This is a genomic window from Desertihabitans brevis (assembly GCF_003327535.1).
Taxonomy (GTDB): domain Bacteria; phylum Actinomycetota; class Actinomycetes; order Propionibacteriales; family Propionibacteriaceae; genus Desertihabitans; species Desertihabitans brevis.
The window spans coordinates 624,236-680,636 of record NZ_QOUI01000001.1 but is presented as its reverse complement, the minus strand read 5'-3'; the positions used below and the strand labels follow the sequence as shown (position 1 = coordinate 680,636).

General features: G+C 73.9%; 52 protein-coding genes and 2 tRNA genes (2 of these 54 cut by a window edge). 36 read left to right on the top strand and 18 right to left on the bottom strand.

Annotation, left to right across the window (positions count from 1 at the left end; genetic code table 11):
• The 7 genes from ilvD to ilvC all read left to right on the top strand — a co-directional run.
• Positions 1–919, top strand: partial view of a dihydroxy-acid dehydratase gene (gene ilvD / locus DT076_RS03180; RefSeq protein ID WP_114125130.1) — the 3' portion only. The gene continues 791 nt to the left of window position 1, outside the view; 919 of the gene's 1,710 nt are visible here — the last part of the coding sequence; its start codon lies off the left edge, out of view; its stop codon occupies positions 917–919.
• A 2-nt stretch (positions 920–921) separates the two neighbouring features.
• Complete coding sequence (locus tag DT076_RS03175; protein ID WP_114125129.1) at positions 922–1,419, top strand: GNAT family N-acetyltransferase; 498 nt, start codon at positions 922–924, stop codon at positions 1,417–1,419.
• Between the two features lie 111 nt (positions 1,420–1,530).
• Positions 1,531–2,106: an AAA family ATPase gene (locus tag DT076_RS03170; RefSeq protein WP_114125128.1), complete on the top strand. Its 576-nt coding sequence runs from the start codon at positions 1,531–1,533 to the stop codon at positions 2,104–2,106.
• Positions 2,107–2,444: 338 nt separating this feature from the next.
• Entirely contained in the window at positions 2,445–3,566 is a 1,122-nt protein-coding gene (locus tag DT076_RS03165; protein ID WP_114125127.1) for a spore photoproduct lyase family protein, read from the top strand.
• A 292-nt stretch (positions 3,567–3,858) separates the two neighbouring features.
• Positions 3,859–5,634: an acetolactate synthase large subunit gene (locus DT076_RS03160; protein ID WP_233493592.1), complete on the top strand. Its 1,776-nt coding sequence runs from the start codon at positions 3,859–3,861 to the stop codon at positions 5,632–5,634.
• Positions 5,631–6,161 carry an acetolactate synthase small subunit gene (gene ilvN / locus DT076_RS03155; RefSeq protein ID WP_114125125.1) on the top strand — a complete coding sequence of 177 codons (531 nt, stop codon included), beginning with the start codon at positions 5,631–5,633 and terminating at the stop codon, positions 6,159–6,161. Before DT076_RS03160 ends, ilvN begins: the two co-directional genes overlap by 4 nt.
• A 121-nt stretch (positions 6,162–6,282) precedes the next feature.
• Complete coding sequence (gene ilvC / locus DT076_RS03150; RefSeq protein ID WP_325048347.1) at positions 6,283–7,314, top strand: ketol-acid reductoisomerase; 1,032 nt, start codon at positions 6,283–6,285, stop codon at positions 7,312–7,314.
• A 171-nt stretch (positions 7,315–7,485) separates the two neighbouring features.
• Here ilvC and DT076_RS03145 read toward each other — a convergent pair whose 3' ends face one another.
• A complete protein-coding gene (locus tag DT076_RS03145; protein ID WP_114125123.1) occupies positions 7,486–8,016 on the bottom strand; it encodes a hypothetical protein in 531 nt (176 codons plus the stop codon).
• 63 nt (positions 8,017–8,079) lie between these two features.
• On the bottom strand, positions 8,080–8,664 hold the full coding sequence (locus DT076_RS03140; RefSeq protein WP_114125122.1) for an O-methyltransferase: 585 nt from the start codon (positions 8,662–8,664) through the stop codon (positions 8,080–8,082).
• A 184-nt stretch (positions 8,665–8,848) separates the two neighbouring features.
• Between DT076_RS03140 and DT076_RS19285 the strand changes: the two genes are divergently transcribed.
• A complete protein-coding gene (locus DT076_RS19285) occupies positions 8,849–8,995 on the top strand; it encodes a hypothetical protein (RefSeq protein ID WP_158548025.1) in 147 nt (48 codons plus the stop codon).
• A 29-nt stretch (positions 8,996–9,024) separates the two neighbouring features.
• On the opposite strand, the gene DT076_RS03135 is transcribed toward DT076_RS19285, so the two are convergent.
• Entirely contained in the window at positions 9,025–10,110 is a 1,086-nt protein-coding gene (locus DT076_RS03135) for a 3-isopropylmalate dehydrogenase (protein WP_114125121.1), read from the bottom strand.
• 119 nt (positions 10,111–10,229) lie between these two features.
• Here DT076_RS03135 and DT076_RS03130 point away from each other — a divergent pair, with 119 nt between their 5' ends.
• Both DT076_RS03130 and cimA read left to right on the top strand, forming a co-directional pair.
• On the top strand, positions 10,230–11,312 hold the full coding sequence (locus DT076_RS03130) for a branched-chain amino acid aminotransferase (RefSeq protein WP_114125120.1): 1,083 nt from the start codon (positions 10,230–10,232) through the stop codon (positions 11,310–11,312).
• A gap of 221 nt (positions 11,313–11,533) precedes the next feature.
• On the top strand, positions 11,534–13,198 hold the full coding sequence (gene cimA / locus DT076_RS03125; RefSeq protein ID WP_233493591.1) for a citramalate synthase: 1,665 nt from the start codon (positions 11,534–11,536) through the stop codon (positions 13,196–13,198).
• A gap of 31 nt (positions 13,199–13,229) precedes the next feature.
• Here the strand turns inward: cimA and DT076_RS03120 are convergent, their stop codons facing one another.
• Positions 13,230–14,906, bottom strand: a complete 1,677-nt coding sequence (locus tag DT076_RS03120; protein WP_114125119.1) for a RecQ family ATP-dependent DNA helicase — start codon at positions 14,904–14,906, stop codon at positions 13,230–13,232.
• 75 nt (positions 14,907–14,981) lie between these two features.
• Positions 14,982–16,262: a thymidine phosphorylase gene (locus DT076_RS03115; protein WP_114125118.1), complete on the bottom strand. Its 1,281-nt coding sequence runs from the start codon at positions 16,260–16,262 to the stop codon at positions 14,982–14,984.
• A gap of 45 nt (positions 16,263–16,307) precedes the next feature.
• Here DT076_RS03115 and DT076_RS03110 point away from each other — a divergent pair, with 45 nt between their 5' ends.
• The 5 genes from DT076_RS03110 (at position 16,308) to DT076_RS03090 (ending at position 19,971) form a co-directional block, all read left to right on the top strand.
• Positions 16,308–17,141: a fumarylacetoacetate hydrolase family protein gene (locus tag DT076_RS03110; RefSeq protein WP_114125117.1), complete on the top strand. Its 834-nt coding sequence runs from the start codon at positions 16,308–16,310 to the stop codon at positions 17,139–17,141.
• Positions 17,138–18,691, top strand: a complete 1,554-nt coding sequence (gene gltX, locus DT076_RS03105) for a glutamate--tRNA ligase (RefSeq protein ID WP_114125116.1) — start codon at positions 17,138–17,140, stop codon at positions 18,689–18,691. Before DT076_RS03110 ends, gltX begins: the two co-directional genes overlap by 4 nt.
• Positions 18,692–18,722: 31 nt before the next feature.
• Positions 18,723–19,652, top strand: a complete 930-nt coding sequence (locus DT076_RS03100) for a CPBP family intramembrane glutamic endopeptidase (RefSeq protein ID WP_114125115.1) — start codon at positions 18,723–18,725, stop codon at positions 19,650–19,652.
• 102 nt (positions 19,653–19,754) lie between these two features.
• Positions 19,755–19,826 (top strand) — tRNA-Gln (locus DT076_RS03095).
• A 72-nt stretch (positions 19,827–19,898) separates the two neighbouring features.
• Positions 19,899–19,971: transfer RNA gene (locus DT076_RS03090), tRNA-Glu, on the top strand.
• 63 nt (positions 19,972–20,034) lie between these two features.
• Here the strand turns inward: DT076_RS03090 and DT076_RS03085 are convergent.
• Positions 20,035–20,760: an IclR family transcriptional regulator gene (locus DT076_RS03085; RefSeq protein WP_114125114.1), complete on the bottom strand. Its 726-nt coding sequence runs from the start codon at positions 20,758–20,760 to the stop codon at positions 20,035–20,037.
• A 115-nt stretch (positions 20,761–20,875) separates the two neighbouring features.
• Between DT076_RS03085 and leuC the strand changes: the two genes are divergently transcribed.
• Together leuC and leuD are read left to right on the top strand one after the other, a co-directional pair.
• Entirely contained in the window at positions 20,876–22,273 is a 1,398-nt protein-coding gene (gene leuC, locus DT076_RS03080; RefSeq protein WP_114125113.1) for a 3-isopropylmalate dehydratase large subunit, read from the top strand.
• Positions 22,274–22,301: 28 nt separating this feature from the next.
• The gene (leuD, locus tag DT076_RS03075; RefSeq protein WP_114125112.1) at positions 22,302–22,907 is read left to right on the top strand and encodes a 3-isopropylmalate dehydratase small subunit; all 606 of its coding nucleotides are present in this window, start codon (positions 22,302–22,304) and stop codon (positions 22,905–22,907) included.
• Positions 22,908–22,935: 28 nt separating this feature from the next.
• Here the strand turns inward: leuD and cofC are convergent, their stop codons facing one another.
• Positions 22,936–23,580 carry a 2-phospho-L-lactate guanylyltransferase gene (gene cofC / locus DT076_RS03070; protein WP_233493590.1) on the bottom strand — a complete coding sequence of 215 codons (645 nt, stop codon included), beginning with the start codon at positions 23,578–23,580 and terminating at the stop codon, positions 22,936–22,938.
• Between the two features lie 57 nt (positions 23,581–23,637).
• Here cofC and DT076_RS03065 point away from each other — a divergent pair, with 57 nt between their 5' ends.
• From DT076_RS03065 to DT076_RS03055, 3 genes are all read left to right on the top strand, one after another.
• Positions 23,638–24,405, top strand: a complete 768-nt coding sequence (locus DT076_RS03065) for a lysophospholipid acyltransferase family protein (RefSeq protein ID WP_114125110.1) — start codon at positions 23,638–23,640, stop codon at positions 24,403–24,405.
• Positions 24,402–25,397 (top strand): NAD(P)H-dependent glycerol-3-phosphate dehydrogenase, encoded by a 996-nt coding sequence (locus tag DT076_RS03060; RefSeq protein WP_233493589.1) that lies wholly within the window; start codon positions 24,402–24,404, stop codon positions 25,395–25,397. The genes DT076_RS03065 and DT076_RS03060 overlap by 4 nt, the downstream gene beginning before the upstream one ends.
• A 68-nt stretch (positions 25,398–25,465) precedes the next feature.
• The gene (locus DT076_RS03055; protein ID WP_114125109.1) at positions 25,466–26,596 is read left to right on the top strand and encodes a D-alanine--D-alanine ligase family protein; all 1,131 of its coding nucleotides are present in this window, start codon (positions 25,466–25,468) and stop codon (positions 26,594–26,596) included.
• A gap of 24 nt (positions 26,597–26,620) precedes the next feature.
• Here DT076_RS03055 and DT076_RS03050 read toward each other — a convergent pair whose 3' ends face one another.
• Both DT076_RS03050 and DT076_RS03045 read right to left on the bottom strand, forming a co-directional pair.
• Entirely contained in the window at positions 26,621–27,094 is a 474-nt protein-coding gene (locus DT076_RS03050) for a DUF3515 domain-containing protein (RefSeq protein ID WP_233493588.1), read from the bottom strand.
• Positions 27,095–27,111: 17 nt separating this feature from the next.
• The gene (locus tag DT076_RS03045; protein WP_114125108.1) at positions 27,112–27,348 is read right to left on the bottom strand and encodes an Lrp/AsnC family transcriptional regulator; all 237 of its coding nucleotides are present in this window, start codon (positions 27,346–27,348) and stop codon (positions 27,112–27,114) included.
• 152 nt (positions 27,349–27,500) lie between these two features.
• On the opposite strand from DT076_RS03045, the gene DT076_RS03040 reads away from it, so the two are divergent.
• From DT076_RS03040 to DT076_RS03030, 3 genes are all read left to right on the top strand, one after another.
• Entirely contained in the window at positions 27,501–28,466 is a 966-nt protein-coding gene (locus DT076_RS03040; RefSeq protein WP_114125107.1) for a thiamine-phosphate kinase, read from the top strand.
• On the top strand, positions 28,447–29,274 hold the full coding sequence (gene thiD, locus DT076_RS03035; protein ID WP_114125106.1) for a bifunctional hydroxymethylpyrimidine kinase/phosphomethylpyrimidine kinase: 828 nt from the start codon (positions 28,447–28,449) through the stop codon (positions 29,272–29,274). The genes DT076_RS03040 and thiD overlap by 20 nt, the downstream gene beginning before the upstream one ends.
• Positions 29,275–29,645: 371 nt before the next feature.
• On the top strand, positions 29,646–31,973 hold the full coding sequence (locus DT076_RS03030; RefSeq protein WP_199538932.1) for a DNA translocase FtsK: 2,328 nt from the start codon (positions 29,646–29,648) through the stop codon (positions 31,971–31,973).
• 70 nt (positions 31,974–32,043) lie between these two features.
• On the opposite strand, the gene DT076_RS03025 is transcribed toward DT076_RS03030, so the two are convergent.
• On the bottom strand, positions 32,044–32,517 hold the full coding sequence (locus tag DT076_RS03025) for a hypothetical protein (protein ID WP_114125104.1): 474 nt from the start codon (positions 32,515–32,517) through the stop codon (positions 32,044–32,046).
• Between the two features lie 94 nt (positions 32,518–32,611).
• Here DT076_RS03025 and rimO point away from each other — a divergent pair, with 94 nt between their 5' ends.
• From rimO to DT076_RS03005, 4 genes are all read left to right on the top strand, one after another.
• Positions 32,612–34,078 (top strand): 30S ribosomal protein S12 methylthiotransferase RimO, encoded by a 1,467-nt coding sequence (gene rimO, locus DT076_RS03020; RefSeq protein WP_114125103.1) that lies wholly within the window; start codon positions 32,612–32,614, stop codon positions 34,076–34,078.
• Positions 34,075–34,650, top strand: coding sequence for a CDP-diacylglycerol--glycerol-3-phosphate 3-phosphatidyltransferase (pgsA, locus tag DT076_RS03015; RefSeq protein ID WP_267896796.1), 576 nt, complete (start codon positions 34,075–34,077; stop codon positions 34,648–34,650). The genes rimO and pgsA overlap by 4 nt, the downstream gene beginning before the upstream one ends.
• Positions 34,651–34,670: 20 nt before the next feature.
• Positions 34,671–35,174 (top strand): CinA family protein, encoded by a 504-nt coding sequence (locus DT076_RS03010; protein WP_233493587.1) that lies wholly within the window; start codon positions 34,671–34,673, stop codon positions 35,172–35,174.
• A gap of 112 nt (positions 35,175–35,286) precedes the next feature.
• The gene (locus DT076_RS03005) at positions 35,287–35,577 is read left to right on the top strand and encodes a helix-turn-helix domain-containing protein (RefSeq protein WP_114125102.1); all 291 of its coding nucleotides are present in this window, start codon (positions 35,287–35,289) and stop codon (positions 35,575–35,577) included.
• A gap of 25 nt (positions 35,578–35,602) precedes the next feature.
• Here the strand turns inward: DT076_RS03005 and DT076_RS03000 are convergent, their stop codons facing one another.
• Complete coding sequence (locus DT076_RS03000) at positions 35,603–40,222, bottom strand: ATP-dependent helicase (protein WP_114125101.1); 4,620 nt, start codon at positions 40,220–40,222, stop codon at positions 35,603–35,605.
• A 131-nt stretch (positions 40,223–40,353) separates the two neighbouring features.
• Between DT076_RS03000 and DT076_RS02995 the strand changes: the two genes are divergently transcribed.
• From DT076_RS02995 to DT076_RS02985, 3 genes are all read left to right on the top strand, one after another.
• A complete protein-coding gene (locus tag DT076_RS02995; RefSeq protein WP_114125100.1) occupies positions 40,354–40,548 on the top strand; it encodes a DUF3046 domain-containing protein in 195 nt (64 codons plus the stop codon).
• A gap of 205 nt (positions 40,549–40,753) precedes the next feature.
• A complete protein-coding gene (gene recA / locus DT076_RS02990) occupies positions 40,754–41,818 on the top strand; it encodes a recombinase RecA (RefSeq protein WP_114125099.1) in 1,065 nt (354 codons plus the stop codon).
• 110 nt (positions 41,819–41,928) lie between these two features.
• Positions 41,929–42,471: a regulatory protein RecX gene (locus DT076_RS02985; protein WP_114125098.1), complete on the top strand. Its 543-nt coding sequence runs from the start codon at positions 41,929–41,931 to the stop codon at positions 42,469–42,471.
• 98 nt (positions 42,472–42,569) lie between these two features.
• Here DT076_RS02985 and DT076_RS02980 read toward each other — a convergent pair whose 3' ends face one another.
• From DT076_RS02980 to DT076_RS02960, 5 genes are all read right to left on the bottom strand, one after another.
• A complete protein-coding gene (locus DT076_RS02980) occupies positions 42,570–43,436 on the bottom strand; it encodes an amino acid ABC transporter permease (RefSeq protein WP_114125097.1) in 867 nt (288 codons plus the stop codon).
• Positions 43,433–44,083 carry an amino acid ABC transporter permease gene (locus DT076_RS02975; RefSeq protein WP_114125096.1) on the bottom strand — a complete coding sequence of 217 codons (651 nt, stop codon included), beginning with the start codon at positions 44,081–44,083 and terminating at the stop codon, positions 43,433–43,435. The genes DT076_RS02980 and DT076_RS02975 overlap by 4 nt, the downstream gene beginning before the upstream one ends.
• A gap of 132 nt (positions 44,084–44,215) precedes the next feature.
• A complete protein-coding gene (locus tag DT076_RS02970) occupies positions 44,216–45,082 on the bottom strand; it encodes a glutamate ABC transporter substrate-binding protein (protein WP_114125095.1) in 867 nt (288 codons plus the stop codon).
• A 39-nt stretch (positions 45,083–45,121) separates the two neighbouring features.
• Positions 45,122–45,907 (bottom strand): amino acid ABC transporter ATP-binding protein, encoded by a 786-nt coding sequence (locus tag DT076_RS02965; protein ID WP_114125094.1) that lies wholly within the window; start codon positions 45,905–45,907, stop codon positions 45,122–45,124.
• Positions 45,908–45,991: 84 nt separating this feature from the next.
• Positions 45,992–46,921 (bottom strand): aldose 1-epimerase family protein, encoded by a 930-nt coding sequence (locus DT076_RS02960; RefSeq protein ID WP_114125093.1) that lies wholly within the window; start codon positions 46,919–46,921, stop codon positions 45,992–45,994.
• A gap of 73 nt (positions 46,922–46,994) precedes the next feature.
• Here DT076_RS02960 and miaB point away from each other — a divergent pair, with 73 nt between their 5' ends.
• The 5 genes from miaB to hflX are packed head-to-tail and all read left to right on the top strand — an operon-like array spanning position 46,995 to position 53,559.
• On the top strand, positions 46,995–48,521 hold the full coding sequence (miaB, locus tag DT076_RS02955) for a tRNA (N6-isopentenyl adenosine(37)-C2)-methylthiotransferase MiaB (protein ID WP_114125092.1): 1,527 nt from the start codon (positions 46,995–46,997) through the stop codon (positions 48,519–48,521).
• Positions 48,522–48,560: 39 nt separating this feature from the next.
• A complete protein-coding gene (locus tag DT076_RS02950; RefSeq protein WP_114125091.1) occupies positions 48,561–50,162 on the top strand; it encodes a hypothetical protein in 1,602 nt (533 codons plus the stop codon).
• Positions 50,159–51,091, top strand: a complete 933-nt coding sequence (gene miaA, locus DT076_RS02945; RefSeq protein ID WP_199538900.1) for a tRNA (adenosine(37)-N6)-dimethylallyltransferase MiaA — start codon at positions 50,159–50,161, stop codon at positions 51,089–51,091. The genes DT076_RS02950 and miaA overlap by 4 nt, the downstream gene beginning before the upstream one ends.
• A 46-nt stretch (positions 51,092–51,137) precedes the next feature.
• The gene (dapF, locus tag DT076_RS02940) at positions 51,138–51,983 is read left to right on the top strand and encodes a diaminopimelate epimerase (protein ID WP_114125090.1); all 846 of its coding nucleotides are present in this window, start codon (positions 51,138–51,140) and stop codon (positions 51,981–51,983) included.
• A gap of 52 nt (positions 51,984–52,035) precedes the next feature.
• A complete protein-coding gene (hflX, locus tag DT076_RS02935) occupies positions 52,036–53,559 on the top strand; it encodes a GTPase HflX (RefSeq protein ID WP_114125089.1) in 1,524 nt (507 codons plus the stop codon).
• A gap of 89 nt (positions 53,560–53,648) precedes the next feature.
• Here the strand turns inward: hflX and DT076_RS02930 are convergent, their stop codons facing one another.
• Positions 53,649–54,461 carry a methyltransferase domain-containing protein gene (locus DT076_RS02930; RefSeq protein ID WP_114125088.1) on the bottom strand — a complete coding sequence of 271 codons (813 nt, stop codon included), beginning with the start codon at positions 54,459–54,461 and terminating at the stop codon, positions 53,649–53,651.
• 33 nt (positions 54,462–54,494) lie between these two features.
• Between DT076_RS02930 and DT076_RS02925 the strand changes: the two genes are divergently transcribed.
• The gene (locus DT076_RS02925; protein WP_158548024.1) at positions 54,495–55,469 is read left to right on the top strand and encodes a diacylglycerol/lipid kinase family protein; all 975 of its coding nucleotides are present in this window, start codon (positions 54,495–54,497) and stop codon (positions 55,467–55,469) included.
• A 19-nt stretch (positions 55,470–55,488) separates the two neighbouring features.
• Here the strand turns inward: DT076_RS02925 and DT076_RS02920 are convergent, their stop codons facing one another.
• Positions 55,489–56,401, bottom strand: the 3' portion of a protein-coding gene (locus tag DT076_RS02920; protein ID WP_114125087.1) for a glycosyltransferase. The gene runs 398 nt beyond the window's last position; the window shows 913 of its 1,311 coding nt (coding positions 399–1,311); its start codon lies off the right edge, out of view; its stop codon occupies positions 55,489–55,491.

Genomic DNA, 56,401 nt, shown 5'->3' with positions numbered 1-56,401 from the left:
CACCAAGGAGGCCTTCGAGAACGCCATCGCGGTCACCATGGCCTTCGGCGGCTCCACCAACGCGGTGCTGCACCTGCTGGCCATCGCCCACGAGGCCGAGGTCGACCTCACCCTCGACGACTTCATCCGGATCGGCAAGAAGGTGCCGCACCTGGGCGACCTCAAGCCGTTCGGCCGGTTCGTGATGACCGACGTCGACCGCGTCGGCGGCGTGCCGGTGGTGATGAAGGCCCTGCTCGACGCCGACCTGCTGCACGGCGACTGCCTCACCGTGACCGGCAAGACGATGGCGGAGAACCTCGCCGACATCGCCCCGCCCGACGTCGACGGCACCATCATCCGCGCCCTCGGCCAGCCGATGCACCCCACCGGCGGCATCACCATCCTCAAGGGCTCGCTCGCCCCCGAGGGTGCGGTGGTCAAGAGCGCCGGGTTCGACACCGAGGTGGTCACCGGCACCGCCCGCGTCTTCGACGGCGAGCGCGCCGCGATGGACGCCCTGGAGGACGGCACCGTGACCGCCGGCGACGTCGTCGTCATCCGCTACGAGGGACCCAAGGGCGGCCCCGGCATGCGGGAGATGCTGGCCATCACCGGCGCGATCAAGGGCGCCGGGCTGGGCAAGGACGTCATGCTCATCACCGACGGCCGCTTCTCCGGCGGCACCACGGGGCTCTGCGTCGGCCACATCGCCCCCGAGGCGGTCGACGGCGGTCCGATCGCCTTCGTCCGCGACGGCGACACCATCACCCTCGACGTCGCCCACGGCACCCTCGACCTGCATGTCGACCCCGCCGAGCTGGCCGTCCGCGCCGAGGGCTGGACACCGCGCCCGCCGGCCGACCGGGCCCGCCGCGGGGTGCTGAAGAAGTACTCCGCGCTGGTCCGCTCGGCCAGCGTCGGCGCGATCACCGGCTGACGGTGGCCGACGAGGCGATCCGGACCGCCACCGCGGAGGACTGGCCACGGATCTGGCCGATCTTCTCCGCGGTGGTGGCCAGCGGAGAGAGCTACGCCTACCCCGAGGACCTCACCGCCGAGCGGGCGGCCGAGCTGTGGCTGGAGCGGCCGCCGGGACGCACGGTGGTGCTGGAGGAGGACGGCCGGGTCCTCGGCACCGCCAAGATGGGTCCGAACCGGCCCGGCCGGGGCGACCACGTCGGCACCGCCAGCTTCATGGTCGACCCGGACGCCCGCGGGCGGCAGGTGGGCCGCCGGCTGGGGGAGCACGTCGTCGACTGGCACCGCCGGCAGGGCTACCGCGGCATCCAGTTCAACGCGGTGGTGGAGACCAACACCGCCGCGGTCAGGCTGTGGCAGAGCCTGGGGTTCGAGGTCGTCGGCACCGTCCCCGGTGCGTACCGCTCGGCCGGCTCGGGCTACGTCGGCCTGCACGTGATGTACCTGCCGCTGGTCTGAGCGCCGCTGTTCTGGGCACCCCTGGACCGGCGCCCGGGATCGGTCCCGACTCCTCCCTGGTTCCGGGCGCGTGCACGGCCCGCGCACAGCCGGCCGCGTCATGCTGGTCCCATGACCGAGCGCCGACCCGACACCAGCCCCGAGGTGGTCTTCGTCGGCGGCGTGCCCGGAGCCGGCAAGTCGACCGTGCTGCGGAGGCTGCCGGCCACGCCCGGGACCACCGTGCTCGACCCGGAGCAGGTGACGGCCGCGCTGCGGGCCCGGCTCGGCCCGGCGGTGCCCTACCGCTGGCTGCGGCCGGTGGTGCACGCGGTGCAGTACCTGCGGGTGCTCGGCCACCTGCTGGCCCCGCGGCCCGACCTGCGCCGGCTGCTCGTCCACGACACCGCGACCCGGCCATGGCTGCGCCACCTGGAGGCCCAGCTCGCCCGCCGGTGCGGCTGGCGCACCACGCTGGTGCTGATCGAGACCAGCCGGGCCGAGGCGCTGGCCGGGCAGCGGGCCCGCGGACGGGTGCTCGACCCCCGCCGCTTCGACGGCCACTGGGAGCGCTGGCTCCGGCTCCGCGCGCAGCTCGGCGCCGATCCGGTCGTGCCTCCGCAGCCGCCCTGGGACCGGGTGGTGCTGACCACCCGGGTCGGCGCCCCGGACGTCCTCCGCTCCCAGCCGACCGCGCTGGGCGCCTGAGCGACCGGGCCGGCCACGGGGTCGTCGTCCGGCGCGCCACGATGGTGTGGTGCCGGAGGGTGAGAGCGTGTACCGGGTGGCCCGGCGCCTCGACGCGGCGCTGCTCGGTCGTCGTCTGGCGCGGGCAGACGCACTGGGTGGCCGGCCGGCCGCACCGGGCCTGCCTGCGCTGCGGCACGCCCGTCGCGGTCGTCGCCGAGGTGGGCGGCGACCCGGAGCGCCGCCGCACCCGGTGGCGCCCGCGCTGCCGGCCGGGACCCGGGCCCGACCGCCGCTGACCGGCTGCAGCGGCCCTCGCACGGACGGGTTCTGTCGGTGCCGTCGGGTAGGAAGGAGGGGTGCAGCCCTCCCTCTTCGACACCGCCCCCACCACCGCCGCGGCCCCCGAGCCGCCGGTGCGGGTGCCGCGGCTGCTCCAGGTCCGCCGGATCTGGGCCGAGGCCGCCGCCGCGGAGTCCCCGCGCGGGCAGCAGGTACTGGCCCGGTTCCCCGACGCCGAGGTCGTCCCGGTGGCCTCGCACTGGCAGATCCCCGAGCTGCACGGCAACGCCGGCAACGTCGAGCGCTGGGTCCGGGTGAAGACCGAGGACCTGGTGCTCGGGGTGAAGAAGTCCCTGCAGACCCGGCCCAACGGGCGCTCGGCCGACTTCATCGCCCCCTCGGCGTCCAACGGCTGCGCGATGGCCTGCGCCTACTGCTACGTCCCGCGCCGCAAGGGCTACGCCAACCCCGTCACGGTGTTCACCAACATCGAGGCGATCACCGCCCACCTCGGCCGCCACATCCGCAAGCAGGGGCCGAAGACGACGCCCAACCAGTGCGATCCGGAGTCCTGGGTCTACGACCTCGGCGAGAACAGCGACTGCTCGGTCGACGCCGCGATCAGCGACAACGTCGCCGACCTCGTGGCGGCCTTCCGGCAGTGGCCGACCGCGAAGGCCTCCTTCGCCACCAAGCACGTCAACCGCGACCTGCTGCGGCTCGACCCGCAGGGCCGCACCCGCGTCCGGTTCTCGCTGATGCCCGAGACCGATGCCCGCCTGCTCGACCTGCGCACCTCCCCGGTCGCGGAGCGGATCGCGGCGGTCGACGACTTCGTGGCCGCCGGCTACGAGGTGCACCTCAACTTCTCACCGGTGGTGCTGCGACCGGGCTGGCAGGACGACTGGCGCGAGCTGCTGCGCCACCTGGCCGACGGGCTGGGGGAGCGGGCCCGGGCCCAGGCGGCGGCCGAGGTCATCATGCTCACCCACAACGCCGGCCTGCACGAGGTCAACCTCGGCTGGCACCCGAAGGCGGAGGAGCGGCTCTGGCGTCCCGACCTGCAGGAGGTGAAGCGGTCGCAGAACGGTGCGGAGAACGTGCGCTACCGGGTCGCCCTCAAGCGGCGCGCGATCGCCGAGCTGACCGCGCTGGTGGAGCAGGAGACGCCGTGGCTGCGCATCCGCTACGCCTTCTGAGCCGACCTGGACCACGACGCGTCCGGCTGCGGGCCGGGCCCGTGGGCGTCCGGGATGCGGACGTCTGGTCCCGACCGTTGACACGAGGGGGCGGATGGGGGACGGTGGTCCCGTGCAGCAGATCGTCCTCGTACTCCCCAGGCGTGTCGGCCGGTAACCCACCGTCGTCGACACGCTCCCTCGTGTGCCCACCCGGGCTGCGGGGGTTTTTTGTTGCACCAGCACCGGCCGCCCCCGGCGGCCTGACGTCAGAGGAGATGATCGGCCCATGTCGAGCAGGGAGGCTCTCGCCGTGACCACCACCCCCGCCACCGTCACCGGCGCCGTCGCCGGCACCGGCGAGCTCATCACCGGGTCCGAGTCGCTCGTGCGCTCGCTGGAGAAGGCCGGCGTGGAGGTGATCTTCGGGATCCCCGGCGGGGCTATCCTGCCCGCCTACGACCCGCTCTTCGACTCCTCGATCCGCCACATCCTGGTCCGCCACGAGCAGGGCGCCGGGCACGCCGCCGAGGGCTACGCGGTGGCCACCGGCAAGGTCGGCGTCTGCATGGCCACCTCCGGACCCGGGGCGACCAACCTCGTCACCCCGCTGGCCGACGCGATGATGGACTCCGTGCCCGTGGTGGCCATCACGGGCCAGGTCGCCGGCCGTTCGATCGGCACCGACGCCTTCCAGGAGGCCGACATCCGCGGCATCACCATGCCGATCACCAAGCACAGCTTCCTCATCACCGACGCCGCCGACATCCCCGAGGCGATCGCCGAGGCCTTCCACCTGGCGCGCACCGGACGTCCCGGACCGGTGCTGGTCGACATCACCAAGGACGCCCTGCAGGCCAAGACCACCTTCAGCTGGCCGACCAGCATCGACCTGCCCGGCTACCACCCGGTCACCCGCCCGCACGCCAAGCAGATCCGCGAGGCCGCCCGGCTCGTCGCGGCCGCCCGCCGTCCGGTGCTCTACGTCGGCGGCGGCGTGGTCAAGGCCCGCGCCGCGGAGGAGCTGGCCGAGCTGGTCGAGCTGACCGGGATCCCGGTGGTCACCACCCTGATGGCCCGCGGCGTCTTCCCCGACAGCCACCGGCTCAACCTCGGCATGCCCGGGATGCACGGCACCGTGGCCGCGGTCGGCGCGCTGCAGCGCAGCGACCTGCTGATCAGCCTCGGCGCCCGCTTCGACGACCGGGTCACCGGCGAGCTGTCCTCCTTCGCGCCGAACGCCCGCGTCATCCACGCCGACATCGACCCGGCGGAGATCTCCAAGAACCGCACCGCCGACTGCCCGATCGTCGGCGACGTCAAGGAGGTGCTGACCAGCCTGGTGGCCCAGCTCGGCGAGACCGAGCTGCCCGACCTGACCAGCTGGCAGCAGCAGCTGCTCGACATGGAGGCCCGCTACCCGACCGGCTACGACGAGCCCGACGACGGCACCCTCTCCCCGCAGCAGGTGATCCGGCGGATCGGCGAGCTGACCGGCCCGGAGAACGCCTACTGGGCCGCCGGGGTCGGGCAGCACCAGATGTGGGCCGCGCACTTCCTGCCGCACGAGCGTCCGGGCCGCTGGCTCAACTCCGGCGGCGCCGGCACCATGGGCTACTGCGTGCCGGCCGCCATGGGCGCCCAGGTCGGCCAGCCCGACGCGGTGGTGTGGGGGATCGACGGCGACGGCTGCTTCCAGATGACCAACCAGGAGCTGGTCACCTGCGCCCTGGAGGGCATCCCGGTGAAGATCGCCGTCATCAACAACCAGTCGCTCGGCATGGTGCGGCAGTGGCAGACGCTGTTCTACGGCGGGCGCTACTCCAACACCGACCTCAAGACCCATCTGGTCCCCGACTTCGTCAAGCTCGCCGAGGCGATGGGCTGCGTCGGGCTGCGCGCCAGCACCGCCGAGGAGGTCGACACCGTGATCAACCAGGCGCTGGCGATCACCGACCGCCCGGTGGTGGTCGAGTTCATCGTCCACAAGGACGCCATGGTGTGGCCGATGGTCCCGGCCGGCACCAGCAACGACGCCATCCAGTACGCCCGCGACATGGCCCCGCAGTGGGACGAGGAGGAGCTGTGAGCACCCACACCCTGAGCGTCCTGGTGGCCGACCGGCCGGGTGTGCTGGCCCGCGTGTCGGCGCTGTTCTCAAGGCGCGGGTTCAACATCGACTCCCTCGCCGTCGGCCCCACCGAGCAGGAGGACATCTCGCGGATCACCCTGGTGGTCGACGCCGAGGAGCACACCGTCGAGCAGCTGACCAAACAGCTCAACAAGCTCGTCGAGGTGATCAAGATCGTCGAGCTCGAGCCGGACGCCGTCCGCCAGGAGCTCATGCTGATCAAGGTCGCCACCGACGCCGCCACCCGCAGCGACGTGCTGGAGGTCATCCAGCTGTTCAAGGCCAAGGCCGTCGACGCCACCAACGAGGCGATCGTGGTGATGGCGACCGGCAGCCCGGAGAAGCTGCAGGCCATGCTCACCATGCTGGAGCCGTTCGGCGTGCGCGAGCTGGTGCAGTCCGGGCTGGTCGCCCTCGGCCGCGGCCCCCGCTCCATCACCGACCGCAGCACCCGGGCGGACCGCCAGCGGGTGCGGGTGGTCTGAGCGACCACCGCCTGGTCAGCGCGCCGGCCCGGCAGTCGACCCCGATAACGTCACGCCCCAGGCGCGAGCCGCGACAGCGGGCGTGATCCACCACCCAGCAGCAACCCAAGGAGATGCACCCGTGGCAGCACAGATGTTCCATGACGACGACGCCGACCTGTCGGTGATCCAGGGCCGCACCGTGGCCGTCCTCGGCTTCGGCAGCCAGGGCCACGCGCACGCCCTGTCGCTGCGCGACTCCGGCGTCGACGTGCGGATCGGGCTGCCCGAGGGCAGCCGCAGCCGGGAGCGGGCCGAGGCCCAGGGTCTGCGCGTCCTCACCCCGGGCGAGGCCTGCGCCGAGGCCGACCTCATCATGGTCGCGGTGCCCGACCACCTGCAGCGCCAGCTCTACACCGAGGCGATCGAGCCCAACCTGCAGGACGGCGACGCGCTGTTCTTCGCCCACGGCTTCAACATCCGCTTCGGCTACGTCACCCCGCCGCAGGGCGTCGACGTGGCGATGGTCGCCCCGAAGGGTCCCGGCCACCTGGTGCGCCGCGAGTACACCGAGGGCCGCGGCGTCCCGGTGCTGGTCGCGGTCGAGCAGGACGCCTCCGGCCAGGCCTGGGAGCTCGCGCTCTCCTACGCCAAGGGCATCGGCGGGCTCCGGGCCGGCGGCATCAAGACCACCTTCACCGAGGAGACCGAGACCGACCTGTTCGGCGAGCAGGCCGTCCTCTGCGGTGGCGCCAGCGCGCTGATCCAGGCCGGGTTCGAGACCCTGGTCGAGGCCGGCTACCAGCCGGAGGTGGCCTACTTCGAGTGCCTGCACGAGCTCAAGCTCATCGTCGACCTGATGTACGAGGGCGGCATCGCCAAGCAGCGCTGGAGCATCTCCGACACCGCCGAGTACGGCGACTACGTGTCCGGGCCGCGGGTCATCGACGCCCGGGTCAAGGAGAACATGAAGGCCGTCCTCACCGACGTGCAGAACGGCACCTTCGCCCAGCGGTTCATCGACGACCAGGACGCCGGCGCGCCGGAGTTCAAGAAGTTCCGCGCCGAGGGCGAGCAGCACCCGATCGAGTCCACCGGCAAGCAGCTGCGCAGCATGATGGCCTGGGTCAAGAGCCACGACGACGACTACGTCGAGGGCACCGCCGCCCGCTGATCGATCTCCGACGGCCGACCGGCCCCGGGTCCCGCCCGCCACAGCGCGTGCGGGGCCCGGGGCCGCTCGCGTCCGGCGCGAGTCGAGCCCGGGTGGTTCAGCGCGAGCGGAGCCCGGGTGGTTCAGCGCGAGCGGAGCTCGGGTGGTTCAGCGCGAGCGGAGCTCGGTGGTTCAGCGCGAGCGGAGCTCGACGTCGAGGACGACCTGGTCCGACTCCGGGGGGACGGCGGTCGCCATCCGCCACCGGTACGGCGGCAGCTGCCCCTCGACCCGGAAGCCGATGTCGCTGCGCACGCAGTGCCACTTGTGGTCCGGGGGCAGCGGGCTCGGCACCCGCTGGCAGGGCCCGTAGGACTCGTCCAGGGCCGCGATCACCTGGTCGTCGAGCTCCAGCGGGTACCGCACCAGCGCCGACAGCTGGATGTCGTGGGTCTCGATGTAGTGGCCCTCCTCGACGACCGTGCCCGCGGGCAGCTCGAAGCCCAGCACCGCCTCCACGTGGTCGAGCGTGGGCTCGCACTCGTGGCCGAGCCACGTCGTCGTGCACCGGCTGCCGTGCTCGTCGGTGAAGGAGGCGTAGGGCAGCCCCCACGCGGCCGCCTGGCTCCACAGCAGCAGCGTCGTGACCAGCACCGCACCCACCGCGACGGCGACCGCCATCAGGCGGCGCGAGACGCGTTCGGCCAGGGGGGCACGGCTCATGGGGACAGCATCACCTGCCGACGACGGGCCTCAGCGGTCTCTGCAGAACTTCTGTCCGACCTCTCAGGCTCCCGCCGAGCCGCCGGGACGCACCACCGCGATGATCACCGCGGCGTCCGGGGCGACCATCACCTCGGCGCTGGTCAGCCGCGGGTCGGCCAGCCAGTCCGCGCGCACCCGGTCCAGCCGGTCGTGCACCCGCGGCGGCCAGCTGATGCTGGGGGTGAAGTCGTCCAGCACGATCATCCCGCCCGGCTCGACCAGCGCGATCACGTCGTCCCGCTCGCTCATCAGCGCCTGGGAGGCGTCGAGGAAGAGCAGCGAGAACGGCGCCGCCGACTCCAGCGCCGACCAGTCGGCGTGCAGCACGTCGATCCCGTCGCCGGCGAACATGTCGGAGACCTCGGAGGCCAGCGAGCCCTCCAGCTCGGCGGTGAGCACCCGGGTGGCGGACGGCGCACCGCTGCGCAACCAGGCCGCGCCCACCCCGCAGCCGGTCCCGCACTCGGCGATCGTGCCCTGCCGGGTGGCCGCGAGGGTCGCCAGCAGCCGCCCGGTCTCGGCCCGGGTGGCCTCCAGGTAGCCCATCGCCAGCGACTTGCGGAGGGCCTTCGTCACGAGCGAAGGGACACCGGGCAACGTGCTCACCGGCCCCAGTCTGCCGGAGCGCCGCGCGCCGGCCGCCCGGTCCGGACTGCGGACCGCGGCGGCGTCCCATGATCCGAGACGGGGCAGGCACGGGCCGCGGGGCAGATCCTCGGGCGTCCTAGTATCGCGGCACCAGGACCGTCCTCCACCCGGACGGGCCGCGTCACAGCGGGAGGAGCGAGCCGTGTACGAGATGTACCCGCACACCTGGGGCGAGGGCCGCCTCGAGGAGACCGGCCAGGACGCCCGCCTGCGCGAGCAGCCCGTCCCGCGCCGCCGGCCCCGCCGCGAGCACTCGGTCGCGCCCCGGGTGCAGACCACCGGGCGCTGACCGGCCCGGAACCCGGCCGGGCCGACGGCTCAGCCGAGGCGCGCGGCGATGGCATCGCCGATCTCGGGGGTGGTGCGCGGGGTGCCGTCGCGGGACTCGATGTCGGCGGTCACCGCAGCCGCGACCGCGGCCGCCTGCTCGGTGCGTCCGAGGTGCTCCAGCAGCAGGCCCGCCGACAGGATCGCCGCCGAGGGGTCGGCCTTCTGCTGCCCGGCGATGTCGGGGGCCGAGCCGTGCACCGGCTCGAACATCGAGGGGTGCTCACCCGACGGGTTGACGTTGCCGCTGGCCGCCAGCCCGATGCCGCCGGTGACGGCCGCCGCCAGGTCGGTGAGGATGTCGCCGAACAGGTTGTCGGTGACCACCACGTCGAAGCGGGCCGGGTCGGTGGCGAGGAAGATCGTGGCGGCGTCGACGTGCAGGTAGTCGGTCTGCACGCCCGGGTAGTCCGCGGCCACCTGCTCGAACACCCGGTTCCACAGCCCGCCGGCGTGCACCAGCACGTTGTGCTTGTGCACCAGGGTCACCTTGCCGCGCCGCCGGGTCGCACGCTCGAAGGCGTCGCGGACCACGCGCTCGACGCCGTGGGCGGTGTTGACGCTGACCTCGGTGGCGATCTCGTGCGGGGTGCCAGGGCGGACCACGCCGCCGTTGCCGCAGTACAGGCCCTCGGTGCCCTCGCGCACCACCACGAAGTCGACCGGGCCGCGGTCGGTGACCGAGCTGGCCAGCGGCGTCGGCACGCCCTGGTAGAGGCGGCTGGGCCGCAGGTTGACGTAGTGGTCGAAGGCGAAGCGGATCTTGAGGATCAGCCCGCGCTCGAGGATGCCGCTCGGCATCGACTTGTCACCCGGGGCCGCACCCACCGCGCCGAAGAGGATGGCGTCGCAGCCGTCCAGCTCGGCCAGCACGGAGTCGGGCAGCACCTCACCGGTGCGCTTCCAGCGTTCCGCACCCAGGTCGTAGTCGACGAAGGAGAAGGCCTGCTCGCCGCAGACCGCCTGCAGCACCTTGACCGCCTCGGCGGTCACCTCGGGGCCGATCCCGTCGCCGCCGATCACGGCCAGGGTGGGGGTGCGGGCGGATCCGGCGGCCGGGTCGGGCGTCGTGGTCATTGCGCCAGGCTAGACAGCGGCCGGTGCCCGGCAGGTGCCGTCTCAGGCCCGGCGAGCGGCCCCCGGTCGAGGAGTGGAAGTCCGCCGGAACTAGTTGGACGTCCTGCTACTTTGCGGCCATGACGCTGAAGTTCGACCTGCAGCCCTCGCCCGCGCCCCGCAGCGACGCCGAGCGCGAGGCCGTACTGGCCGATCCCGGGTTCGGCGTGAACTTCACCGACCACATGGCGGTGGCCACCTGGACGGCGGCCGACGGCTGGGCCGACTCGGCGGTGGTCCCCTACGGGCCGTTCCAGCTCGACCCGGCCTCGGCCGTGCTGCACTACGCGCAGGAGATCTTCGAGGGGATGAAGGCCTACCGGCACGCCGACGGCTCGGTGTGGCTCTTCCGGCCGGAGAAGAACGCCGAGCGGTTCGCGGTCTCGGCACGCCGCCTCGCCCTGCCCGAGCTGCCGGTCGAGTCCTTCGTCGAGGCGGTCGAGGCCCTGGTCGAGGCCGACCAGGCCTGGGTGCCGGCCGGTGGCGAGGCCTCGCTCTACCTGCGGCCGTTCATGTTCGCCAGCGAGGTCTTCCTCGGCGTCCGCGGGGCGCGCAAGGTGCAGTTCTGCGTGATCGCCTCCCCGGCCGGGTCCTACTTCAGCGGCGGCGTCCAGCCGGTGCAGATCTGGATGTCGCGCGACTACACCCGCGCCGCCCCCGGCGGCACCGGGGCGGCCAAGTGCGGCGGCAACTACGCGGCCTCGCTGGTGGCCCAGGCCGAGGCGGCCGAGCACGGCTGCAGCCAGGTGCTCTTCACCGACGCCGTGGAGCGCAAGTGGGTCGACGAGCTGGGCGGGATGAACGTCTACTTCGTCACCGCCGACGACCAGCTGGTGACGCCCGCCCTGGGCACGATCCTCGAGGGTGTCACCCGCGACGCCATCCTCGCCCTCGCCCCGGAGCTCGGGCTGACCCCGGTCGAGCGCCGGGTCTCGCTGGAGGAGGTGCTCGAGGGCTGCCGCACCGGAGCCATCACGGAGATCTTCGCCTGCGGCACGGCGGCGGTGATCACCCCGATCGGCGCGCTCAAGGGCCTCGACGGCACCACCGCGGTGGCCGACGGTGAGCCGGGCCCGCGGACGCTGGAGCTGCGCCAGGCCCTGCTCGACATCCAGTACGGACGTCGGGAGGACACCCACGGCTGGATGCACCGGGTGATCTGAGCGTGGACGTCCGTCCCGCCGGCTGAGACGACGGTGGCGGGACGGAGCGCGCTGGCGCACAATCGCTGCGTGCTCCGACCCGCCGCCATTACCGGGCAGCGTGGATGACCTCACGTCGTCCGCGCTGAAACCTCCTGTCTCCGACGGGAGGTTTTTTCGTTCCCGGGAGTGCTCCGGCGCCCGAGCACCTCGACCGCAGTCCGCTGACAGGAAGACCACCGATGCTCGAGCCGATGCCCGCCCCCGGCGTGTTCCACGTCTACGACACCACCTTGCGCGACGGCGCGCAGCAGGAGGGCCTGCGGCTGACCGTGGCCGACAAGCTGCGGATCGCCGGCCTGCTGGACGAGCTGGGCGTGGGCTTCATCGAGGGCGGCTGGCCCGGTGCCAACCCCAACGACACCGCCTTCTTCGCCGCCGCCGCCCGCGGTGAGCTCAGCCTGCGCAACGCCCAGCTGGTCGCCTTCGGCGCCACGCGGCGGGTCGGGGGCCGGGCCGCGGACGACCCCCTGGTCGCGGCCCTGCGGGAGTCCCGCGCCCCGGTCGCCTGCCTGGTGGCCAAGAGCCACGCCGCCCACGTCGAGCGGGCGCTGCGCACCACGCTCGCCGAGAACCTCGCCATGGTCAGCGACACCGTCGAGCACCTGCGCTCGGAGGGGATGCGGGTGTTCGTCGACTGCGAGCACTTCTTCGACGGCTACCGCGACGACCCCGCCTACGCGCTGGAGGTGGTGCAGACCGCCGCCGAGGCGGGCGCGGAGGTGGTGGTGCTGTGCGACACCAACGGCGGCATGCTGCCGAGCTGGATGGGTGACGTCGTCTCGGCCGCCGGTGGGGTCGGGGTCGACCTCGGCGTGCACTGCCACAACGACACCGGCTGCGCGGTGGCCAACACGCTGGCGGCGGTGGAGGCCGGCGTGATGCACGTGCAGGGCACCATCAACGGCTACGGCGAGCGCACCGGCAACGCCGACCTGGTGCCCGTGGTGGCGAACCTGCAGCTGAAGTACGGCTGGCAGGTGCTGCCCGAGGGCGCCCTGGCCGAGGCCACCCGGATCTCCCACGCCGTCGCCGCGGTGACCAACGTGGCCGGCTCGCCCCGGGCCCCGTTCACCGGTTCCTCGGCCTTCGCCCACAAGGCCGGTCTGCACGCCAGTGCGATCCGGGTCGACCCCAACCTGTACCAGCACATCGACCCGGCGGCGGTGGGCAACGACATGCGGATGCTGATCTCCGACATGGCCGGCCGGGCCAACATCCAGATCAAGGGCGAGGAGCTCGGCTTCGACCTCTCCGACCGCGACCTGGCCGGCCGGGTGACCGACCTGGTCAAGGCCCGGGAGGCGGCCGGCTACTCCTACGAGGCGGCCGACGCCTCCTTCGAGCTGCTGCTGCGCGACGAGCTGGACGAGCTGGAGGAGTACTTCCGGGTGCTGCACTGGCGGGTGCACACCCACTCCGCGGCCGGGGCCCCCTCGGACTCGGAGGCGACGGTGAAGCTGCAGGCGCGCGGGGACGTCCAGCTGTTCGTCGGCGAGGGCAACGGCCCGGTGAACGCGCTGGACCACGCCCTGCGCCGGGCGCTCACCCCGGCCTTCCCGGTGGTGGACCGCTACGAGCTCACCGACTACCGGGTGCGGGTGCTGGACGGGCCGGTGGGCGAGAGGGGCGGTCACGGCACCGATGCCGTGGTGCGGGTGCTCATCGACACCACCGACGGCGAGCGCACCTGGACCACCGTCGGGGTGGGGGCCAACATCATCGAGGCGTCCTGGGAGGCACTCAGCGACGCCTACCTGCACGGGCTGGTGCACGACGTCCCGGCGCCGTCGGCCGGCACCTCGGACCGGGTGGCGGCCGGGGTCGGCACCGGGCGGGACGGCTGAGCCGCCGCCCCGCCCGCGGCCGGCAGGCGGCTCAGGCGGGCTCGAGGACGTCCGACTCCACCACGGTGGGCAGGTCGAGGGTGCGGTAGCCGTCCTGCTCGAAGAGCACGGTGACCCGCTCGCCCTCGACCTCGACCACCACGCCCGGGCCGAACTCGCGGTGGCGCACCTGCTGCTCGACCTCGAACCGTCCGGCCCACTCCGCGCCGCCCTCGGCGGCCCGCTCGGTGCGCTCGCCGACCGCGCGGTCGTGCTGCTCGGTGGCTCCGCTGCGGCAGTTGTCGCAGTGCCCGCACGGCTCCTCGAGCTCGTCGCCGAAGTAGTGCAGCAGGAACCGCTGGCGGCAGGTGGTCGACTCGACGTAGCGGCGCATCATCTCGATCCGGGTCTGCTGCATCCGGCGGTGGGCCCCGGCCCGCTCGACCACCCGGGCGACCATCGACCCGTCCTCCGCACCCTCGTCCTCCGGGTCGTCGCCGGAGTGGGCGCACTCCTCCTCGACGAGGTTGAGGATGCGGCCGAGCTTCTGCCGGCTGAGCCCGGTCTCCTCGGCCAGCGCGGCACGGTCGGGCTCGCCGTCGGTGCGGGCCAGCCCGGCCAGCACGGCGGTGACGTCACCCGGCTTGGGCACCGCCGGGGTGAAGAACCGGGCGAGGGAGAAGTCGCCGTCGCCGGAGCAGAGCAGGCAGGTCGCCGGCTCGCCGTCGCGGCCGGCGCGTCCGGCCTCCTGGTAGTAGACGTCGGGGGACTCCGGGGCCTGGGCGTGCACCACGAAGCGGATGTCGGGCTTGTCGATGCCCATCCCGAAGGCCGAGGTGGCCACCAGCACCTCGGTGCTGCCGGTCATGAACTCCTCCTGCACCTCGTCGCGCAGCCTCGTCCGCAGCCCCGCGTGGTAGTGGGTGGCGTTGCGGCCGGACGCGCGGAGCGCCTCGGCCAGCTCCTCGGCGAGCCGGCGGGTGCGGGTGTAGACGATGCCCTGGCCGGGCTGCGCGGCGACCGCCTCCAGGACGGTGCGGCGGCGCTCGTCCTCGTCCCGGCAGGTCACCGCGGCCAGGTCGAGGTTGGGACGGGCCAGGTCGGCCAGCACCAGCCGCGGCGCCCGGAGCCGCAGCCGCGCGGTGATGTCGGCCCGCACCGGCGGGGCGGCGGTGGCGGTCAGTGCGATCACCGGCGGACGGCCGACCGCCTCGAGCAGCTCGCCCAGCCGCAGGTAGTCGGGGCGGAAGTCGTGGCCCCAGGAGGACACGCAGTGCGCCTCGTCGACGGCCACCAGCGCGGGCCGCAGCGCGGCGACCTGCTCCCGGGTCTCGGCCCGGGCCAGCTGCTCCGGGGCCAGGAAGAGGAAGGTGGACGGGTCGGTGCGGGCGGTCTCGAAGGCCTCCTCCCGCGCCCGCTCGCCCTCCATCGAGCTGACCCGGAACGCCCGGACGCCCTCCGCACCCTCCAGCGACGTGACCTGGTCCTGCTGCAGCGCCAACAGCGGTGACACCACCAGCGTCGGGCCGCTGTCCAGCAGCGCCCCGGCCAGCTGGTAGGCCAGCGACTTGCCGGCCCCGGTGGGCTGCACCAGCAGCACGTCGCCCCCCTCGAGCAGGGTGGCGACGGCGTCGGACTGCCACCCGCGCACCTCCTCGATGCCGAAGCGGTCGCGGGCGGTCTGGGCGATGCGGGTCACGGTCTCCGCGGCGGGTCGGTCGTCGGGCACGACCGCCGTCTACCCCGGAGCGGACCTCCTAGCCACGGACGGGCGCCGGTGTGACGAGCGCGACGCCCCGGCGGCTCAGGAGGCGATCCGCTCCAGCACCACCGTCCGGGGCGCCGGCGCCTCCTCACCGACCTCGACGCCGGCGGCCAGCACCTCCAGCGCGCGCTCGACCCGGTGCTCGTCGTCGGTGTGCAGGGTCAGCAGGGGGTCGCCGGCACGCACCCGCTCACCCAGCTGGGCGTGCAGCTCGACCCCGGCCCCGGCCTGCACCGGGTCCTCCTTGCGGGCCCTTCCGGCCCCTAGCCGCCAGGCCGCCAGCCCGACGGCCATGGCGTCGACGCGGGTCACCACGCCGTCGGCCGGCGCGGGGACCGTGTGGGTGTGGCGTGCGGTCGGCAGCGGCGCGTCGGGGTCGCCGCCCTGGGCGCGGACCATCCGCCGCCAGACGTCCATCGCCCGCCCGTCGGCCAGCGCGTCGGCGGGGTCGACCTCGTCCCGGCCAGCGGCGGCGACCATCTCCCGGGCCAGGGCCAGGGTCAGCTCGACCACGTCGGAGGGCCCGCCGCCGGCCAGCACCTCGACCGACTCGCGCACCTCCAGCGCGTTGCCGGCGGTCCGGCCGAGCGGGGTCGACATGTCGGTCAGCAGCGCGACCGTGCGCACGCCGGCGTCGGTGCCGAGCCCGACCATGGTCCGGGCCAGCGTCCGGGCGTCCTCGACCGAGGTCATGAACGCCCCGGTGCCGACCTTGACGTCGAGCACCAGCGCGCCGGTGCCCTCGGCGATCTTCTTGCTCATGATCGAGGAGGCGATCAGCGGGATCGACTCCACCGTGGCGGTGACGTCACGCAGCGCGTAGAGCTTCTTGTCCGCCGGCGCGAGCCCCGACCCGGCGGCGCAGACCACCGCGCCGACGTCCTCCAGCTGGGTGATCATCTCCGCGGTGCTGAGGTCGGCCCGCCAGCCCGGCACCGACTCCAGCTTGTCCAGGGTGCCGCCGGTGTGGCCGAGCCCGCGGCCGCTGAGCTGGGGGACCGCCACCCCGCAGGCGGCGACCAGCGGGGCCAGCGGCAGGGTGATCTTGTCCCCGACGCCGCCGGTGGAGTGCTTGTCGGCGGTCGGGCGCGAGAGCGAGGAGAAGTCCAGCCGCTCCCCGGTCTCGATCATGGCCGTCGTCCAGGTGGCGAGCTCGGCGGCGTCCAGACCGTTGAAGAAGATCGCCATCGCCATCGCCGACATCTGCTCCTCGGCCACCTCGCCGGCGGTGTAGGCCCTGATCAGCCAGCGGATCTGGTCGTCGTCGAGGGCGCCGCCGTCGCGCTTGTGCTTGATCAGCTGCACCGCGTCATGAGCCATGGCGGCGAGTATGCCCCAGCGGGACCCCCTCGATAGGCTGCGGGAATGCGCATCGCACGCTTCGTCGCCGACGGTGACCCCCAGTACGGGGTGGTCGAGCTCGCCGAGGACGGCGGCCAGCACCCCGACACCGTCTCCGCCCTCAACGGCGACCCGCTCGCCACCCCGGTCCAGCTGACCGGGGTCCGCCACGAGCTGGGTGCGGTGCGGCTGCTGGCCCCGGTGATCCCCCGCAGCAAGGTGGTGGGGGTGGGCCGCAACTACGTCGCGCACGCCGAGGAGCTGGGCAACGAGGTGCCCGGCGACCCGCTGGTCTTCCTCAAGCCGAACACCTCGGTGATCGGGCCGGAGGAGCCGATCATCCACCCCGACACCACCGAGCTGCTCAGCTTCGAGGGCGAGCTGGCGGTGGTCATCGGCCGGTTCTGCCGCGACGTCCCCGCATCCCGGGCCGCCGAGGTGGTGTTCGGCTACACCATCGCCAACGACGTCACCTGCCGTGACCTGCAGAAGACCGACGGGCAGTGGGCGCGGGCCAAGGGCTACGACACCTTCTGCCCGCTCGGGCCGTGGATGGTCACCCACCTCAGCCTGGAGGAGGCCTCCGCGCTGCGGATCACCACCACCCTGGACGGGCAGGTGCAGCAGGACGGCACCACCGACCTGATGGTGCACCCCATCCCGCGGCTGATCGAGTGGATCACCTCCTTCACCACCCTGCTGCCCGGCGACGTCATCCTCACCGGCACGCCCGCCGGGGTGGGCCGGATGCTGCCCGGCCAGGAGGTCAGCGTCAGCATCTCCGGCATCGGCACCCTGACCAACACCGTCGCCAGCGCGCAGGCGCCCAGCACCCCGAGCACCGAGGACACCGAGTGAGCACCACCCCTTCCCCCGACGCCCCGGTCGACGTGCTGGGTGACGTCGCCCCCGCCGACGTCCGCGTCCGGTTCCCCCCGTCGCCGACGGGCAACCTGCACGTCGGCAACGTCCGCAGCGCGCTGTTCAACTACGCCTTCGCCCGCCACTTCGGCGGCACCTTCGTGCTGCGGATCGAGGACACCGACGCCGCCCGCTCCACCGAGGAGTCCTACCGGGGGGTGCTGGAGGCGCTGCGCTGGCTCGGGCTGGACTGGGACGAGGGCCCGGAGAAGGGCGGCCCGCACGGGCCCTACCTGCAGTCCGAGCGCACCGACATCTACCGCGACGTGGTCGCCCGGCTGCTCGAGGGCGGGCACGCCTACCGCTGCTTCTGCACCAGGGAGGAGCAGGAGGCCCGCGCCGCGCTGCTGCCCAAGGGCGCCCCGTCGGGCTACGACGGCCACTGCCGCGACCTCGACCCCGACGACGTCGCCACCCGGCTGGAGCGGGGCGAGGACTCGGTGGTGCGGATCCGCGTCCCCGAGCGCGAGATCGCCTTCGACGACCTGGTCCGCGGCCGGGTCTCCTTCGACGGAGCCCACGTCCCCGACTACGTGGTGGTGCGCGCCAACGGCAACCCGCTCTACACCCTGGTCAACCCCGTCGACGACGCCCTGATGGGGATCACCCACGTGCTCCGCGGGGAGGACCTGCTGTCCTCCACGCCGCGCCAGATCGTGCTGTACGAGGCGCTGGCCGAGCTCGGCATCGGCAGCGGCCGCACCCCGCGGTTCGGCCACCTGCCGACCGTCATGGGGGAGGGCAACAAGCGGCTCTCCAAGCGCGACGCCGGCTCCGGGCTGGCCGAGTACCGCCAGCGCGGGTTCCTCCCCGAGGGGCTGCTCAACTACCTGGCCCTGCTCGGCTGGGGGCTCTCGGAGGACCGCGACGTGTTCGGCCTGGACGAGATGGTCGCGGCCTTCGACATCCGCCGCGTCAACGCCAACCCGGCCCGCTTCGACCCCAGGAAGTGCGAGGCGATCAACGCCGACCACATCCGCCGGCTGAGCACCACCGAGCTCACCCCGCACCTGGTCCCGTTCCTGGTCGCTGCCGGGCTGGTCGAGGACCCGCCCACCGGCGCCCAGCAGCAGCTGCTGGACGGCGTGGTGCCGCTGGTGCACGAGCGGATGAGCACCCTGTCCGAGATCGTCGAGATGGCCGGCTTCCTCTTCACCGCCGACGACGCGCTGGAGCTGGACCCGGCCGCCGGGCTGGGGGCCAAGGAGAGCGACCTGGAGGCGCTGCGGGCGGCGATCTCGGTGCTGTCGGAGGTGCGCTCCTGGCAGGCCGAGGACATCCAGGCCGCGCTGCGGGCCAGCCTGGTCGACGGGCTCGGGATCAAGCCGAAGTTCGCCTTCGCCCCCGTGCGGATCGCCGTCACCGGGCGGAAGGTCTCCCCGCCGCTGTTCGAGTCGATGGAGCTGCTCGGGCGCACCTCGACGATGCACCGGCTGCGCACCGCGCTGCAGCACCTGGAGGGCGGGGCCGCTCCCGAGGCCGGATGAGGGACGGGGTCGGTGGGGCGGGGAGCTGCGCGTGAGCCTGCTGCAACCGGCGCCGTTCACCGTCCCCGCGCGCGGCACCGCCTACCCCCAGCTGCTGCGCACCGAGGGGCCGGTCTGGTCCCGGCTGGTGCAGGCGGTCGTCGGCGTGGTCCTCGGGATCGCCCTGTTCACCCTGCTGGCGGGGCTGGTGCCACAGCTGCTGCTGGGCGCCACCTGGGCCGTGTCGGGTTCCAGCCTGCCGTTCGCGGAGTACTACGCCACCGCGATGCGCTTCGAGACCCCGCTCGGGGTGGTGGCGGGCAACCTCGCCATCGCGGTGCTGCTGCCCGTCTCGGCGCTGCTGGTGGCCTGGTTGCACCGGCGTCACCCGAGCTGGCTGGTCTCGGTGGTCGGCCGGGTGCGCTGGCGCTACCTGGTGGCCTGCCTGCTGCTGGCACCTCCCGCCCTCGGCGGGGTCTACCTGGTCTCGGTGCTCGCCGGCGGCACCGGGATCGCCTGGCGACCGCAGCCGGACCTGCTGTGGTTCCTGCTGGTGATCGTGCTCACGTCGCCGCTGCAGGCGGTGGCCGAGGAGGTCTTCTTCCGCGGCTACCTCACCCAGGCCGCCGGAGCGGTGCTGGCCAGCCCGTGGTTCGGCATCGTCGTCTCCGCGACCGTCTTCGCCCTCTTCCACGGCACCCAGAACGTGTGGCTGTTCGCCGACCGCTGGGTGTTCGGCCTGGTGGCCGGGGTGCTGGTGTGGCGCACCGGCGGGCTCGAGGCGGCTGCGGCGGCCCACGTCGTCAACAACCTGCTCTCCTTCGGCATCGCCGCCACCACCACGTCGGTGGCTGAGGCACGGGCGCTGCAGGAGGTCGGCCCGGTAGACGCGGTCTTCGACATCGGCGGGTTCGTCCTGTTCGCCGCGGTGGCCTGGCTGGTGGGCCGCCGGATGCGGGTGCACAGCGCGGTGGGGGAGTGACCTGGGGCGGCCGCCTCGGCGTCGCGCCGGTTTGGTCCCGGCGGCCCCGATGGTCTAGAGTTCCACGTCGTTGCCCGGCTCGCCGGACAGCAGGAAATGCCTTGGGGTATGGGGTAATTGGCAGCCCGACTGATTCTGGCTCAGTTAGTCTAGGTTCGAGTCCTAGTACCCCAGCGGAAGTCTCCGGACTCGCTGGATCCCGGCAGGTCTGGTAGGTTTCTCCGGTCGCTCCGAGCGACCAGCTAGGGCCCCGTTGTGTAGCGGCCTAGCACGCCGCCCTCTCAAGGCGGTAGCGCGGGTTCGAATCCCGTCGGGGCTACCGAGGACGAGACCCCCTGGAGCACGCTCCAGGGGGTCTCGTGCTGTCCGGGCGTCCCGCGGGTCAGCTCTCCTGCCCGCTGCGGCGCAGCACCTCCGACAGCCGCTCCGCGGCCGCCATCACGGCCGGGGCGTGCATCCGCCCGGGCTGGCGGGAGAGCCGCTCGATCGGCCCGGAGACGCTGACCGCGGCGATGACCTTGCCGGAGGGGGAGCGGACGGGGGCCGAGACCGAGGCCACCCCGACCTCGCGCTCACCAACCGACTGGGCCCAGCCGCGGCGGCGGACCGAGGCCAGCGCGACGGCGGAGAACTGCGAGCCGCGCAGCCCCTTCTGCATCCGGTCCGGCTCCTCCCAGGCCAGCAGCACCTGGGCGGCCGAACCGGCTGACATGGTGAGCTGGGAGCCGACCGGCACCGAGTCGCGCAGGCCGGAGGTACGCTCGGCGGCGGCGACGCAGATCCGGGCGTCGCCCTGGCGGCGGAACAGCTGGGCGGACTCGCCGGTGATGTCGCGTAGCCGGGCCAGTACCGGGCCGGCGGTGGCGAGCAGCCGGTCCTCACCGGCTGCGGAGGCCAGCTCGGCCAGCCGCGGGCCGAGCACGAAGCGTCCCTGCAGGTCGCGGCTGACCAGCCGGTGGTGCTCCAGGGCCACCGCCAGCCGGTGCGCGGTGGGACGGGCCAGTCCGGTGGCCGTGACCAGGCCGGCCAGGGTGGTGGGGCCGGTCTCGAGGGCGCTGAGCACCGAGGCCGCCTTGTCGAGCACGCCGACTCCGCTAGAGTTGTCCATGTACTGATATTGCTGTCTCGGATGCTGATATGCAACTCGGCGCTCCCGGGGCGGCCAGGCACGGTGGCGCAGTTCCCCGACGGGGTGGCCGGCGACGGATGAGGAAGAGGATCTGATGGGCAGGACGCTCAGCGAGAAGGTGTGGGACGACCACGTGGTGCGCAGCGCCGATGGAGAGCCGGACCTGCTCTACATCGACCTCCACCTGGTGCACGAGGTGACCAGCCCGCAGGCCTTCGACGGCCTGCGCCAGAGCGGTCGGCGGGTGCGCCGGCCCGAGCTCACGCTGGCCACCGAGGACCACAACACCCCGACGCTGAACATCGACCAGCCGATCGCCGACCCGGTCTCGCGCACCCAGGTCGACACGCTGCGCCGCAACGCCGAGGAGTTCGGCGTACGGATCCACAGCCTCGGCGACAAGGACCAGGGGGTGGTGCACATCATCGGTCCGCAGCTGGGCGTCACCCAGCCGGGCATGACGGTGGTCTGCGGCGACTCCCACACCTCCACCCACGGGGCCTTCGGCGCCATCGCGTTCGGCATCGGCACCTCCGAGGTCGAGCACGTGCTGGCCACCCAGACGCTGCCCCAGGCGCGGCCGAAGACGATGGCGGTCAACGTCTCCGGCGAGCTGCCCGAGGGCGTCACCGCCAAGGACCTGGTGCTGGCGCTGATTGCCAAGGTGGGCACGGGCGGCGGCGCCGGCCACATCGTGGAGTACCGCGGCAGCGCGATCGAGAAGCTCTCCATGGAGGGCCGGATGACGATCTGCAACATGTCGATCGAGTGGGGCGCCAAGGCCGGCATGATCGCGCCGGACCAGAAGACCTTCGACTACCTGCAGGGACGCCCGCACGCCCCCCAGGGCGAGGAGTGGGACGCCGCGGTCGCCTACTGGAAGACCCTGCGCTCCGACGACGACGCCACCTTCGACGTCGAGGTCGACCTCGACGCCAGCACGCTGACGCCCTTCGTCACCTGGGGCACCAACCCCGGTCAGGGCGTCCCGCTGGGCGAGGCCGTCCCCGACCCGTCCGCCTTCACCGACGAGGTGGACCGCAGCGCCGCCGAGCGGGCGCTCACCTACATGGGCCTGGAGGCCGGCACGCCGATGCGCGACATCAAGGTCGACACGGTCTTCCTCGGCTCCTGCACCAACGGCCGGATCGAGGACCTGCGGCTGGCCGCCTCGGTGCTCGAGGGCCGCCAGGTCGCCGCGGGGGTGCGGATGCTCGTCGTCCCCGGCTCGGCGCGGGTCCGCCTGCAGGCCGAGGTGGAGGGTCTGGACAAGGTGTTCCTGGACGCCGGCGCGGAGTGGCGCGCCGCTGGCTGCTCGATGTGCCTGGGCATGAACCCCGACCAGCTGGCGCCGGGGGAGCGGGCCGCCTCGACCTCCAACCGCAACTTCGAGGGACGGCAGGGCAAGGGCGGACGCACCCACCTGGTCTCGCCGGCCGTCGCCGCCGCCACCGCGGTGCTCGGCACGCTGAGCGCCCCCGCCGACCTCTGACCCGCCGACCGCAGAGCTGGAGAACCCGATGGAACCCTTCACCACCCACACCGGCACCGCCGTCCCGCTGCGGCGCAGCAACGTCGACACCGACCAGATCATCCCGGCGGTCTACCTCAAGCGGGTCACCCGCACCGGTTTCGAGGACGGGCTGTTCGCCGCCTGGCGCAACCAGGCCGACTTCGTGCTCAACCAGCCCGAGTACAAGAGCGGGGACATCCTCATCGCCGGTCCGGACTTCGGTACCGGCTCCTCTCGTGAGCACGCCGTCTGGGCCCTGCAGAACTACGGTTTCAAGGTCGTCATCGGCTCCAGGTTCGGCGACATCTTCCGCTCCAACTCCGGCAAGGCCGGTCTGCTGGTGGCGCTGGTGCAGCAGAGCGACGTCGAGCGGTTGTGGGACGCGGTCGAGGCCGACCCGACGGTGCCGATGACGGTCGACCTCGGCGCCCGCCGGATCACCCACGGCGACCTGCAGGTCGACTTCCAGATCGACGACTACACCCGCTGGCGGCTGATGGAGGGTCTGGACGACATCGCCCTCACCCTGCGCCACGAGGAGGACATCACCGCCTTCGAGGCCGGGCGTCCCTCCTTCAAGCCCGCCACCCTGCCGGCCCGCACCGCCGGCTGAGCACCCGGTCGGCGCCGTCCCCTTCGGGTCAGCCGGCGCCGACCCGGGCCGCGGCCCATGCCGCGGTCCACCCGCCGACCCCGTGCCGGAGCGCACGGGCCAGGTCGGTCTCGTCGTCGACGTCCAGCCGGGCCCGCTCCGGGGCCTCCAGCGCGAGCGCACCGGAGGCGGCGTGCCGGGCCGCCGAGGCGCCCTCGAAGGCGGGCTCGAGGGCTGTGCCGCGGGCCAGCAGCATCGACGTCCCGACGCCGGACCGGTCGGGGACGAACCAGCGACCGACCGGGCCCAGCCGGTCCAGCACCGCGGTGACCGCGTCGGCGTCGAGTGCGGGCAGGTCCGACACCGCGGCGAGCACCGTCTGAGCACCGTCCCGGACGGCTGCGGCCGCGCCGGCCCGCAGCGCCGGGTTGAGGCCGCCTCCGGGGTCGGGCAGGACCGTCGCAGCGAGCCCGGCCTCCGCCAGCGCCGCGGGCAGCCCCGGCTCGTCGCTGACCAGCACCAGCCGGCACCCGGCGGCCGCGAGTGCGGCACAGGTGTCCAGCGCCATCGCCCGCACCAGTGCGGCACGCTCCGGCGGCGCCACCGCCTCCAGCCGGCTCTTGGCCCGGGCCCACGGCTTGATCGCCAGCACCGCGACCGGCACAGCGGCGGAGGACGGGTCGGGCAGTGGCACCCGTCGACCCTACCGACCACGGTCGCGGCCGGCGGCGGTCACTAGGGTGGCGCCACGATGAGCTCCCTCGACGCCACCCGGGCCCGCACCCGGCGACCGCTCCGCTCGGTGCTGCACGACCCGCCCGAGCCGCTGCTGCACCGCGTCATCGTGCTGCTCGGCTGGTTGATGCGCCGGCTGACCCGGCCGGACTGGCGCCACGCCGACCGCATCCCGGCCTCCGGCGGGGTGCTGGTGGTGGTCAACCACGTGTCCCACGTCGACTTCCTCGGCTACGGGCACTTCCTCACCTGGGGTGCCGGACGCTGGCCGCGGTTCATGGCCAAGGCCGAGCTCTTCGACGCCCCGCTGCTGGGTCGGCTGCTGCGCGCCACCGCCCAGATCCGGGTGGACCGCCGCTCCGACCGCGCGGCCGCCTCGGTGACCGCCGCCCGGGAGGCCATCGCCGCCGGGCAGGCGGTGACCATCTATCCCGAGGGCACCATCACCTCCGACCCCGACGGCTGGCCGATGCCGCCGCGCAGCGGTGCGGCCCGGATCGCCCTGGCCACCGGCTGCCCGGTGGTCCCGGTCGGGCAGTGGGGGATCCAGGAGCTGATGCCCGGCAAGCGGCCCGGGATGCTGCGGTTCTGGCGGCGTCCGGTGTGCCGGGTGGTGGCGGGCCCGCCGGTCGCGCTGGACGACCTGCGCGGTCACGACCCCGACGGCCTCCGGCTGCGCGAGGCCTCGGCCCGGATCCACGCCGCGCTGCTCGCGGCGGTGGGCGAGGTCCGCCAGCAGGTGCCGCCTCCCGCTGGGTCGGCGCAGCCGCGGGAGCGCCGGTGACCCGCGTCGCGGTGATGGGCGCCGGCTCGTGGGGGACGGCGTTCGCCCTGGTGCTGGCCGACGCCGGCCACGACGTCCGGCTCTGGGCCCGCCGCCCCGAGCTCGCCGAGGCGGTCCGGCGCACCCGGCGCAACCCCGACTACCTGCCCGACATCGCGCTGCCGCCGGGCATCCGGGCCACCGCCGACCCCGCCGACGCGCTGGACGGTGCGGAGGTGGTGGTGCTCGCGGTGCCCTCGCAACGGCTGCGGGAGACCCTGCGGGACTGGCGCCTGCCCGAGGGCTGCCTGGTGGTCAGCCTGGCCAAGGGGATCGAGGTGGGCACCGACCTGCGGATGAGCCAGGTGGTCGCGGAGGTGACCGGGATCGACCCCGACCGGATCGGGATCGTCACCGGTCCCAACCTGGCCCGTGAGATCGCCGAGCGCCAGCCCGCGGCCGCCGTGGTGGCCGCGAGCCGCGGGGACGTCGCCCGACGGCTCCAGGCGGTCTGCCACAGCCCCACCTTCCGGCCCTACACCAACACCGACGTGCTCGGCTGCGAGCTGGCAGGGGCCACCAAGAACGTCATCGCGCTCGCCGTCGGGATGGGCACCGGTCTGGGCTACGGCGCCAACGCGGTGGCCTCGGTGATCACCCGCGGGCTGGCCGAGACCGCCCGGCTGGGCGAGGCCCTCGGCGCGGACCCGCACACCTTCGCCGGGCTGGCCGGGCTGGGTGACCTGGTGGCCACCTGCTCCTCACCGCTCTCGCGCAACCGCACCTTCGGTGAGCACCTCGGCCGGGGGCTCGACGTCGCCGAGGCCACCGCCCGGAGCCTGGGGGTGGCCGAGGGGGTGCAGTCGGCGGAGTCGGTCGCCGACCTGGGCCGGCGCACCGGCGTCGACCTGCCGATCGTCGAGGGCGTCCGCCGGGTGGTGCGCGGTGAGACCACCCCGCCCGAGGCCATCCGGGACCTGCTCGCCCGGGACCCGAAGCCGGAGCGAGCCTGACCGGGACCGGGGCCACCAACCCCTAGGGTGGGCACCCGATCGGACGTCGGCACCCCGGAGAGGCCCCCATGAGCGACCACCCTGTCAGCACCGCCGCGCCGCGGGTCACCGTGGCGCTCGTCTTCGGCGGTGTCAGCACCGAGCACGGGGTCTCCTGCCTCACCGCGGGCAACGTCGTGCGGGCGCTGGACGCGGGACGCTACGAGGTGGTCGGCATCGGCATCACCCGGGACGGCCGCTGGCTGCGCCTCACCCCCGAGCAGGTCGCCGGGCTGCAGACCCGCGACGGCCGGCTGCCCAGCGTGCCGGAGGAGGGCACCGACGCGCTGCTCTACCGCGACGGCGACACGGTGCTGCTGGCCGGCCGTGACGGCACCACGCTGGTCGACCCGGTGCCGGTCGACGTCGCCTTCGCGCTGCTGCACGGTTCCTACGGCGAGGACGGCACCATCCAGGGCCAGTTCGAGATGCTCGGCCTGCCCTACGTCGGCTCGGGGGTGGCGGCCAGCGCGAACGCGATGGACAAGGAGCGGATGAAGCAGGTGCTCAGCGCCGGCGCGCTCCCCGTCGGGCCCTACACCGCCTTCACCCGCCAGCAGTGGGACGCCGACCCCGCCGCTTGCCTGGACGCCGTGGCCACTCTGCGGTTCCCGGTCTACGTCAAGCCCTGCAGCGGCGGATCGAGCATCGGCATCACCCGGGTGACCGATCCCGACGCGGTGACCGCCGCGGTCGAGGAGGCGTTCCGCCACGACACCAAGTGCATGGTCGAGCAGGGGGTGGCCGACGTCCGCGAGGTCGAGTGCGGGGTGCTGGAGGGCCCGGACGGGTTGCGCACCTCGGTGCCCGGCGAGATCGTCATGCACACCGAGGGCAAGTTCTACGACTTCGACGCCAAGTACCTGCCCGAGGAGCAGGTCACGCTGGCCGTGCCGGCCGACCTGGACGAGGAGGTCGTGGCCCGGGTGCAGGAGGTCGCCGTGCGCACCTTCGAGGCCGTCGGCGCGGCCGGGCTGGCCCGGGTCGACACCTTCGTCACCACCGACGGGCGGGTGCTGGTGAACGAGATCAACACCATGCCGGGCTTCACCGAGCACTCGATGTACCCGCAGGTGTGGGCGGCCTCCGGGGTGGACTACCCGATGCTGGTGGACCAGCTGCTGCAGCAGGCGCTGCGGCGGCGTCCCACCTGGCGCTGACGCGTCCGCGCTGGACGACGAGCCTCAGACGCAGGGGGTCTGCAGCGGGTCGTGGGTGCGCACCGCCGGGGCCAGGTCGACCAGCGCGTCGGCCTCGGGGGCGTAGCGGCTGGGCACGCCGACCTCGACGAAGGCGGTCCGGCCGATGGTGGTGAACAGCCAGCCGTCGGTGCCCTGCTCGGCGAACCACCCGACCCCGTCCACCTCGTAGCACTGGCTGGTGGGTTCCAGCGCCGCCGGGGCCGGGACGCCGCAGCGCAGCGTGATCGGCGGCGTCCCCCACGCGGCCACGGGGGCGCCCGGGTCGGCGGCGACGTCGCGGGTCGGCTGGCCGACCACCCGCTCGGGCAGGTCGGCGACCAGGGCGGAGCAGACCGCGGCGGCCTCCGGGCCGGGGCTGGGGACGTCCACCGCCACCTCGGCGGTGCAGCCGGCCAGGGCGAGCACCGCACCGGTCAGCACCGCCAGCCCGCGCACCGCCGGTGCCACCCGGGTCACCGGGGCGTCCGCGGCGCTCAGAGGTGCACCACCGGGCAGGTCACGGTGCGGGTGATCCCCTCGATGCCTTGCACGCCGGTCACCACCAGGCGGCCGAGGTCGTCCATCGAGGCCACCTCGACCTCCACCACGACGTCGTATGGCCCGGTCACGTCGCGGGCCACCCGGACGCCGTCGAGGCCGCGGATCCGCTCGGCGACGGTGGCCGCCTGCCCGACCCCGGTCTGCACCAGCACGTAGGCCTGGACGCTCATGCCGCCCGCCCGTGGTCGAGCTCGGGGCCGTTCCCCGTCGGTGCGCCTGGGTCAGTGGTGGCCATGGTGCCTGCTCCCGCCGTCTCGGTGCCGTGCTGGCGGTCACGCTACCGTGTGCCCCTGCCGAGGACCCGTCGACGACCAGGAGCCCGATGACCGACCAGCCGCCCGCCACCCTCGCCGGCCTGGGGGAGTTCGGCGTCGTCGGGCTGATCACCCGCGGGCTCCCGCTCGGCGCGGACGTCCGGGTCGGGCCGGGTGACGACGCGGCCGTGCTGGCCCCCGGCGCGTCCGACCTGGTGGTGACCACCGACACGATGGTCGAGGGCGTGCACTTCAAGCGCGACTGGAGCAGCGGCCTGGAGACCGGCCGCAAGGCGGTCGCCGCGGCCGCCGCCGACGTCGAGGCGATGGGCGGCCGGCCGTGGGCGCTGGTGGTCTCGCTGTCCGCGCCGGCCGACCTGCCGGTCACCTGGCTCCGGTTCTTCCGCCAGGGCGTGCTGCAGGAGTGCGAGCTCGCCGGTGCCCAGCTGGTCGGCGGCGACACCACCCGCAGCCGCGACGTCGTCGTCGGCGTGACCGTGCTGGGACGGCTGGACGGCCCGGCCGTCACCCGGGCCGGCGCCCGCCCCGGCGACGTGGTCGCGGTCCGCGGACGGCTCGGCTGGGCCGCCGCCGGACTCGCCGTCCTCGGCCGCGGGTTCCGCTCGCCGCGGGCCGCGGTGGCCGCCCAGCTCGCACCCGAGGTGCCGTGGGGCGCCGGGGAAGAGGCCCGCGCGGCCGGCGCCACCGCCATGATCGACGTCTCCGACGGGCTGCTGGCCGACCTCGGGCACGTGTGCGCCGCCTCCGGGGTCGCCATCGACCTCGACAGCGCCGCCTTCGAGGTGCCCGACGTGCTGCAGACGGTGGCGGCGGCCACCGGCGGCGACCCGCTGCGGCTCGTCCTCACCGGCGGGGAGGACCACGCGCTGGCCGCCACCTTCGCCGAGGCGGACGTCCCGGCGGGCTGGCGGGTCGTCGGTCGGGTGGTCACGCCGCCGGAGGCCGACACGCGCGTCACCGTGGACGGCCGGGAGTGGGAGGGGGTCGGTGGTCATGACCACTTCGGCGCCTGAGCCCGTGCTGCCGACCGCCCGGGTGCTCACCGTCGCCGGGTCCGACTCCGGCGGGGGAGCGGGGATCCAGGCCGACCTCAAGACCATGCTGGCCCTCGGCGTGCACGGGATGAGCGTGCTCACCGCGGTCACCGCCCAGAACTCCCTCGGCGTCCAGGACTACTGGCCGCTGCCGGTGGAGGCCGTGAGCGGGCAGTTCCGCAGCGTCGTCGACGACATCGGCGTGGACGCGGTGAAGACCGGCATGCTGCCCACTGCCGAGGTGATCGAGACGGTGGCCGGACTGCTGCAGACCCTGCCGCCGGGTGTCCCGGTGGTGGTCGACCCGGTGTGCGCCTCCAAGCACGGCGACCCCCTGCTGGCCGCCGACGCGGTCGCCGCGCTCCGCGAGCTGCTGCTGCCGCACGCCACGGTGGTCACGCCCAACCTGCCCGAGGCGGTGCTGCTTAGCGGGCTGCCCGAGTACACCCCGCCCGCCGAGCTGGCCCGCGCGCTGGCCGGTGCGGGGCCGGGCTGGGTGCTGGTCAAGGGCGGCCACCGCTCCGGGCCGCCCACCGACCTGCTGCTGGGCGCCGACGCCGACGAGCCGCTGCCCTTCACCGCCGAGCGCGCGGACAACCGTCACACCCACGGCACCGGGTGCACGCTGGCCTCGGCGCTGGCCAGCCGGCTCGCCCTGGGCGACGACGTGCCGACCGCGGTCGCCCGCGCCAAGGACTACACCACCGGCGGGATCGTCGCCGGGTTCGCGCTGGGGGCGGGGATCGGGCCGGTCGACCACCTGTGGCGGCTCCGCCCGCACCTGTGAGCCCCACCCTCCGGGATGTGCCGCGAGGGTGCGCGGCGACGGCGGCAGGGCACCCGGCGCTCCGGCGTGTGCGGGCCCCCGGCGGACGGTGATGGCGTAGCCTCCGTGCCATGGCGACCCGCGCGTCTTCCCCACCGCGGTCGAGCACCGGATCGACGTCTCGGTCCGGTTCCAGCCGTCCGCGGTCGTCCGGAAGCAAGTCCTCCACCCGCACCAGCCGACCGGCGTCCTCGAGCCGCAAGCCGGCGACCCGCTCGAGGTCGACCCGGCGTCCGCAGTCGCGCGCGGCCGCACCCCGCCGCTCGGTCTGGGCGGTGATCGGCAACGGGGTGATGGCAGTGTTCTCCGGGCTGGCGCACGGTGTCGGGGCGATGGCCCGCAGCCTGGGCCCGCGCGAGGAGGAGCTCGACCCGGCGCTGCGCCGTGACGGGGCCGGGCTGCTGATGCTGGCGGTCGCCATCGTGCTGGCCGCCGAGTTCTGGTTCGGGCTGCCCGACCCGGTCGGGCGCTGGGTGCACGTCGGCGTCTCCACCGTCATCGGCATGCTCTCGGTCGCCGCACCGCTGTTCTTCGCCGGGATGGCCTGGCGCACCCTGCGTCATCCCGACCGCAACGGCCCGGCCGGACGCCAGGCGGTCGGCTGGCTGTCGCTCTCGCTGGGTCTGCTCGGTCTGGTCAACATCTCCCAGGGCAGTCCGGAGCCGTCCCAGCCCGAGCTGCTGCGCGAGGCCGGCGGCGTCCTCGGCTTCATCTCCTCCAGCCTGCTGTCGGAGCTGCTGACGGTCTGGGTCAGCGTCCCGCTGCTGGTGCTGCTCGCCGTCTTCGGCCTGGTCGTGGTGGTCGGGATCCCGCTGCACGAGGTGCCCGGCCGGATCCGCGCCCTGCGCGAGGCCGCCCCGCGCCGACTCGAGCGGCGTCCCGACGACATCGAGTACGGCGTCGACGAGGCCTACGACACCCCCGTGGTGGAGGAGCCGCCGCGCAGGCGTCGCCGCCGCAGCCTGACCGCCGACGCCGCGGCCGCCGATGCCACCCCGGTCGTCGACGACCCGACCGAGGTCGTCGGGGCCGCAGCGGAGCCGGCGCCCGCGGACGTCGCAGAGCCGACGCCGGACCGGCGCACCACCGCCGGTCTGCCGCCCGCCGCCGAGGAGGGCTCCCTCGACCACACCACGCTCGAGCCGCCGAACCACACCCCGATCCCGCAGCGGGTCGAGCAGCTGACGCTGTCGGGCGACGTGCAGTACCTGCTGCCGGACGCCGGCGTGCTCAAGGTCGGCACCGTCCCCAAGGCCCGCACCCAGGCCTCGGACGCCGTGGTCGGCCAGCTCACCCAGGTGATGGAGGAGTTCGGCATCGACGCCACCGTCACCGGCTACACCCGCGGTCCCACCGTGACCCGCTACGAGGTCGAGCTCGGCCCGGCGGTGAAGGTGGAGAAGGTCACCGCCCTGAGCAAGAACATCGCCTACGCGGTGGCCAGCGCCGACGTCCGGATCCTCTCGCCGATCCCCGGCAAGTCCGCGATCGGCATCGAGATCCCCAACGTCGACAAGGAGGTGGTCACCCTCGGCGACGTGCTGCGCTCGTCCAAGGCACGCGGCGACCACCACCCGATGACGGTCGGGCTCGGCAAGGACGTCGAGGGCGGTTTCGTGGTCGCGAACCTGGCCAAGATGCCGCACCTGCTGGTGGCCGGCGCCACCGGCTCGGGCAAGTCCTCCTTCATCAACTCGATGATCACCTCGGTGATGATGCGGGCCACCCCCGACGAGGTGCGGATGCTGCTGGTCGACCCCAAGCGGGTCGAGCTGACCGCCTACGAGGGCATCCCGCACCTGGTCACCCCGATCATCACCAACCCGAAGAAGGCCGCCGAGGCGCTGCAGTGGGTGGTCCGCGAGATGGACCTGCGCTACGACGACCTGGCCGCCTTCGGGTTCCGCCACGTCGACGACTTCAACAAGGCCGTCCGGGCGGGGCAGGTGAAGCCACCGGAGGGGTCGGAGCGGGTGCTCGCGCCCTACCCCTACCTGCTGGTGATCGTCGACGAGCTCGCCGACCTGATGATGGTGGCCCCCCGCGACGTCGAGGACTCGATCGTGCGGATCACCCAGCTGGCCCGCGCCGCCGGCATCCACCTGGTGCTGGCCACCCAGCGGCCCAGCACCGACGTGGTGACCGGTCTGATCAAGGCCAACGTGCCCAGCCGGCTCGCCTTCGCCACCTCCTCGATGACCGACTCCCGCGTCATCCTCGACCAGCCCGGTGCCGAGAAGCTGGTCGGTCAGGGTGACGGGTTGTTCCTGCCGATGGGGGCCGGCAAGCCGGTCCGCGTGCAGGGCGCCTGGGTGGGGGAGGCCGAGGTCCGCTCGGTGGTCAAGCACGTCACCGAGCAGCTCTCACCGACCTACCGCGACGACGTCGCCGCCCCGGCGGAGTCGAAGAAGGTGGTCGAGGACATCGGCGACGACATGGAGCTCGTGCTCGAGGCGGCCAAGCTGGTCGTCCAGCTCGACCTCGGCTCCACCTCGATGCTGCAGCGCAAGCTCCGGGTCGGCTTCGCCAAGGCCGGCCGGCTGATGGACATCCTGGAGACCCGCGGCATCGTCGGGCCCTCGGAGGGCTCCAAGCCGCGCGAGGTGCTGGTCAAGCCCGACGAGCTGGACGAGGTGCTGGAGAACCTGCAGCGCGCCTGAGCGGGACGTGACGAGGGCCCGGGTCGACGACCCGGGCCCTCGTGCTGGGCGGACGGCGTCCGCCGGCGGCTCAGCCGCCCATCTGCTCCTGGATGCTCTGGGTGATCTGCTCGGTGCAGGTGCCCTGGGCGTCGGTGAACAGCTGGGTGTCGGCCGGGTCGATCCCGGCGGCGTCGGAGGCGGCCAGCGCCTCCAACGTCTGCACCGAGGCCTCGTCGTAGACCTCGTCGACGAAGCACTGCGCCACCTCGGTGACGATGGCCTCCATGTCGACCTCGCCGCCGTCGGGGATCATCGAGCCCATCTGCTCCTCGATCAGCGCGGCGTAGCCGGCGACCACGTCCTCCTTGGCCGGCTTGCCGTCGGTACCCGAGCCGTCGTCGCCGGTGGTCTCCTCGGTCTGCTCCGGGGCCTCCGCCGGGGCCGAGCTGCCGGCCGGCGCGGGGGACTCGGTCTGCTCGGCGCCGGCGCTGCAGGCGCTCAGCGACAGACCCAGACCGCAGACGACGGCGGCGATGGCCAGCGGGACACGTGGACGGAACATGGAACTCCCTCTTCGCGGTGCGACAGCGCCGGTCGGCGGCGTCGGCGACGAGCGTAGGGGGCCGACGGTTCACCTGCGCCATACTGGGACGGTCATGACTGCCACCACCCAGGGCCCCGCCCAGCTCACCAGCGTCCACCTCGTCTCCCTCGGCTGCGCCCGCAACGACGTCGACTCCGAGGAGCTGGCGGCCCGGCTGGAGGCCGGCGGGTTCCGCCTCGTGGACGACCCCGAGCAGGCCGAGGCGGTGATGGTCAACACCTGCGGCTTCGTCGAGTCGGCCAAGAAGGACTCGGTGGACACGCTGCTGGCCGCCGCCGACCTCAAGGAGAGCGGCCGGGCCCGCGCGGTGGTGGCCGTGGGCTGCCTGGCCGAGCGCTACGGCCGCGAGCTGGCCGAGTCGCTGCCCGAGGCCGACGCGGTGCTCGGCTTCGACGACTACGCCGACGTCGCCACCCGGCTCACCGACATCCTCGCCGGCGGCCAGCACGTCGCCCACGCGCCACGCGACCGGCGCCAGCTGCTGCCGATCGCCCCGGTCCAGCGCCCGCAGGCGGCCCCGGCGGTCGCCGTCCCCGGCCACGGCCAGGCCCCCGACCTGCCGAGCGGGTTGGCGCCGGCCAGCGGGCCGCGGGCGCTGCGCCGCCGGCTCGGCAGCGGCCCGATGGCTCCCCTGAAGATCGCCTCCGGCTGCGACCGCCGCTGCACCTTCTGCGCCATCCCCGCCTTCCGCGGCGCCTACGTCTCCCGACCACCGGCCGACGTCGTCGCTGAGGCGCGCTGGCTGGCCGAGCAGGGGGTGCGCGAGGTGTTCCTGGTCAGCGAGAACTCCAGCTCCTACGGCAAGGACCTCGGCGACCTGCGGGCGATGGAGTCGCTGCTGGGCGAGCTGGTGGCCGTGGACGGCATCGACTGGGTCCGGGTCTCCTACCTGCAGCCGGCCGAGACCCGTCCCGACCTGGTCAGCGCGATGTGCTCGATCGAGGGGGTCGTGCCCTACTTCGACCTGTCGTTCCAGCACGCCTCGCCGACCGTGCTGCGCCGGATGCGGCGCTTCGGCGACCCCGAGTCGTTCCTCGGGCTCATCGAGTCGGTCCGCCGGCAGGCGCCGACCGCCGGCATCCGCTCCAACGTCATCGTCGGCTTCCCCGGCGAGACCGAGGACGACCTCGCCACCCTGCTCGGCTTCCTCGAGGCCGCCCGGCTCGACGCGATCGGTGTGTTCGGCTACTCCGACGAGGACGGCACCGCCGCCGCCGGGCTGGATGGCCACCTCGACGAGGAGGTCGTCGAGCAGCGGCGCGAGGCCGCGGCCGACCTGGCCGCGGAGCTGATGGACCAGCGGGCCGAGGACCGGCTCGGCGAGCCGGTGCAGGTGCTGGTGGAGGAGCACGACGAGGACGAGCGGGTCTGGGTCGGCCGGTCGGCCCACCAGGGCCCGGAGGTCGACGGGACCACCCGGCTGGTCGGCGACGTCGCCGGTCTGTCGGTGGGTGACCTGGTGCGGGCGACCGTGGTGGCCAGCGAGGGCGCCGACCTCACCGCCGAGGTGGGCCGGTGAGCAGCGCACCCGCGCCGGCGGTGTCCAACGTCAACGTGCCGAACGCGCTCACCCTGCTGCGGATCCTCATGGTGCCGGTGTTCGGCTGGATGCTGCTGGCGCACCCGGACGAGACTGGCTGGCGGGTCGCCAGCACCGTGGTGTTCGTGCTGGCCATCGCCACCGACAGCCTGGACGGCTACCTGGCGCGCCGCCACGACCTCATCACCAGCTTCGGCAAGCTGGCCGACCCGATCGCGGACAAGGCGCTGACCGGGATGGCCTTCGTCGGGCTGAGCATCATCGGTGAGCTGTGGTGGTGGGTGACCGTGGTCATCCTGCTGCGCGAGTGGGGCATCACCGTGCTGCGCTTCGTGGTGCTGCGCTACGGCGTGATGGCGGCCAGCCGCGGCGGGAAGGTCAAGACGGTGCTGCAGGCGGTGGCGCTGGTGCTGTACCTGCTGCCGCTGAGCGGCTGGCCGGACGTCGTCTCGGTGGTGGCGATGATCGCGGCCCTGGTGGTCACCGTGGTCACCGGTGTCGACTACGTGCTCGCCGCGGTCCGGCTGCGCCGGCAGGGGCGGACGGCGTGAGCGGGGACGGAGCGGGGGTCGTGGACGCCCACGAGGCGGTGGCCGACCCGTCACGCCCCGACGCCGTCACCCGGACCGTGGTCGGCCGGCTGATCGCCCGCGGCGGCACCGTCGCGACCGCGGAGTCGCTGACCGCCGGGCTGGTCTCGGCGAGCCTGGCCGAGGTGCCTGGCGCGTCGGCCGTGCTGCGTGGCGGCGTGGTCAGCTACGCCACCGAGGTGAAGATCGGCGTGCTCGGCGTGCCGGAGGACGTGGTCGCCGAGCACGGGGTGGTGTCCGAGCCGGTGGCGACGGCGATGGCCACGGGCGTGCAGGAGCGGCTGGGCGCCGACTTCGGGGTGGCGACCACCGGCGTCGCCGGACCCGCACCGGTCGACGACCACCCGCCCGGTCACGTCTGGGTGGCGGTGGCCGGACCCGACGGCGTCTCGGCCCGGCTGCTGCAGCTGGACGGCGACCGCAACGAGGTGCGCGACGCCGCCGTGGTGCACGCGCTGGGGCTGCTGCTGGAGCAGCTGGACTGAGCGGGGCCGGGCGCGGGCCGGGGAACAGGGCCGGTGTTCCGCGTGTTGGGAGGGGCGCAGACCTGCTGTCCCCGGCAGTGGGTAGAGTCTGGGCATGGCGCGGGAGGTAGCGATGAAGCCGGTTCTGTTGCGAGAGCTGATGGGTGAGTCCCTCCGCGAGCAGCGGACGGCCCAGGGCAAGACCCTGCGCGAGGTGTCCCAGCAGGCCCGGGTCAGCCTGGGCTACCTGTCGGAGGTCGAGCGCGGGCAGAAGGAGGCCTCCAGCGAGCTGCTGGCCGCGATCTGCGACGCCCTCGGCACCCCGATGTCGGAGGTGCTGTCGGCGGTCAGCGACAAGATGGCGCTGCAGGAGAAGGTCAAGGTGCTGCCGGTCCGTCCGATCCGGGCCAGCGTGGCCGCCTGATCGACGTCCCCGCCTGGACCACCTCCTAGCGAGCCCGCAGCCGCATCCCCTGCGGGGTCATGGTGAACCCGGCCTCCTCCAGCGCCTGCCGCAGCTCGGGTCGCTCGAAGACGTGCACCGAGTCCACCCGCTCCACCGTCACCCGGCCCAGCCAGCCGGCCCGCACCACCGTCGCCAACGCCGAGGTCGCCGCCGCGACGTCCTCGGGCTCGGTGCTGAAGGTCAGCAGGGACCGACCCCCGCGCTCGACGTAGAGCAGCAGCCGGCCGTCCCGCAGCACGACCACCGCCCCGGGCTTGCGTCCGGGCCGGTGGCCCGGACGGTCCGGCCAGCCGAAGGCGGCGCCGTAGGGGTTGGCCGGGTCGCACGCCGCCAGCACGACCGTCCCGTCGTCGGCGCCGCCGGGATGCTGGCCGTCACCGGTCCGGCCGTCGCGGCCGGGGACCGCCCCGGCCGGGCCGGTCACGTCGTCGCTGAAGGAGCGCAGCCGGTCCACCGCCCCCGACAGCGCGAACTGGGCCGCCCCCAGACCCTCCACGAAGTAGCCCCGCCGGCACTGCCCGGCCTCCTCGAGCTGGGAGAGTCCGCGGTAGACCGGCCCGAACCCGCCCTCGGCCCGCTCGGTGAGCACGCTGCCGCGGGTGACCACGCCGTAGCGGTCGAGCATCAGCAGCAGGTCGGCGCTGAAGCGCCGGCGGACCTCCTCGCTGCCGGCGCCCGGCCGGGGCAGCAACGACCACCGTCCCGACGTGGTGGCCTGGTCGAGCCCGATCGCCGATCCCGCCCGACGGGGACGGCTGGCCTGCAGCCGCGACGGGCGGCGGGCCGAGGCGGGGCGCGGTCGGCGTAGCGCTCCGCCGGCGCTCGCGGCCCGCACCGCGGTGAAGGAGTCGGAGGTGACCAGGCCCGCCCACACGAGCTCCCACAGCGCGTTCGCCGCGTCGCCGCGGGTGAGCTCCTCGTCCAGCAGGTCCTCGAAGCGCCAGGCCCCGCCCCGTCCGAGCCGTTCCAGCAGCAGCGCGGCCTGGCTGGAGGCCGGTTCGCCCGGTGGTGGCGCGAGGTCGAGCTCGGCCGGCCAGAGCCGCACCCAGCCGTCACCGGCGCCGTCGGCACCGGCGCCGATCCGGCCCGAGCCGGCCCAGCTGACCTCCCCGGCCGCCAGCAGCTCGTCGAGGAAGCGGGCCTGGTAGTCCTGCACCCGCGAGGGCAGCACCACCGCCTCGAGCATGCTGGCCGGCACCGGGTAGCCCGCCAGCGACTCCACCGCCGCCAGCGTCCCGTCGGTGCCGCGGGTGCGGTGGCGCTGCGGAGCCGAGACGCCCTGCCAGTCGGCGAGGAAGCGGGTGAGGGTCGGCTGGTCGACCGGCTCCACCTCGCGGCGCAACCGGGCCAGCGTCCGCCGCTTGATGAGCGCCAGCACCCGCTGGTGGCACAGCTCGTCGCGTCCCGGCGCGGTGTAGGCGCCGCTGGCCAGCGTCCCGCTGCGGACGAGGGTGCGGGCCGCCGCGGCCACCACGGCGGTGCCCAGCCCGAGCCGCTCGGCGACCGCGGCCGCGGTGAACGGGCCGTGGGTGCGGGCGTGGCGCAGCACCAGCGCCTCCACCGGGTCCTCCTCGTCGACGGGCGGGGCGGCGTAGCCCGGTGGCAGCGGCACCCCGAGGGCGTCGCGGAGCCGGGTGAGGTCCTCGGTGACGGCCCAGCGCTGCTCGCCGGCGATCCGCACCTCCGCGATCCGGCGGCGTCCGGCCAGCTCCTCCAGGGCGGCGGGCAGGTCGAGGTCGCGGCTGCGCAGGTCGAGCTCGGCGGTGGCGTACGGCCCTGCGGTGCGGATCAGGTCGAACAGCTGCTCGACGGTGTGCGCCTGGCGCTCCTCCGGCAACGACTGCAACCCGGACTCGACCTCGGCGATGACTTCGGGCTCGAGCAGGCTCGCCAGCCCCTCGGTGCCGAGCAGCTCGGCCAGCAGACCGGCGTCCAGGGACAGCGCGGCCGCCTTCCGCTCCGCCAGCGGCACGTCGCCCTCGTAGACGAAGGCGCCGATGTAGCCGAACAGCAGCGAGGTGGCGAACGGGGACGCCTCGGAGGTCTCCACCTCGACCACCTCGACCCGGCGCGACTCCACGCCGGCCAGCAGCTCGCGCAGCCCGGGCAGGTCGTAGACGTCGTTGAGGCACTCCCGGATCGTCTCCAGCACGATCGGGAAGTCGGGGAAGCGGGAGGCCACCTGGAGCAGCTGGGCCGAACGCATCCGCTGCTGCCAGAGCGGGGAGCGCGAGCGGGGGTCGCGGCGGGGCAGCAGCAGCGCCCGGGCGGCGCACTCGCGGAACCGGGAGGCGAACAGCGCCGACCCGGTCACCTCGTCGGTGACGATCCGGGTCAGCTCGTCCGGCTCGATCCGGACCAGGTCGGCGCCCGGCGGCTCGGCGTCGGTGTCGGGCACCCGCAGCACGATGCCGTCGTTGGTGGCCGTCGCCGACACCTCGGTGCCGTAGCGCTCCCGGGCCCGCTGCTCGATCGCCAGCGCCCAGGGGGCGAGCACCGAGGAGCCGAGCGGGGAGTGGATGCACACCCGCCAGTCGCCCAGCTCGTCGCGGAAGCGCTCCACCACCACCGTCCTCTCCGAGGGCAGCACGGTGGTGGCCTGCCGCTGCTCGGCGAGGTAGGCGATGAGGTTGTCGGCGGCCCAGTCGTCCAGCCCGGAACCGTGCAGCCGCTCGCGGGCCTGCTCCTCCGGCAGGGCGGCCACCTCGCGGGTGAAGGCGCCCAGCGCCCGGCCCAGCTCGGCCGGGCGGCCCGGGGCGTCGCCCTTCCAGAACGGCAGCCGGCCCGGCACCCCGGGAGCGGGGGAGACCTGCACCTGGTCGTGGGTGATCTGCTCGACCCGCCACGACGTGGTGCCGAGGGTGAACACGTCGCCCACCCGGGTCTCGTAGACCATCTCCTCGTCCAGCTCGCCCACCCGGCGACCGCCGCCGCCCTCGTCCGAGCCGACCAGGAACACCCCGAACAGCCCTCGGTCGGGGATGGTGCCGCCGGAGGTCACGGCCAGCCGCTGCGCGCCGGGACGGGCTGACAGCTCGCCGCTGTCGCGGTTCCACACGATCCGCGGGCGCAGCTCGGCGAAGTCCTCCGAGGGGTAGCGCCCGCTCAGCATGTCGAGCACGCCGTCGAAGGCGCTGCGCGGCAGCTCGGCGTAGTTGGCCGCCCGCCGGACCAGCGCGTAGAGGGTGTCGGCGTCCACGTCGTCGGCCGAGGCGATCGCCACCACCTGCTGGGCCAGCACGTCGAGCGGGTTGCGCAGCTCGCTGACCTCCTCGATGGCCCCCTCGCGCATCCGCTCGACCACGACCGCCGTCTCGACCAGGTCGCCGCGGTGGTTGGGGAAGAACACCCCGCGCGAGACCGCGCCGACCTGGTGCCCGGCCCGGCCGACCCGCTGCAGGCCGCTGGCCACCGACGGTGGGGACTCGACCTGGACGACGACGTCCACCGCGCCCATGTCGATGCCGAGCTCGAGGGAGGAGGTGGCCACCACGCACGGCAGGGTGCCGGCCTTGAGCGCGCCCTCGATGTCGGCCCGCTGCTCCTTGCTGACCGAGCCGTGGTGGGCCCGGGCGACCACCGGCGCCACCCCGGCCGAGGCACCGGACTGGGCCATCACCTGGACCGGTGGCGGCGGGTCCTGGGGCACCTCCATCCCCAGGTCGGCGGCGTGCAGCTCGTTGAGGTGGGAGGTCAGCCGCTCGGCCAGCCGCCGGGAGTTGGCGAAGACGATGGTCGAGCGGTGGGCGGTGACGAGGTCGAGCACCTGCCGTTCCACGTGCGGCCAGATCGAGGGCCGCTCCGGGGTGGCCAGCGGGTCGTCGGGGTCGATCTGGGGACGGCTGCCCAGCGCGGTCATGTCCTCGATCGGGACCGCGACCGTGAGCTCCCACTCCTTGGCCGCGGGCGGGGCGACCACCTGCACCGGGTGGCTGCCGCCGAGGAAGCCGGCGACCCGCTCGGCCGGGCGCACCGTGGCCGACAGCCCGATCCGCTGGAAGGCGGGGTGGTCGTGGTCGGTGACCCACTGCTCCAGCCGCTCCAGTGTGATGCCGAGGTGGGCGCCGCGCTTGGTGCCGGCCAGGGCGTGCACCTCGTCCACGATCACCGTGTCGACCGCGGTGAGGATGTCGCGGGCCTGGGAGGTGAGCATGAGGAACAGCGACTCCGGCGTGGTGATGAGCACGTCGGGCGGGTGGGTGGTCAGTCGGCGCCGGTCCGCCGCCGGGGTGTCCCCGGAGCGCACCGCGACCGTGATGTCGGGGGCGGTGCCGCCGAGCCGCTCCGCGGTTCGGGCGATGCCCCGCAGCGGGGCGCGCAGGTTGCGCTCGACGTCCACGCCGAGGGCCTTCAGCGGCGACACGTACAGGGTGTGCACGCCCGTCCGCTCCGCGTCGGCGGGCCGTCGGCTCAGCCGGTCGAGGGCGGCCAGGAACGCCGCCAGCGTCTTGCCCGAGCCGGTCGGGGCGATCACCAGGGCGTGCTCGCCGGCGGTGATCGCCTGCCACGCCCCGCTCTGGGCCGGGGTGGGGGTGGCGAAGGAGTCGGTGAACCAGCGCCGGGTGGCCTCGGTGAACGCCTCCAGGCCGGTGCGGGGCGTCACCGCGCACCCCGGCGCGGTGCGCTGCGCCGCTCGCCTGTCGTCATGGGGCCCATCCTGCCGGGCGGCTCCGACAGAACCGGGCGGCGGTCGGTGGAGTTGGGCTCCCGGCGGCGCTGCGTCATGCTGGTCGGGTGCGTGAGGCGGAGCTGTGGGAGCGGATGACCCGACACCTGGGCCCCGCCTACGCCCGGGTGTGGGCCGCGCAGTACGTGCTGGCCGCCGTCGACGGGCGGACCGTCGAGGAGGCGCTGGCCGACGGGGTGCCGGCGAAGGTGGTCTGGCGCGCGGTCTGGGAGGCCCTCGAGCTGCCGCCGTCGGAACGCTGAGGGGTGCCTCCGCGGGTCCTGCGGATCGCTCCGGCGTGTCGGGCCCGCTTCGAACACCTGTTCGGTAGAGTCGGCTCCGACGAGTTGTCCACAAGGGCCTCCGTGTCCACAGGAACCGACGAGCGGACGAGAACTGTCGGTCGCGGTTCGTACGTTCTCCACCGACAACGACGACACCGCAGCACCTGACGAGGAAGGAACCACCATGGCGGCACCGGCGAACCGGGGGACCACCGATCGCGAGAAGGCCCTCGAGGCAGCGCTCGCCCAGATCGAGAAGCAGCACGGCAAGGGTTCGGTGATGCGGCTGGGGGAGGAGAACCGCCCACCGGTCGCGGTCATCCCCACCGGCTCCATCGTGCTGGACGCCGCCCTGGGCGTCGGCGGACTGCCGCGCGGCCGGGTGGTCGAGATCTACGGCCCGGAGTCCTCGGGCAAGACGACGGTGGCCCTGCACGCCATCGCCAACGCGCAGGCCGAGGGCGGCATCTGCGCCTTCATCGACGCCGAGCACGCCCTCGACCCCGAGTACGCCAAGAAGCTGGGGGTCGACACCGACGCCCTGCTGGTCAGCCAGCCCGACAACGGTGAGCAGGCGCTCGAGATCGCCGACATGCTGGTCCGCTCCGGCGCGCTGACCCTGGTCGTCATCGACTCCGTCGCCGCGCTGACGCCGCGGGCGGAGATCGAGGGCGAGATGGGTGACTCCCACGTCGGTCTGCAGGCCCGGCTGATGAGCCAGGCGCTGCGCAAGATGACCGGTGCGCTGAGCGGCGCCGGGACGACGGCCATCTTCATCAACCAGCTGCGCGAGAAGATCGGCGTGATGTTCGGCTCGCCCGAGACCACCACCGGTGGTCGGGCGCTGAAGTTCTACTCCTCGGTCCGCCTCGACGTGCGCCGGATCGAGACGCTCAAGGACGGCACCGAGATGGTGGGCAACCGCACCCGGGTCAAGGTGGTCAAGAACAAGGTGGCCCCGCCCTTCAAGCAGGCCGAGTTCGACATCCTCTACGGCCAGGGCATCAGCCGCGAGGGCAGCCTGATCGACATGGGCGTCGAGTCCGGCATCATCCGCAAGGCCGGCGCCTGGTTCACCTACGACTCCGACCAGCTGGGTCAGGGCAAGGAGAACGCCCGCAACTACCTCAAGACCAACCCCGACATCGCCCACGAGATCGAGAAGAAGATCAAGGAGAAGCTGGGCATCGGGCCGCAGGTCGACGTGCCGGCCGGGGTCGACCCGGTCACCGGCGAGGTCGCCTTCTGACGGTGACCGGCCGTCCAGCCACGACAGCCGCCACGCGTGCGACGTCGCGGAGCCGGGTGGGGTGACCCCGGCCCCCGCGGTGCCACGCTCCCGACGGACCGGGAGGAACCATGGCTCGCGCCCGTGAGGAGAGCGACCCCGAGCAGAACCCCGACGCGCATGCCGACCCCGAGGCGGTGGCCCGTGAGATCGTCCTGCGGCAGCTGACGGCCTCGGCCCGCAGCCGCCAGGAGCTGGCTACCGCGCTGGCGAAGAAGGACGTGCCGGAGGCGACCGCGCAGGCGGTGCTGGACCGGATGGAGGACGTCGGACTGGTCGACGACTCCCGGTTCGCCGAGGGCTGGGTGGCCTCCCGCCAGCAGCGGCGCCACCTCTCCCGCCGGGCGCTGCGCCACGAGCTGCAGCGCAAGGGCGTCGACGGTGAGGTGATCGGCGAGGTGCTGGAGGGTGTCGACGACGAGGACGAGTACCGGGCGGCCCTCGACCTGGCCGAGCGGAAGGCGCGCACGATGACCACCCTGGAGCCGCACGTCCGCCGACGCCGGCTGGCGGGCGCGTTGGCCCGCAAGGGCTTCGGCGGTGAGGTCGTCCGACGCGTCCTCGGTGATCTCGACGCCGGGTCGGATGACGCCGGAGCCGACGCCCTCCCCTGAAACCCGGCCCCCAGGTGCGCAGCACCCGGTGTCCCGCGTGCCCGGCAGGGTGAGCCTGGGGGCGGCGGAGGACCGGGGGCGGGGTTCCGACCGTCAGGTCAGTTGTCCGGGCCCGCCGCCGTGGCCGAGCTCGTGGCGACCGGGGTCTCCTTCGCGGTCCGCCTGCTGCCGCCACGACGCTCCAGCCAGACCGCCAGTCGGGACAGCGCCAGGTTGAGGCCGATGTAGATGGCAGCGCCCACGAAGAAGTAGGGCACCAGTGTGTCCGGGCCGAAGAAGCTGGAGTTGAGGCGGATCGTGCGCAGCAGCTCGGCGTAGCCGACGATGAAGCCGAGCGAGCTGTCCTTGAGCAGCACGACGAGCTGGCTGACCAGGCTGGGCACCATCAGACGCACCGCCTGCGGCAGCTCGACGGAGAGGAACGACTGGAGCGGTGTCATGCCGACCGCGAGCGCGGCCTCGCGCTGCCCCCGGGGGAGCGCGGCCAGGCCCGCGCGCAGGATCTCGGCGAAGATCGCGGTGTTGTAGAGCACCAGGCCGGCGACGACCGCCCACAGCGGCGACACCCCGAAGACCAGCAGGATGAAGAACATCATCAGCACCACGGGGAGCCCGCGGAACAGCTCGATCACCACGGTCGTCGCCCACCGCACCGGCCGGAGCGTGCTCCGGCGCAGCGAGACCCCCAGGGTGCCCAGCAGGAGGGCGATCGGTGCGGCGATGACCCCGGCGAGCAGCGTGGCGCCGAGACCACGGATCAGGAGCGCCGACCAGACGTCGGCCGCCTCCTGGCCCTTGGGCGGGTCGACGAAGATCTCCCAGCGGTCGTCGAAGAGTCCGCGGGAGTACATCGACCACAGCGCCCACCCGAGCAGGGCGATGATGGCGAGGGTGCCGACGACGCCGACGATCCGGGACCGGCGGATCGCGCGCGGTCCGGGCGAGTCGTAGAGGACGGAGGTCATCGGGCGAACGCCACCTTCCGTTCCAGGTGCCCGGCGAGCTGACCGGCGGGGATCGTGATCACGAGGTAGCACAGGGCCACGCCCAGCAGGACGGTGATCACGTCCGCCGGGTTGGCGTTGGCCAGCTGGGCACTCACGGCGTACAGCTCCGTCACGGCGAAGCCACCAGCCACCGAGGTGTTCTTCGCCAGCGCGATGAAGACGTTGATCAGCGGCGGGACCACCGTGCGCAGCGCCTGCGGGAGGACGATCAGCCCGAGGGTCTGGGTGAAGGTCATGCCCACGGCCCGCGCCGCCTCGGCCTGTCCCGTCCCGACGGAGTTGATGCCCGAGCGCACCGCCTCGCAGACGAAGGCGGACGTGTAGAGGGTGAGCGCGACGACCGCCATCACGACGAAGCTGCCGATCGGGAAGAAGGCGGTCGAGAACACGAACACGAAGAAGAAGAACAGCAGGGTCAGCGGGGTGTTGCGGAACACCTCGACGTAGACCGTGCCCACCGCGCGAAGCGGGGCCACCGGGGAGACGCGCAGCGTGGCCAGCACGGTCCCGAGGAGGAGGGAGAGCACGGCCGACACGACGGTGAGCAGCAACGTGGTGCCGAAACCCCGCAGGATGAGTCCTGCGTTGTCGATCAGGGCGTCCACCGTGGCGCTCTCCTTCGGTTCGGGTGGTGCGATGGCTCGTCAGCCGGGGCGGCGACGGTCAGGTCCGACCACACGGGGTGGGGACGCCGGTGACGTCCCCACCCCGCCCGGGTCGAGCGGTGTCTGGCTCGCTCAGTAGCGGTCGACGGCCGGCGGCTCCGGCAGCGGCAGCACCTCACCCGCGGTGGCGTTCCAGGCCTCCTCCCACCGGCCGTCGGCGTAGGCCGCCTCGAGCGTGTCGTTGATGAAGGTGCGGAACTCGTCGTCGCCCTTGGCCAGACCGATGCCGTAGGGCTCCTCGGTGAAGGTCTCACCGTCGTTGACCAGCGTGAAGCTGTCGTCGTCGGCCACGAACCCGGCGAGGATCACGTTGTCGGTGGTGACGGCGTCCACCTGGCCGTTGCGCAGCGGTTCGATGCAGGAGGAGTAGTCGCCGAAGAGCCGGAGCTCGGCGTCGGGATAGTTGTCGCGGATGTTCTGGGCGGGCGTGGAGCCCTCCACCGAGCAGACGACCTTGCCCGCCAGGGAGTCCGGGCCGGTGATCTCGGTGTTGTCGGCGAGCACCATCAGCGCCTGCCCGGCCTCGTAGTACGGGCCGGCGAAGTCGACGACCTCCTTCCGGGTGTCGTTGATGGTGTAGGTCGCCACCACGATGTCGACCTGACCGTCCTGGATGAAGGGTTCGCGGTTGGCCGAGATGGTCTCGGTCCACTCGATGTCCTCCGGGGCGATGCCCAGCTCGCCGGCGATGATCTTGGCGATCTCGACGTCGAAGCCGACCGGCGTGCCGTCCGGACCCTGCTGACCGAAGAGCGGCTGGTCGAACTTGGTGCCGACGGTCATCGACCCGGCCTCGGCCAGGCGCTGCATCGTCGAGCCCTCGGGGAACTCGGGAGCCTCCTGCACGGGCGGCTCGCTGCCGCCACCGCCGCCGTCCCCGCAGGCGGCGAGAGTCAGGGCTGCCGCGAATGCGACGGCGAGTGCACGGATCTTCTTCATGGGATCGGTCCCTTCGGTTGACTGCAGCGGTGTGCGGGGTCAGTGCGTGAGGATCTTGGAGAGGAAGTCCTTCGCCCGCGCCGACGTCGGCGCGGTGAAGAAGGTCTCCGGCTCGGCCTCCTCGACGACCTGGCCGTCGGACATGAAGACCACCCGGTTGGCGGCCTTGCGGGCGAAGCCCATCTCGTGGGTGACGACGACCATCGTCATGCCCTCGCGGGCCAGGTCGGTCATCACGTCCAGGACCTCGTTGATCATCTCCGGGTCGAGCGCGGAGGTGGGCTCGTCGAAGAGCATCACCTTCGGATCCATCGCCAGCGCGCGGGCGATCGCCACCCGCTGCTGCTGGCCGCCGGAGAGCTGGGCCGGGTACTTCTCGGCCTGGTGCGCGACGCCGACCCGCTCCAGCAGCTCCAGAGCGCGCTTGCGGGCCGCCTCGGGCTTCTGCTTGCGGACCTTCACCGGGCCGAGGGTGACGTTCTCGAGGATCGTCTTGTGCGCGAACAGGTTGAACGACTGGAACACCATCCCGACGTCGGCGCGCAGCCGGGCCAGCTCGCGTCCCTCGCTCGGCAGCTCCTTGCCGTCGATGGTGATCGAACCAGACTCATACGTCTCCAGCCGGTTGATCGTGCGGCACAGGGTCGACTTGCCCGACCCCGACGGCCCGATGACGATGACCACCTCGCCGCGGTGGATGGTGAGGTCGATGTCCTGCAGCACGTGCAGGTCGCCGAAGTGCTTGTTCACCCCCGACAGCACGACCAGGGGCTCCCGGTTCGCTGGGTCAGCAGCGGCGCGGGCGGCGGGGCCGGATTCGGTCATGGTCGGACACTAGCGGCGCGCCGGGACCTCCCGCCAAAACCTGACGATTGAGATTCGGTTACGTTTCCGCGCCGCGGCGCCCGATCAGCGTCCGGTGACCCCCCACCGGCAGGAGAAGTCGTCGCCGGGAGCCAGCACCAGGACGCCGTCGTGCGTCGGGCCGGGGTTGAAGGCGTCCGGACCGCAGGTCATCGGCTCCACCGCCAGGCCCAGGTCGCGCCGGTGCTCGCCGGTGAACACCTGGATCCAGTCCAGGCCCTCCTCACCCCACAGCACGACCTCTCGCTCGCCGCGGGACAGCCGCACCCGCCAGCGGCCGTCCTCCTCCCGGCTCAGCCCGGTGAAGGCGGTGTCGAGGACGCGGTCGCCCAGCTCGGTGCCGGGGCGCAGGTCCTCCGGGCGGCCGTCCACCGGGTGCAGCGCCACCGGCAGCAGCCGGTCGTCCACCTCCAGGTAGGTCGAGGCCGGCACCTGCACCGCGATGTCGTCCACCCGCTCCTGCCCGACCCCGAAGTAGGGGTGGGCGGCGTAGCCGAAGGGCACTGCGACCGGGCCGATGTTGCGGGCGCGGACGTCCACGGTCAGCCCGTCGTCGCCGAGCGTGTGGGTCACCGAGGCGCGGACGGTGCCCGGCCAGCCCTGCTGCGGGTGCACCACCACCTCCTGGGTGAGCGAGGAGGCGGTGTGCTCCAGCGTCGTCCAGGACACCCACCGGACCAGACCGTGGATGGCGTTGTGGCGCTTCGGCTCGCTCAGGTCCAGCTGCAGCTGCTCGCCGCCGAACTCGTACAGCCCGTCACGCACCCGGTTCGGCCACGGCAGCAGCTGCTGGCCGCGGCAGCCCTTCACCCGGGCCTCGGGCGGGAAGCCGTCGACCAGGTCGCGGCCGTCGTGCTGCAGCACCCGCAGCGCCGCACCCACCTCGGTGACGACCGCCCGCCAGGGTCCGTGCTGGATCTCCAGCTGCTCCCCGGTCGGCAGGGCGGTCTCGGTCGCGGCGGCGTCGCTCGTCATGGCCCCTGACCCTACCGAGGCGCAGCCGCGACGTTCGGCGGGTGCCCGCGGGCTGACCTAGAGTTGGCCCGTCATGACCGAGCTCCAGACCCCGCCCTCCGCGGTCCGCACCGAGCGGCCCCGCCGCTACCAGGTGCGCACCTACGGCTGCCAGATGAACGTGCACGACTCCGAGCGGATCTCCGGGCTGCTGGAGGACGCCGGTTACACCCGGGCCGCCGAGGGCGACCAGCCCGACGTCGTCGTCTTCAACACCTGCGCGGTCCGCGAGAACGCCGACAACCGGCTCTACGGCAATCTCGGCCACCTGCTGCCCAGCAAGCAGGCCCACCCCGGGATGCAGATCGCCGTCGGCGGCTGCCTGGCCCAGAAGGACCGGGGCGAGATCACCCGCCGCGCGCCCTGGGTGGACGTCGTCTTCGGCACCCACAACCTCGGCTCGCTGCCGGTGCTGCTGGAGCGGGCCCGGGTCCAGGAGCAGGCCCAGGTCGAGGTGGTGGAGTCGCTGGAGCGCTTCCCCTCCACGCTGCCGACCAGGCGCGAGCAGGCCTACGCCGCCTGGGTCTCGATCAGCGTCGGCTGCAACAACACCTGCACCTTCTGCATCGTGCCCTCGCTGCGCGGCAAGGAGACCGACCGGCGTCCCGGCGACGTGCTGGCCGAGATCCGCGCACTGGTCGACGAGGGCGTGCAGGAGGTCACCCTGCTCGGGCAGAACGTCAACGCCTACGGGGTGGAGTTCGGCGACCGGCAGGCCTTCGCCAAGCTGCTGCGCGCCTGCGGCGAGGTGGACGGCCTGGAGCGGGTCCGCTTCACCTCCCCGCACCCGCGCGACTTCACCGACGACGTCATCGCGGCGATGGCCGAGACGCCCAACGTGATGCCCCAGCTGCACATGCCGCTGCAGTCCGGCTCGGACCGGGTGCTCAAGGCGATGCGCCGCTCCTACCGCAGCGAGCGCTACCTCGGCATCCTCGACCGGGTGCGCGCCGCGATGCCGCACGCGGCCATCACCACCGACATCATCGTCGGCTTCCCCGGCGAGACCGAGGACGACTTCGCCGCCACCCTGGAGGTGGTGGAGCGCTCCCGGTTCGCCGGCGCCTTCACCTTCCAGTACTCGATCCGGCCCGGGACGCCGGCGGCCACCATGGCCGACCAGGTGCCCAAGGCGGTGGTCCAGGAGCGCTACGAGCGGCTCGTCGCCCGGGTCAACGAGATCGCCTACGAGGAGAACCAGGCCCAGGTCGGCCGCCGGGTCGAGGTGATGTTCGCCGACGGCGAGGGCCGCAAGGACGGCGCCACCGCCCGCGTCACCGGCCGCGCCCGCGACAACCGCCTGGTGCACGTGCTGGCCCCGGCCGACCCCGCCCGGCGTCCCCGTCCCGGCGACATCGCCGAGGTCGTCATCACCCACGGCGCCCCGCACCACCTGGTCGCCGACGGCGAGCTGACCGGGCTGCGGCGCACCCGCGGCGGTGACGCCTGGGAGGCCTGGCAGACCGACGGACCACCGAAGCCGCGTCCGGTGGGGCTCGGCATGCCGCAGGTCGGCGTCCCCGAGCCGCTGCCGCAGATCTCGGGCTGCGCGGTGCGCTGAGCGGCCGAGCTGACCGTCGCGGACGGCAGACTGGCCTCCATGGTGGACGAGTGGGACTGGTTCTGGGCCGGTGAGCACGGCCGCGACCGGCTGCTCCGCGACGAGCTGGAGCACGCCAGCGCGTCCGCGGCCCGGGCGCACAGCACGATGCGGGGGCTGCGCAGCCAGCTCACCGAGCTGCAGGGCGACGTGGAGCTGCGGCTGCGGCGTCTGTCGCGCGCCTTCGACGCCTACGTCGAGCTGGGCGACGTCCGTGAACAGCTGCTCGACCACGGCGACACCCGGCTGATCCGGCGCGACGCCGCCCGGGCCGTGGAGTCGCTGGCGGCCGGTACCGTCCCGACGCCGCTCGACCCCGACGACTACGTCGCCGACTACTGGCTGATCGAGGCCGTCAACGCGATCATCGCGGTCGCCGCCGGGCGCCGGGACCCGGCGCTGGAGCAGCGGGTGGTCACCGCCGAACCGCGCGGCGAGCTGTTCCTCCTGGCCTGCGCGGCCGCCCTGGGCCACGGGTCGGCGGTGGCCGACCGGCTGCCCGCCGCGCTGGCCGGCGACGGCACCCTCGACCCGGACCGGCGGGTGCTGGCGGAGGCGGTGCTGGAGGGCCGGTTCGGGGCGGCCGGGCAGCGCCACCTGGACGGCGTCGTCGCCGCGGCCCTCGGACGCGTCGACTGGTCGGGCTGGTGCCGGCAGCGGGCCGGCGGTGACGACCCGCAGCGCCGGCTGGAGGAGCTGGGCCGGTTCTGGCAGGGCTCCGAGCCCGCCGGACCCGAGCAGCCGGCCCGGTTGCGGGTCGGGGGGCGGCGCGCCCCCGGGCAGCCGGAGGCACCGGCGCCGCGGCCGGATGCCGGGCAGCGGCTGCAGCAGGTCGTCTCCCGGATGGTGGCCGAGGGCAGCCCGGCCGAGCGCCACCTGCTGCTGCGTGCCGCCGAGCTGCGCGCGGTGATCGAGCACCCCGAGCGGGACGGCTCGGCCGAACCCGCGGCGCCGTCCATCCCGGTGCTGGACTGGGTGCTCGAGCTGGCCGACGAGGAGGAGCCCGCTCGCCGGGCCCGGGCGCTGGAGTGGTTGCGGCCGCACCTGCGCCAGCTGGCCGAGCAGCTCCCGCCGGTGCTGGAGCGCACGCCGGTCGAGGTCGTGGTCCGCCGTGGTGGGTGGACGTTGACCGGCGACCAGCACGGGCTGGACACCGAGGCGGTCCGCCGGGCGCGGGCGGGGGTGGGGGCCATGCGGCCCGGGCGTCCGGTGCCGGCCATCGCGTGCTTCGCCGGCGCCGGGGCGGCGCTGGTGCTGGGTCTGCTCGCGCTCTCCGGCGCGCAGGGGCTCGCGGCGGTGCTCGTGGTGCTCGCGGTCGTCCTGGCGGGCGGCGGGTGGTGGCTGCTGCGCCGGCACCGGCGGCAGTTCCTCGACCAGCAGCGGGGACGGCGTGAGCTGCTCGACCTGGCCGTGGAGGAGGTCGAGGAGCGGCTCAGCACCGCCCGGACCACCCAGGAGCAGGAGCAGCAGGAGTACCGGAGCCGGCGCGAGGACCTGCTGGCCCGCCTGGGCGGACCCGCGCTGCCCGTCGAGGACGTCGCGCCGCTGCCGAGCGGACGCCGCGTGCTCGCCGAACCGGCGCCGTCCGAGCCCGGGCCGTGAGCCCGGAGCACGGGCTGCTCAGCCTGATCGGCCCCACCGCCTCGGGCAAGACCCGGCTCGCCGTCGACGTCGCCCTCGCGCTGCGCGCCGGCGGACGGCCGGCGGAGGTCGTCAACACCGACTCGATGCTGGTCTACCGGGGGATGGACATCGGCACCGCCAAACCGACCGAGGCCGAGCGCCGGGGCGTCCCGCACCACCTCATCGACGTCCTCGACGTCACCCAGACCGCCTCCGTCGCCGACTTCCAGACGATGGCGCGGGCCGCGGTCGACGACTGCCACCGCCGCGGGGTGCTGCCGGTGCTGGTGGGCGGCTCCGCCCTCTACGTCCGGGCCGTCCTCGACGACCTCGACTTCCCTGGCACCGACCCGGCGGTGCGGGAGCGGCTGGAGGACGAGCTCGCCACCGAGGGTCTGGACGTGCTGCGCGAGCGGCTGGTCCGGCTCGCGCCGGAGGCGGCCGCCCGGATCGAACCCGGCAACGCCCGCCGGATCGTGCGGGCGCTGGAGGTGGTCGAGCTGACCGGCGGCTTCACCGCCGAGCTGCCCGAGCCGCGCTACGCCCGGCCCGGCACCGTCCAGGTCGGGCTGCAGCTGGACCGGGCCGAGATGGACGCCCGGATCGAGCGGCGGGTCGACCAGATGTGGGCCGACGGGCTGGTCGCGGAGGTGCGGGCGCTGGAGGCGGTCGGGCTCCGGGAGGGTCGGACGGCCTCGCGCGCGCTGGGCTACCGGCAGGTGCTGGAGCACCTGGCGGGGGAGTGCACCGAGGAGGACGCCCGCCAGCGCACCGTGGCGGGCACCCGCCGGTTCGCCCGCAAGCAGCTCGGCTGGTTCCGCCGCGACCCCCGGATCACCTGGCTGGACGCCCTCGCGCCGCCGCAGCAGCTCCTCGACGCGGTGCTGGCGCTGGTGCCGGAGCGCTGACCGGACGACGGCCGGAGCGTTGGGCCCGTTCGGGCAGGATGGGCCCATGCGCAGCTGGCCATTCGCCAAGGGTCACGGCACCCACAACGACTTCGTGCTGGTGGTCGACCGGCACGGGCTCCTCGACCCCACCGACGACGACGTCCGCTGGTTGTGCGACCGGCGGGCCGGGGTGGGCGGTGACGGGCTGCTGCGCGCGATCAAGGCCGAGCACATCGCCGGGTGGGACGGCGACCCGTCGCTGTGGTTCATGGACTACCGCAACGCCGACGGGTCGGTGGCCGAGATGTGTGGCAACGGGGTGCGGGTGTTCGCCCGGATGCTGCTCGAGGACGGTCTGGCCGACGGACCCGAGGTGCCGGTGGCCACCCGTGCGGGGCTGCGTCCGGTCACCCTCACCAACGGCGGCTATCGGGTGGCGATGGGCCCGGTCACCGTGGAGCCGGACGCAGTCGAGGTCACCGTCGGCGGCGAGGGCTCCGCGCACCGCTGGCGGGCCGCGGCGGTCGACGTCGGCAACCCGCACGCCGTGGTGGTGCTCGACGACGGACCGGAGACGCCGTCGCTGACGAGCCTCGACCTGCGGCCCGCCCCGCGCTGGGAGCCGGCCGAGCGGTTCCCCGACGGGGTCAACGTCGAGCTGGTCGAGGTGGTCGACGAGCGGCACCTGCGGATGCGGGTGCACGAGCGCGGGTCGGGGGAGACGATGTCCTGCGGCACCGGCACGGTCGCGGTCGCCGCCGCGCAGGCCGCGACCCTCGGCGCGACCGAGGGCACCTGGCGGGTCGACGTCCCGGGCGGCACCGTCACCGTGGAGCTGGCCGACGGGCGGGCCTGGCTGACCGGCCCGGCCGAGATCGTCGCCCGGGGTGAGGTGCTGCTGCCCGGCTGAGGGCGCAAACGCCTGGTCGGCCTCGAGGCGTCGTGAGTAGGCTGGTCAGACGATGACAGCACTCCCGCACTCCGGCGGCTCCCGCTTCGAGCCCGACCTCGACGACCTCCGCCCGCTCGACGCCGACGACGACGTCTCCGACGAGCGCGACGACGACCTGCTCGACCCCGACGGCCCCGACCCCGACGCGCCCGACCCCGACGCGCTCGACCCGGATGGGGACCAGCTCGACCTGGAGGCCCGCCACTCGCTGCGCCGCGTCGCCGGGCTGTCCACCGAGCTCTCCGACGTCACCGAGGTCGAGTACCGCCAGCTGCGGCTGGAGCGGGTGGTGCTGGTCAGCGTGTGGACCACCGGCAGCGAGGTGGACGCCGACAACGCGATGGCCGAGCTGAAGCTGCTGGCCGAGACCGCCGGCAGCCACGTCCTGGAGGGTCTGGTGCAGCGCCGCCCGCGGCCCGACGCCGCCACCTACATCGGACGCGGCAAGGTCGACGAGCTGCGCGAGGTGGTCGTGGCCACCGGGGCTGACACCGTGATCTGCGACGGCGAGCTGACCGCGGCCCAGCTGCGCAACCTGGAGGACCGGGTCAAGGTCAAGGTGATCGACCGGACGGCGCTGATCCTCGACATCTTCGCCTCCCACGCCAAGAGCGCGGAGGGCAAGGCCCAGGTCGAGCTGGCCCAGCTGCAGTACCTCAAGCAGCGGCTGCGCGGCTGGGGTGGCAACCTGTCCCGGCAGGCCGGTGGACGGGCCGCGGCCGGTGGTGGCATCGGTGGCCGTGGCCCCGGTGAGACCAAGCTGGAGACCGACCGCCGGCGGATCAACACCCGGATCGCCCAGCTGCGAGCCCGGCTCCGCGATCTCGACTCCACCCGCACCACCAAGCGGGCCGAGCGGGTCCGCAACCAGGTCCCCTCGGTGGCCATCGTCGGCTACACCAACGCCGGCAAGTCCAGCCTGCTCAACCGGCTGACCTCGGCCGGGGTGCTGGTCGAGGACGCCCTGTTCGCCACCCTCGACCCGACCACCCGGCGCACCGAGACCGCCGACTCGCGGGTCTACACGCTCACCGACACCGTCGGTTTCGTCCGCCACCTCCCGCACGACCTCGTCGAGGCCTTCGCCTCCACGCTGGAGGAGACCGCCCGGGCCGACCTGCTGGTGCACGTGGTGGACGCCGCCGACCCCGACCCCGAGGGCCAGATCACCGCGGTCCGCAAGGTGCTGGCCGACATCGGCGCCGCATCCGTGCCGGAGCTGATGGTCTTCAACAAGGCCGACCTGGCCAGCGGGGAGACCCTCACCGTGCTGCGCACGCACCACCCGGACTCGGTCGTGGTCTCCGCCCGCACCGGGCAGGGCACCGACGAGCTGCGCCGGCAGGTGGAGCAGCGGCTGCCCCGGCCCGAGGTCGAGGTGCGTGCCCTGGTCCCCTACGCCCGCGGCGACCTCATCGACCGGATCCACACCTCCGGGGAGTTCATCACCAGCGAGCACACCGCGGAGGGGACCCGCCTGGTGGCCCGCGTGCACGCCGACCTCGCCGCCGACCTGGAGCGCTACGCCGTCTGACGACCCCCAGCGCCCTGAGCCACCCGACCCCAGCGCCCTGAGCCACCCGATCCCAGCGCCCTGAGCCTGTCGAAGGACGAGCACCCGGCTCAGACCTCGGCGAGCACCTCCCCGTGCAGCAGGGAGATCCACCCGTCGGGGTGCCCGGCCCAGGCCCGCCAGCCGTCGGCGATCCGCTCCAGGTCGGCCGGGGTGGCGTGGCCGTCGGCGACCGCCTGCTCGGCCATCGCCGAGGCGGTCACCCGGTCAGCCCACATCCCGCCCCACCAGGCCCGGTCCTCGGGCGTGGCGAAGCACCAGGTGCTGGAGCCGACCTGCAACCGGGTCAGCCCGGCCTCGCGCGCCCAGGCGTGCAGCCGGCGGCCGGCGTCCGGCTCGCCGCCGTTGGCCCGGGCCACCCGCTGGTATAGCGCCATCCAGGCGTCCAGCTCGGGTAGCCGCGGCCACCAGGTGAAGGCGGCGTAGTCGGAGTCGCGCACCGCCACCACCCCGCCCGGCCGGGCCACCCGCGCCATCTCGGCCAGCGCGCGCACCGGGTCGGCCACGTGCTGCAGGACCTGGTGGGCGTGCACCACGTCGAAGGTGTCGTCGGGCAGGTCGAGGGCGTGCACGTCGCCCACCACCAGCTCCGCGGCCACCCCGCGCCCGGCCAGCCCGGCCCGGGTCACCTCCAGCGCCGCCGGCGTCGCCTCCAGCGCGGTCACCGGTCCGGGCGCGACCCGCTCGGCGAGGTCGGCGGTGAGCGTGCCGGGGCCGGCGCCCACGTCGAGCAGCGACAGCCCCGGCCGCAGCCGGTCGAGCAGGTAGGCTGCCGAGTTCTCCGCGGTGCGCCAGCGGTGCGAGCGCAGCACGCTCTCAGCGTGGCCGTGCGTGTAGCGGTGCCCGCTGGCGGGGTGCGACATGCTCGCAGCCCACCACTGCTCGATACTGCTCCGGTGACCGACTCAACCAGTGGGACGCCGCCACCCGACCGCCTGCCCGGCGACCAGTCGCCGACGGGCCGACCGGACGCGGGGGCACCGGTGCTGGTGCTCGCCAACGCCTCGGCCGGGTCGGCCGAGACCGCCGAGGTGGCGGCGGTGCTCAGGCGGCTCCGCGGGCTGGCCGAGGTGGAGGTGGCGGTTCCCGGCCGGGATGGTGAGCTCTCGGACCTGGTGGCCGGTGCTGCCGGTCGAGCGGTCGTCGTGGTCGGCGGGGACGGGTCGTTGAACGGGGTGCTGCAAGCGATGGTCGAGCGCGACGTGCTGGCGGCGGTGGGTCCGGTCGGATTGGTGCCGCTGGGCACCGGCAACGACTTCGCCCGTGGGCACGGGGTCCCCCTGGACCCGCAGCGGGCGGCCCAGGTCGCCCTCACCGGACGCACCCGGTCGGTGGGTCTGCTGCACGACGACCAGGGCCGGGTGGTGGTCAACGTGGTGCACGTCGGGGTGGCGGCCGAGGCCACGGCACACGCCGAGGACGTCAAGGGCCTGCTCGGCCGGACGGGCTACCTCGTCGGTGCCGTGCGGGCGGGGATCGGTGCCCTCGGTTGGCGGTTGCGGGTGCTGGTCGACGACGAGGTCGTGCTCGACGGCGGGTCGCGGACGCTGATGGTCTCGGTGGCCCTGGGCCGCTCGGTGGGCGGGGGCACCCCGGTGGCGCCGACCGCGGCACCGGAGGACGGGCTGGCCGACGTGGTCGTCTGCACCGCCACCGGCTGGGCCGCCCGGCTGGGGTTCGCCCGCGACCTGAGGGCCGGGCGGCACCTCGGGCGCGCGGACGTCCGCGTGCTGCGGGGGCGCCGGGTGCACGTCGAGGCGCTGGCGGGGGAGAGCTTCGGGATCAACGCCGATGGCGACCTGGTGGGCCGGCGCCGGCGAAGCACCTGGACCCTGGAGCCGCAGGCCTGGCGGATCCGGACCGCCGGCTGAGCGCCGGCCCGGGACCGGGTCAGGCCACCTCGTCCACGGTCGAGCCCAGGACCCCGGCGAACAGGGCGTCGAAGACCGCGGCCCGGTCGAACTGCAGCGCGTGCGCCCGGGCCCGGGCGGCCGTCTCCGCCCGGCGCTGGGGCGACCAGTCGCAAACCACCTCGTCCAGGGCGGTCCGGATGGCGTCGGGGTCGGAGCTGGGCACGACCACCGCGGTGTCGCCGACGGCCTCGAGGATGCCGCCGGTGTCGCACGTGATCACCGGCCCGCCGCCGGCCAGCATCGTCTCCACCAGCGCGATCCCGAAGGTCTCGACGAACTCCGGCTGCGGCCGGCTGGGCAGCACGAACGCCGCCGACCCCGCCATCAGGGCCGGCTTCTCCGCGTCGTCGACGTCGGTGAGCAGGTCGACGCGGTCGGCCACCCCCGAGTCGGCGATCCACCGGCGCAGGTCGTCCTCCTTGGGCCCACGGCCGGCGATGACCAGCCGGAGCCGCTCACTGGTCCGGCTGCCGACGTAGCCGCCGAGCAGGTCGTCCAGACCCTTGGCCGAGGCCAGCCGGGAGAGGAAGAGCACGTACCCGTCGGGGGTCAGCCCGCGCCGCTGGAGCACCCGCCGGGTCTGCTCGGGGTCGAGCCCGGTGTAGGCGGAGGTGTCGATCGCGGGGTAGGAGACGCCGACCCGGACGGCCAGCTCGTCGGCGAAGGAGGAGCCGCTGAGCGCGTCCAGCCGACGGGCCTCGGAGACCACCAGGTCCTTGGTGTAGCGGGAGACGGCGACGCAGAGGTCGCTGTCGAGGTAGCTGGTGAGCACGTGCGCGGCGGCGCCGTGCCGGCCGCGGGCGACGCAGTCGCGGACCACGTTGGTGATGTCGGAGCCCACCGCCTCCGCGATCGTCACCACGTCCGAGCCGAGCCGCCGGGCGATCCGG

Excerpts from the sequence above, each read along its gene's own strand:
- thiD (WP_114125106.1), top strand. The coding sequence starts at position 28,447 with ATGACCACTTCGGCGCCTGAGCCCGTGCTGCCGACCGCCCGGGTGCTC.
- DT076_RS03115 (WP_114125118.1), bottom strand. The coding sequence starts at position 16,262 with ATGGCTCATGACGCGGTGCAGCTGATCAAGCACAAGCGCGACGGCGGC.
- DT076_RS02965 (WP_114125094.1), bottom strand. The coding sequence starts at position 45,907 with ATGACCGAATCCGGCCCCGCCGCCCGCGCCGCTGCTGACCCAGCGAAC.
- DT076_RS03045 (WP_114125108.1), bottom strand. The coding sequence starts at position 27,348 with ATGAGCGTCCAGGCCTACGTGCTGGTGCAGACCGGGGTCGGGCAGGCG.
- DT076_RS03040 (WP_114125107.1), top strand. The coding sequence starts at position 27,501 with ATGACCGACCAGCCGCCCGCCACCCTCGCCGGCCTGGGGGAGTTCGGC.
- DT076_RS02970 (WP_114125095.1), bottom strand. The coding sequence starts at position 45,082 with ATGAAGAAGATCCGTGCACTCGCCGTCGCATTCGCGGCAGCCCTGACT.
- leuD (WP_114125112.1), top strand. The coding sequence starts at position 22,302 with ATGGAACCCTTCACCACCCACACCGGCACCGCCGTCCCGCTGCGGCGC.
- recA (WP_114125099.1), top strand. The coding sequence starts at position 40,754 with ATGGCGGCACCGGCGAACCGGGGGACCACCGATCGCGAGAAGGCCCTC.
- dapF (WP_114125090.1), top strand. The coding sequence starts at position 51,138 with ATGCGCAGCTGGCCATTCGCCAAGGGTCACGGCACCCACAACGACTTC.
- DT076_RS02980 (WP_114125097.1), bottom strand. The coding sequence starts at position 43,436 with ATGACCTCCGTCCTCTACGACTCGCCCGGACCGCGCGCGATCCGCCGG.
- DT076_RS03065 (WP_114125110.1), top strand. The coding sequence starts at position 23,638 with ATGAGCTCCCTCGACGCCACCCGGGCCCGCACCCGGCGACCGCTCCGC.
- DT076_RS03055 (WP_114125109.1), top strand. The coding sequence starts at position 25,466 with ATGAGCGACCACCCTGTCAGCACCGCCGCGCCGCGGGTCACCGTGGCG.
- DT076_RS02985 (WP_114125098.1), top strand. The coding sequence starts at position 41,929 with ATGGCTCGCGCCCGTGAGGAGAGCGACCCCGAGCAGAACCCCGACGCG.
- DT076_RS03025 (WP_114125104.1), bottom strand. The coding sequence starts at position 32,517 with ATGTTCCGTCCACGTGTCCCGCTGGCCATCGCCGCCGTCGTCTGCGGT.
- DT076_RS03030 (WP_199538932.1), top strand. The coding sequence starts at position 29,646 with ATGGCCCGCAGCCTGGGCCCGCGCGAGGAGGAGCTCGACCCGGCGCTG.
- DT076_RS03130 (WP_114125120.1), top strand. The coding sequence starts at position 10,230 with ATGACGCTGAAGTTCGACCTGCAGCCCTCGCCCGCGCCCCGCAGCGAC.
- DT076_RS03110 (WP_114125117.1), top strand. The coding sequence starts at position 16,308 with ATGCGCATCGCACGCTTCGTCGCCGACGGTGACCCCCAGTACGGGGTG.
- leuC (WP_114125113.1), top strand. The coding sequence starts at position 20,876 with ATGGGCAGGACGCTCAGCGAGAAGGTGTGGGACGACCACGTGGTGCGC.
- DT076_RS02930 (WP_114125088.1), bottom strand. The coding sequence starts at position 54,461 with ATGTCGCACCCCGCCAGCGGGCACCGCTACACGCACGGCCACGCTGAG.
- DT076_RS03170 (WP_114125128.1), top strand. The coding sequence starts at position 1,531 with ATGACCGAGCGCCGACCCGACACCAGCCCCGAGGTGGTCTTCGTCGGC.
- DT076_RS02950 (WP_114125091.1), top strand. The coding sequence starts at position 48,561 with ATGGTGGACGAGTGGGACTGGTTCTGGGCCGGTGAGCACGGCCGCGAC.
- hflX (WP_114125089.1), top strand. The coding sequence starts at position 52,036 with ATGACAGCACTCCCGCACTCCGGCGGCTCCCGCTTCGAGCCCGACCTC.
- cimA (WP_233493591.1), top strand. The coding sequence starts at position 11,534 with ATGCTCGAGCCGATGCCCGCCCCCGGCGTGTTCCACGTCTACGACACC.
- DT076_RS03085 (WP_114125114.1), bottom strand. The coding sequence starts at position 20,760 with ATGGACAACTCTAGCGGAGTCGGCGTGCTCGACAAGGCGGCCTCGGTG.
- rimO (WP_114125103.1), top strand. The coding sequence starts at position 32,612 with ATGACTGCCACCACCCAGGGCCCCGCCCAGCTCACCAGCGTCCACCTC.
- DT076_RS03005 (WP_114125102.1), top strand. The coding sequence starts at position 35,287 with ATGAAGCCGGTTCTGTTGCGAGAGCTGATGGGTGAGTCCCTCCGCGAG.
- DT076_RS03135 (WP_114125121.1), bottom strand. The coding sequence starts at position 10,110 with ATGACCACGACGCCCGACCCGGCCGCCGGATCCGCCCGCACCCCCACC.
- DT076_RS03145 (WP_114125123.1), bottom strand. The coding sequence starts at position 8,016 with ATGAGCCGTGCCCCCCTGGCCGAACGCGTCTCGCGCCGCCTGATGGCG.
- miaB (WP_114125092.1), top strand. The coding sequence starts at position 46,995 with ATGACCGAGCTCCAGACCCCGCCCTCCGCGGTCCGCACCGAGCGGCCC.
- DT076_RS02960 (WP_114125093.1), bottom strand. The coding sequence starts at position 46,921 with ATGACGAGCGACGCCGCCGCGACCGAGACCGCCCTGCCGACCGGGGAG.